Source organism: Streptomyces sp. AA4 (assembly GCF_000158875.1).
GTDB lineage: Bacteria > Actinomycetota > Actinomycetes > Mycobacteriales > Pseudonocardiaceae > Amycolatopsis.
In genome coordinates this window covers 4,572,448-4,615,536 of the sequence record NZ_GG657746.1, presented here as the reverse complement: position 1 = coordinate 4,615,536, position 43,089 = coordinate 4,572,448, and the positions used below count along the sequence as shown (strand labels likewise).

Below are 43,089 nucleotides of genomic sequence, written 5' to 3'. Positions count from 1 at the left end.
GCCCCCGCCCGGACGGGAGCCACCCCCGCCCGGGGCGGCGCCCACCGCCGACGCCGGGACCCGGGCCAACGGAGCCGCGCCCAACCCCTCCGCGACCCGCCGCGTCCGCGCGCGCCTGGCCCGCCGCATCACCGCCCAGCGAGCGGCCCCGGTCAAACAGGTCCTGGAACCCCTGGCGGTCATCCACCGCGAACTCCACCCCAACTCCGACCTGGGCCAGCTCCAACGCGCCTACGACGTAGCCGAAGAACTCCACCGCGAACAACGCCGCAAGTCCGGCGACCCGTACATCACCCACCCGCTCGCGGTCGCCACCATCCTGGCCGAGCTGGGCATGGACACCACCACCCTCGTCGCCGCTCTCCTGCACGACACGGTGGAAGACACCGGCTACTCCCTGGAACAGCTGAAGGCGGACTTCGGCGACAAGGTAGGCGAGCTGGTCGACGGCGTCACCAAACTCGACAAGGTCAAGCTAGGCACCTCAGCCGAAGCCGAGACCATCCGCAAGATGGTGATCGCGATGGCGAAGGACCCGCGCGTCCTGGTCATCAAGCTCGCCGACCGGCTGCACAACATGCGCACGATGCGCTTCCTGCCGCCGGAGAAGCAGGCCCGCAAGGCGCGCGAGACGCTCGAGGTGCTCGCCCCGCTGGCGCACCGGCTCGGCATGGCCACGGTGAAGTGGGAGCTGGAAGACCTCGCGTTCGCGATCCTGCAGCCGAAGAAGTACGACGAGATCGTGCGGCTGGTCGCCGACCGCGCGCCCTCGCGCGACACCTACCTGCGCAAGGTGATCGCGGACCTGACGAACAACCTGGTGTCGTCGCGGATCACCGCGAAGGTCGAGGGACGGCCGAAGCACTACTACTCGATCCACCAGAAGATGATCGTCCGCGGCCGCGACCTGGACGACATCCACGACCTGGTCGGCGTGCGGATCCTGGTCGAGGACGTGCGCGACTGCTACGCCGCGATGGGCGTGGTGCACGCGCTGTGGCAGCCGGTGCCGGGGCGGTTCAAGGACTACATCGCGCAGCCGCGGTTCGGCGTCTACCAGTCGCTGCACACCACGGTGATCGGGCCGGACGGCAAGCCGCTCGAGGTGCAGATCCGCACCTACGACATGCACCGGACCGCCGAGTACGGCATCGCCGCGCACTGGCGGTACAAGGAAACCAAGGGCACGCACGCCAGCAACAACGCGATGGAGCTGGACGAGATCGCGTGGATGCGGCAGCTGCTCGACTGGCAGCGCGAGGCCGCGGACCCGGGCGATTTCCTCGAATCGCTGCGCTACGAACTGGCCGCGCGCGAGATCTTCGTGTTCACGCCGAAGGGCGACGTGATCACGCTGCCCGCGGATTCGACGCCAGTGGACTTCGCGTACGCGGTGCACACCGAGGTCGGCCACCGCTGCATCGGCGCCCGTGTGAACGGCCGGCTGGTCGCGCTCGAACGGAAGCTCGAGAACGGCGAGGTCGTCGAGATCTTCACGTCCAAGGCGGAAAGCGCCGGGCCGAGCCGCGACTGGCTGCAGTTCGCCGGTTCGCCGAAGGCGCGCGCGAAGATCCGGCAGTGGTTCGCGAAGGAACGCCGCGACGAGGCGATCGACGCGGGCAAGGAAGCGATCACCAAGGAGATCCGCAAGGTCGGGCTGCCGATCCAGCGGCTCGTGTCGGCGGAGTCGATGGGCTCGGTCGCCACCGAACTCCGGCACGGCGACATCTCTTCGCTGTACGCGGCCGTCGGCGAGGGCCACACGAGCGCGAAGCACGTGGTGCAGCGGCTGGTCGCGCTGATCGGCGGGGTCGAGGAAGCCGAGGAGGAGCTGGCCGAACGGGCCACGCCGTCCACGGTCACGCGCCGCCGCGGTTCGAACGACGTCGGCGTCATCGTCAAGGGCGCGAGCGACGTCTGGGCGAAGCTGGCGCGTTGCTGCACGCCGGTGCCGGGCGACGAGATCCTCGGTTTCGTGACGCGCGGCGGCGGCGTGAGCGTGCACCGCACGGACTGCACGAACGCCGACGACCTGCGGACCCAGCCGGAGCGGCTGGTCGAGGTGGAGTGGGCGCCGTCGTCGTCCTCGGTGTTCCTGGTGGCGATCCAGGTCGAGGCGCTCGACCGGCACCGGCTGCTGTCGGACGTCACGAAGGTGCTCGCGGACGAGAAGGTGAACATCCTGTCCGCCTCGGTGACGACGTCGCGCGACCGGGTGGCGGTGAGCCGGTTCTCGTTCGAGATGGGCGACCCGAAGCACCTCGGGCACGTGCTGAAGGTCGTGCGCGGGGTCGAGGGCGTGTACGACGTGTACCGGGTGACTTCGGCTTCGTAATTCAGAACGCCGTCGCGACCAGCGCGGCCAGCGGCGGGAGTGCCTGGGCGAGCGCCCCGGCGCGTCCCGCACCGCGCGGCCGGCTTAGCGCGAGCAGGTCGGACACGCCGAGCGCGATCCCGGCGAGCGTCATGAACGCGCAGCTGTAGAGCACGAGCACGCGTCCGGCCGCGGCGTCGCCGGTGTGCAGCAGCACCAGGCCGGTCACCGGTCCGGCGGCGAGGAACAGGTTGTACCAGCCGACGTTGAACGACCAGAGCCGCGTGGCGGGCAGGTTTTCGGCCGGGATCCGGAAAATGCCCGCGTGCACGCCGGGGCGTTCGAAGAGCAGCACTTCCCAAGTGAAGGCCAGCAGGTGCACGAGAACGGCGATCCCGGCGAGGATCTGCGCGACGGCGTTCACCGTGCTGGCTCTTCGAACGAAACCCCGTGCCGGGCGGCGATGTCGCCGAGCAGCGGCACCGCGTCCGGCCAGGGGGCGGAGGACGGGACGGTGGCGTCGATTTCGCGGAAGAACCGGCCCATCGCGTCGTCCGGGGTGAAGACGAGGAACTTCGCGTGCGGCGTATGCACGGTGAAGGTGTTGGGGGTGCCTGCCGGGATGTGCACGAAGGAGCCGGGGCCGAGGTCGTGGAGTTCGCCGTCGACGCAGACGGTGATCCGGCCGCACAGGACGTAGAAGCCCTTCGTCCACGGGTCGGCGTGCGGCGGGACGGCGGGGCCGCGCGAGGCGTCGATCTCGAACAATTCGTAGCCGCCGGTGTCCGCGGCGGACGCTTTCACGGTCGCGATCGCGTCTTGGGTGTCCAATTCCGGGCCTTCGCCCGCGGTGCTGAGGTGGATGGTCATGCCCTCGAAAGTAGAAACGCCGCAGTGCCGGGACCATCCCGGAAATCAGGGATACCGGCGGGGGAGGGGCGCGCGCATACTTCGTCGGGTGTGGGAAGGCCGGGCGCAGAGCGTACGGCGGGAGCTGGCGGCTCTCGCCGCGACCGGGTGCGGCGTCGCCGAGCTGCACTCCGCGGCCATCGACCTGGTCGACCGGATCGTGCCCGCGGAGCTGACCTGCTGGGCGTCGCTGGATCCGGACACCGCCGTGATCAGCTCGATGACCAGCGGCCGCGCGCGCATCCCGGGGGAGTACGAGCCGCTGCTGGCGACGTATGAGTACGACGGCGCGGAGCCGCATACCTTCGCGCAGCTCGCCCGGCGCTCGGTGCCGGTGGCGCGGCTTTCCGATCTGCCGCGTCGCGAGCGCGAGCGCAGCGGGCGGTGGGCGCAGGTGTGGCGGCCGCTCGGGTTGGAGAGCGAACTGCGCGTCGGATTTCGCGCGGACGGCGTGTGCTGGGCGGCGGCGGGACTGGTGCGCCGCGGCGAGTTCAGCGACCGCGAGGTGGAGTTCCTGACCTCGATCGGGCCGACGCTGGCGGCTGCGACCCGGGTGGCGGCGCTGGCGCGGGGCGTGGCTCCGGAGGCGGAGCCGGCGATCGTCGTGGTCGGCCCGGACGGCCGGCGGCGCGGGGCGACCGAGGGGGCCGGCGCGTGGGAGTCCGAATTGGACGCAATCGCCGACGGCCGGTTCGCGGTGCTGCTGCGCGCGGTCGCGGTGGGGGCGCAAGCGGCGGCGAGCGGGACGTTCCGGGCCCGGGTCCGCGACGCGCGCGGCGGCTGGATCGTGTTGCAGGCCAGCAGATTGGTCTCGGACGACGACGCCCGCGACGTTGCCGTGACGATCCGCCGGGCCACCGGAGGGGAGCTGCTGGACGTCCTGCTGGCCGCCTACCGGCTGACCGCGCGCGAACGCGACGTGTGCCGGGAAGTCCTTTCCGGACTGTCCACTTCGGACATCGCGGCGCGGCTCGGGATCTCCGCGAACACCGTCCAGGACCACCTTAAATCCGTGTTCGGCAAGGTCGGGGTGCGCAGCCGGGGCGAGCTGACGGCGCGGCTGTCCGGCTAGACCGGTGATCTGTCCCACAACAGAATTGTCGGGGGCGCGCATTAGGGTGCTGGGCATGACGGACGGACTCGAGTTCACCCGCGAAGGCGCCGTGGCCCGGCTGACGTTTTCCCGCCCGGAGAAGATGAACGCGATCACCCGCGGCATGTGGGCGGCGATCCCGGGCGTGGCGGCCGAGGTCGAGGCCGATCCCGAGCTGAAGGTGCTCGTGCTGACCGGGGCCGGACGGCACTTCTCCGCGGGCGCGGACATCGGCGAGTTCCGCGAGCTGCGCTCGACCGCCGAGGCCGCCGCGAAATACGACGAGGCGGTCGACCGCGCGGTGGCGGCGCTGACCGCGCTGCGCAAGCCGACGATCGCCATGGTCCAGGGCAACTGCATCGGCGGCGGCTGCCAGCTCTCGGTCGCCTGCGATTTCCGGTTCGCCGCGGACGACGCGCGCTTCGGCATCACCCCGGCCAAACTCGGCATCGTCTACCACTTCGCCTCGACGCGGCAGCTGGTGTCGCTGGTCGGCCCGGCGCACGCCAAGTACTTCCTGCTGTCCGGCGAACTCGTCGACGCGACCCGGGCGCGCGAGATCGGGCTGGTCAACGACGTCTTCCCGGCCGCGGACCTGGAAACCGCGACGGCCCGGTTCGCCGAGACGCTGTGCGGACGCTCGCAGGCCTCGGTCCGCGGGATGAACCGGATCATCGAGAAGATCGCGGCGGGGCAGGAGCGGACCGACGACGAGGTCGAGGAGATCCGGCTCGCCGCGCTGCACGGGGAGGACTACGCGGAGGGCGTGGACGCGTTCCTGAACCGGCGCGCGCCGAAGTTCACCTACCGCTGACCGGCACGGCAACCGGTTGACTGCTCGGCGAGCCGGGGCCTGTGGCGCTGAAAATCCATCCCCGCAGCCGGCACCCCGGAGCTGTTCCGGACGGTCGACCACGCCGATTTCGACCGGTCGTGGCCGTCTTCATGCAGCACAACCCGACCGGGCGGTGTACGTCGAGCCCAACGTCTGGGTGGAGCATCGCGGGCCGGAAGCTGCGTCAGATCTCGTCCCAGGGCGCGGTTTCGTACGCCTCGGTCAGCAGTTTCGCGGCGACGGCGGAGGTGCGCAGCCGGACGTCGTCAACGGAGGCGACGGGGCGGCCGACGGTGGCGGAGTTGGTCACGAACATCGCGTCGAACTCCGGAAGCTCCGCCGGGTACACCGGACGCGTCTCCTGCGGCACGCCCGCCGCGCGCAGCTGTTCTGCGAGCACGAGGTAGGTGATCCCCGGCAGCACCGGGGCTTCCGGCCACACGATCGTCCCGCCGCGCAGGAAGCCGACGTTCCAGATCGTCGCCTCGCTGATCCGGCCGTCGGCGGCGAGGAACACCGCGTCGTCGTAGCCGGCGAGGGCGGCCGCGCGCGAATGGTGCGCGAGGCCGAAGCTGCCGAGATGCTTCACGTGCGGCAGATCCCGTTGGTACGCAACGGATCGCAGCCGCATCGGCGTGGTGACGGGGTAGGCGGGCGGCGCGGTGCGCACCAGGATCTCGGGCGTCATCACGGGGTCGTGCGGCGAGGAGCGCGAGAAAATGATCACCCGGACCGACAGGTCGCCCTGCCCGGCGACGAGCCGCCGGACGTAACGGCGGACCAGGTCGGTGTCCAGGTCGCTGCCGAACACCTCGCGGGTGTTCGCCGCGAGCCGGTCGAGGTGGAAGCGGAGGCCGCGGACCCGTCCGTCGCGGACCTGCATCGCGGTGAAGTGGCCGTAGCTGGTCGCCGCAGCGGCGAGATCGGCGGCGCCCGGAGCGGCCCCGCCGATCTCGACTCGCGTGGTCAACTCAGGAAACCGTGACCGCGGTGATCTTGACCGGCTGCTTGGGCTCGCCGGTCCCGTCGCGCGGACTCACCGTGCCGATGCCGTTCCTCGCGATCTTGTCGAGGACTTTCAGGCCCTCGTCGGAGATGCTGCCGAAGATCGAGTACGCCGGGTCCAGCGGGGCGTCGCCGTAGACCATGAAGAACTGGCTGCCGCCGCTGTTCGGCGCGGTGCCTTTGGCCATCGCGAGGATGCCGCGGCCGTACTTCGCGGTGTCGATGAACTCGTCCGGCACGGTGAAGCCAGGGCCTCCGGTGCCGTCGGTCGTGATGTCGCCCTTCGCGTCCGGGTCGCCGCACTGCAGCATCTGCAGGCCGGTGACGCCGAGCCGGTGGCAGATCGTGTCGGTGTAGAAGCCCTGCTTCGCGAGGCTCTCGATCGCCTGCACAGTGCACGGCGCGAGCGAGCGGTCCAGCGTCATCGGGATGTCGCCCTGGGTGGTCTTCAGCGTGAAGTTCACGGTCCCGGACGAGGACACGTTCTTGCCGTCCGGCACGGCGACCTTCTTCGCCGACGGCGGCCTCCCGCTGGTATCGGCCGCGTACGAGCACGTCGTCGGGTTCGGCAGCGCCTTGGAGCGCTTGGGGAGCGCGGTGCGCTCGGTGGGGATGTTCGTGACGCTCGGGACCGGCGGCGCGGAACTGGACGGCGGCGGCGTGGCCTGCTGGTCGCCGCTGCCGCCGCTGTTCACGATCCACACCACGAGACCGGCGACGATGAGGACCACACCGCCGACCACTCCAGCGCCCACGATCTTGCGTCGCTTCGCCTGTTCGGCCCGGCGCACGAGCTGCCGCTCGAGTTTGCGCTTCGCGGCTTCACGGCGCTGCTGGTTGGTCGCCACCCGCCCTCCAGTTTCCGCTCGGAGTCACACGTCTGAGGTAGCGGCAGTGTATGGGCACAGCCTGTGAGGACTCCGTACAGGGGCGGCTAGTCTTCACCGGGTCGTGATCAAGGTCGCTTCCGGGGAGGAGGGTTCGGTGCTCGTCGCCGGGTTCGCCGCGGGTCCGCTGCGCTCGAATTGCTATCTGCTCGCCCCCGCCGCCGGGGGTCCGTGTCTCGTCGTCGACCCGGGCGAGGGAGCCGCCGGGCCGCTCGCCGAAGCGCTGGCGGAGCACGGCCTGACGCCGGTCGCGCTGCTCGCCACCCACGGCCATCCGGACCACGTGGGCGCGGCCGCCGAGCTGTCGCGGGCGCACGGAGTGCCGCTGCGGCTGCATCCGGGCGACGGCGACTGGTACGACGGGCCCTTCGAACCGCTCGCTCCTGGCGAGACCGAAGCGGCCGGGCTGACGGTCAGGGTGCTCCCGCTGCCCGGGCACACGCCGGGTTCGGTGGCGTTCACCGTCGAGACCGGCGAAGGTGGCAGGCTGGTGTTCACCGGGGACACGCTTTTCGCCGGATCGGTCGGGCGCACCGGCGGATCCGGCTCCGATCTGGAGAATTCGTTGCGCACACTGCTCACGCTCGCCGACGACACCGTCGTGCTGCCCGGCCACGGACCGGCCACGACCATCGGCCGCGAGCGCGCCGCCAACCCCTTCGTGCCGGGAGCCGGGCAGTGACCGGCAAACCGGAGGAACGCCTGCCGCTGTTCGCCGACGAGCCGAAGCTGCGCCGCCGCCGCGCCTGGTCGGGCGTCTTCGGCGTGCTGATCCTGGCCGCGGCGTTCGGCGGGATCGCCGGGCTGATCGGCGGGCAGCTGGCCGGGCTGATCGTGGCGGCGGTCGTCGCGCTGCCGCTGATTTACGTGGTGCTCTACGCGTTCCGCCGCCGGATCTGGCTGGAGGGCACGACGCTGGTGGTGCGCACGTGGGGCGTCCGGCGGGTGGACCTGCTGGAGGCGCCGCGGCTGGACGTGGTGATCAGCGACGTGCGCGGTACCCGGACGGTGGCGCTGCTGGTGAACGCGGGACAACGGCGGCGTGCGGTGAAGCTCGACCTCGCGGTCTTTTCCGGGACCGGCGGCCGGGAGCTGGGAGCGCTGCAGCTGCGCCGGCTGGCGGACGCGGTGCTGAACAACACCGAGGCGAACGGGCTGGTGTTTTCGGAGTTGCTGGTGGCCGAGCTGCGCGCGGAGGCCCGCGGGGACGCGGTGGCGGAGCGGCCGCTGTACCGGCTGGCTTCGGCGGCTCCGTCGGGGAAGTACTTGCAGCGGTTCCCGATGGAAGCCGTCAGCCGCTTCGTGGCAACTCTGTAATTCGGCGCCGGCTTCGCCGTCGCGTGCATGCTCGCCATGAAGCCGGCGTCTGGAGGAGCGTTATGCCGCCTGGGGGCGGTCACACCGCTCCTCCAGACGCCGACGCGATCCCGCGGTTCGGTCGGCTTCGGGCGGTTGCTCCGAGGGGTTACTCGCGTCCGGCGTGCTCGCGGCCGCGTTCTTCCAAGCTGTCCACGCGGGCGCGGATGCGGTCCAGCTGGTCGGCGAGTTCGGGAAGTTCCTCGGCGACATAGGAGAGCAGCCGCTCGAGGTGGCGGAGCGTCGCGCGGACCTCGTCGAGCGCGGCGGCGATCCGCGGGACCGTTTCGGCCGCTTCCAGCACCGACGCGAACAGGCGGCGGATCAGGTGCACGGTGACTCGGGGTCCGGCCAGGACGGCTGAGAACACAGCCCCTCCTCGGGTCGCGGGGGTCGCGGTCTTCGTACCTCATCCGCGACGTCCGCGCCCGACCGGGTCAGGCCGCGTGTGGCTAGTGTGCTTCAGCGGGTTTCGTGGTGCTGATGAGGTGCTCGACCGGCTCGCGGGCGGCGATCAGCGCGGCCAGGACCGTCGTCACCGGCACCGCCGCGACGATGCCGACCGACCCCGCCAGCGTCCGGATGATCTCCGCGGCGATGTCCTCGCTGCCGAGCAACGAGCCGAGGCCGACGCCGGAGATCGCCGAGTAGAGCATCACCGGCAGCGCGGCCCCGGCGTAGGCCATCACCAGCGTGTTCACCGCGGAGCCGACGTGGTCGCGGCCGATCCGCAGGCCGGAGCGGTACAGCTCGCGCCAGCTGAGCGACGGGTTGGCCCGCCGCAGTTCCCACACCGCGCTGGTCTGGGTGATCGTCACGTCGTCGAGCACGCCCAGCGCGCCGATCACGATTCCGGCCAGCAGCAGGCCGCGCGCGTCGATGCCGTGGCCGAGCGAAGCGATGAGCGTCGTGGTGCTGTCGTCGAGTCCGGTGAGCGACGCGGCGGCGGAGAAGATCGCCGACAGGATCCCGATCAGTGCGAGGCTGACCAATGTCCCGAGCACGGCGACCGAGGTTCTCGCCGACAGGCCGTGCGTCAGGTACAGCGCGAGGAACATGATCGCGCCCGCCCCGGCGATCGCGACGACCAGCGGGTTCTCCCCGGCGAGGATCGCGGGCAGCACGAACAGGACGATCACCACGAAACTCAGCACCAGCGCGACCAGCGCGGCCAAACCCTGCCATCGGCCGAGCACGAGCACGGCGATCGCGAACAGCGCGGCGAGCAGCACCAGCGGCGTGCCGCGCTGGAAATCGACGAGGGTGAACGACTGCGGATCGAGCGGATTGCCGCCGTTGTAGGCGAGCACGACCTTGTCGCCCGCGGTGAACCTCGGCGTGCTCGGCTCGATCGGCACGGTCAGCCGCACCGGTTTCCCGGCCGCCGGGCCGTCGGACATCTGCAGGTCGACGGTGAGGCACGGTTTCGCGTTCGGGTCCGGCTGCGAGCCGACCTGCACCTGCCCTGGCTGCAGGCACGGGCCGGACGTCGCGGTCGTGATCGCCGCCTGGACCGGCGTGCCTTGCGGTACCGCGCTTTTCGGCAGGGAGCTGCCCCACGGGTACAGGACGATCATGCCGACGACGGTCGCCAGCGCGAGCGGGGCGAGGAGCCAGACCAGGAGCTTGCGGACTCGTTGCGACGCCGGGGCGGCCGGGCCGTGGCCGTGCCCGTGACCGTGGCCGTGTCCCGCTGGCTGCGGAGTTTCCTTGGCCGCAGCGGATTCCGGAGTGTCCTTTTCGGACTGGGGCGGGCGGGCCGGGGGACGGCGGCGCGTGGCCGGAGGCGGGGTGTCGCCGGTGCGGCGGGGGAGGCGCAGCTCGCCGGACTGGGCGCCGCTGCGGGAATCGGCGGAGCGCGGGGTGCCCGGTTGCGCCGAGCGCGGGGTGCCGGGTTGCGGGGGTCGTGGCGCGGTGGCACGGGGACGGCGGGGTTCGCCGAGTCGTCCGTCTCGGCGACCCGGTGCGCCGGAGCGCCTGGGCTCGCCGCTGCGTTCGGGCCGCTCGGCAGATCGCCCGGGCTCGGCGCCGTGGTCGGTGTTGCCGGAACGTCCTGCGCTGCGTTCGGAATTGCCGGGCCGGTCCGCTTGCCGTCCCGGTTCGCGAGCCGCCGGTCGCCCGGGTTCGGCACGGCGCGCCCGGCGCGGTCCGTCCGGCCGGACGGGCGGTGGCACAGCGGAGGACGGCGGCTCGCCCGGCACTCGCGGCAGCGGGCCGGTGTCGTCGGGGTCCTGGTCGGGGTAGTCGTGCGGTGCCACGGCGGACATCCTGCCCTCCCGGTGCGCGGTTCGCCTGTCCCGGGTGGGGGAGGAAGCGGGCGTTTCGTTCAGGCGTGCGCAGAACGCAGGTGCACTCGCCGGTAAGCCGAGGGCGGAGTGTCGAAATGGTCCAGAAACGCCTGCCGGAGCGTCTCGGTGGAACCGAAACCGCAGCGGCGCGCGATGGCGGCGAGCGGGAGGTCGGTGCCGGCCAGCAGACGGGCGGCGTGTTCGGCGCGCACGGTGCGGACGTATTTCCCCGGGGTGGTGCCGAGGTGGGCGTCGAACAGCCGGGTCAGCTGGCGGGTGCTGATGCCCGCCTGGCTCGCGAGCGCGGGGGCGCCCAGGTCGTCGGCGAGGTGCTCGGCGACGTACGCGGTGAGGTCGCGGACCTGCCGGTGCTCCGGCGGCGGACCGGCGAGGAACATGCTCACCTGCGCCTGGTTTCCGGGCCGCTGCAGGTAGGTGACCAGAGACCGGGCGGCCTCGCGGGCGAGCGTCGGGCCGTGGTCCTCCTCGACGAGGGCGAGGGTGAGGTCGAGCCCGCTGGTGACTCCCGCGGAGGTGTAGACGTCGCCGTGCCGCACGAACAGCGGCACCGGATCGACGGTCACCGACGGGTACTGCTCGGCGAGCCGCGACGCGTGCGACCAGTGCGTGGTGGCGCGGCGGCCGCTCAGCAGCCCGGCGGCGGCGAGCACGGCCGCGCCGGTGCAGACCGACGCAGTGCGCTTGCTCTGCTGCGAAAGCCGCCGCACGTGGGCCAGCAGCCGTTCGTCCTTCGCCGCGGCTTGGTGGCCCAGCCCGCCCGCGACGACGAACGTGTCGAGCGGGCCGCTGACCTGGTCGAGCCGGACGTGCGGGGCGAGCGTGAGCCCGGACTGGCAGGCGAAGGGCAGCCCGTCGGCGCTGGCGAGCCGGACCTCGTACGGCCGGGCCGCGCCGAGCCGGGTGGCAGTGTCGAACACGTCGGACACGCAGGCGATGTCGAGCAGTTCCGCGTCGGGGTACCCGAGGATCACGACCTGCCGGGCGGTACTCGGCATGGCCGCACCGTAGCAGCTCGCCCGGCCGGATAGACCGGGTTCGCAGGATTTCGGACACGCGTGTCTCGAACCGGTCCGCGTGCCGGGAGAATTTTCGCATTCGCCGGGTCTCCGGGCAGCGCGGCGGCCACCGGGGCCTGGCGAAGTGCCCACCCGGCCGGGGCACGACGGTTTGCCGGCGCCGCGCGGACGCGTACCGTTCCGCCAATGGGTGTTCGCGGGGATGCCGGTCTGACCGTCTTCACCAGCCGGAGGGACGGCGACATCGTGCTGGTCACGGCGGCGGGCGAGATCGACATCGCGTCGGTCGGGCAGTTCCGCTCCGCGCTGACCGCCGCCTCCGGAGCGGGCGGCAAACTGGTGGTGGACCTGTCCCGGGTCGGCTATCTCAGCTGTGCCGGGCTGCGTGCGCTCGAAGAGACGCGCCGCGTCCGGCCCGCGCTTTCGATCGTCGCGACCAGGCCGCTCGTGCTGCGGGTTTTCGCGGTGTCCGGCATCGACGCGCCGGTGCGGCGCGGCCTGCGCGAGGCGTGCGCCGCCGCGGGGGCGTGAATCCCCGGCCGGAATCTGGGTACCCGACGGGTGGAACCGAGATCTGCTGAGGTGATCCGAGATGTCCACCAGCACGATGTCCGGCAAGACCGCGGTCTCCGGGGGCGCGGCGGGCCTCGCTGTGCTCGCCGGGCTGTACCTGATCGCCGCGCCGTGGCTGCTGCGCTTCGGCGGGGCCGCCGAACTCGCGGTGAGCAACACCGTCGCCGGTCTGGCGATCGTCGTTTTCGGCGCCATGCGGGCGCGGGATTCCGGCGCGCTGGCGCTGACCTGGGTGCTGCCGGTGCTCGGGGCGTGGGCCGCGGTGTCTCCGTTCTTGCTCCGCTACGGCGACGAAACAGTGCCGTCGGCCGGCGCGGTGACCGGCAACGTGATCGCCGGGGTCGTCGTGGCGGCCAGCGGCGCGGCGTTGCTGCTGCGCCGCCGCTGACGTCAGCCGAGCGCGTCGGCGAGCCAGCGGCTCCAGGCCGCGCTTTCGGCGGTCTCGTCGACGTCCGGGCGGAACAGGTGATGTCCGACCGCGGCCGGCATGCCGAGCAGGGACCGTTCGTGGAACCGGTAGAGGGCGTCCTCGGTGCGGACCCCGGCGTAGTTCGGGGTGAAGTAATCGAGGACGCCCTCGACTGCTTCATCGCCGACGCGGAAGCGGACCGCTTGCCCCGCTGAGGGTTCAGCGGGCAACCCGAGCGCCGCGAGCAGCTTCGGCCACGCTTCGCGGCTCGCCGACGAGGCCGGGCCGTCCGCGGTCACGTACGTCGCGAAGCGGCCGGGGAAGTGGGCCAGCAGTTCGGCGAGCGTGTGCAGGTACATCTCCCAGCCGACGGCGAAGGACTCGTGGTACTCGTCGTCCCAGCCGTCCGGGACGAAGCCGCGGTGCACGAACCGCAGCACCGACGTGCCGCCTTCGGCTGCTTCGACGAGGAACTCCATCGCGTCGAACGTGCCGTCCTCGGCCGCCTCGCCCCGATAGGCGAACCTGCGCGGGGGATCCCACGCGGTGATCTCCGCCTCGGTGCGCATTTCGCCGAGGCGGAACCGGACCCGCTTCGCCGCGGCGTCGACCTCGTGGCGGCCCATGAACCACGAATCGATGCCGGGCCCGCTCGCGACGGCGTCCCACACGGCCTCGGGTCCCGCGGGCAGCTGAACCTCTTTGCGCACCTCGAACTCGCGTGGCATCTGCGGCGTTCCTCCTCGGGTAGGTCTTGCTCACCGTGCCATTGACAATAAAATCTGTCAATGCGGTGGCGGTTCGCCCGATCGGCGCCAGACTGCGAAGGGACGCTCACGAAGGGACGCAGACGCATGGCAACGGTGGCCGACCAGCTGATCGACGTTCTGGTGCAATCCGGGGTGCGCCGGATCTACGGGGTGGTGGGCGACAGCCTCAACCCCGTGGTGGACGCGGTGCGCCGGACCGGAGGTTCCGCGCGCGGCGGCATCGACTGGGTGCACGTGCGCAACGAGGAAGCCGGAGCGTTCGCCGCCGCGGCCGAGGCGCAGCTCACCGGGCGGCTCGCGGTGTGCGCGGGCAGTTGCGGCCCGGGCAATCTCCATTTGCTGCAAGGGGTTTACGACGCGCACCGCTCCGGGGCTCCGGTGCTGGCGATCGCGTCGCACATTCCGTCCACGCAGATCGGCACGGGGTTCTTTCAGGAGACGCATCCGCAGCAGTTGTTCGCCGAATGCTCGCATTACTGCGAGATGGTGAGCTCGCCGGAGCAGATGCCGCGGCTCGCGCGGATCGCGGTGCAGAACGCGGTCGGGCGGCGCGGGGCTGCCGTGCTGGTGCTGCCTGGGGACGTGTCGCATGAGCCTGCCGCGCATGCCACGGGGGAGTCGGCTTCGCTGGGGAGCCCGCCCGCCATGGTGCCCGCCGAGGCGGACGTCGCGCGTCTGGCCGAGCGGATCGACCGGGCGGAGAAGGTCATGATCATGGCCGGCGCGGGGTGCCGGGACGCGCATGACGACGTGCTCGCGCTCGCGGAGGCGGTCGGTGCTCCGGTGGGGCATTCGTTGCGGGGCAAGGAGTTCGTGCAGTACTCGAACCCGTTCGATGTGGGGATGAGCGGATTGCTCGGGTACGGGGCGTGTTACGAGGCGATGCACGAGGCCGATCTCGTGCTGTTGCTGGGCACGGACTTTCCGTACGACAACTTCCTGCCGCAGCGGAACACCGTGCAGGTGGACATCGACCCGGCTCGGATGGGGCGCCGGTCGGTGCTGGAGTTCGGGGTGCAGGGAGACGTCGGGGCGACGATCCGGGCCGTGCTGCCTCGGTTGCGCGAGCGGGACGACCGGTCGTTCCTGCACGCCATGCTGCGGAAGCACGAGCGCGGGTTGCAGCGGGTGGTCGACGCATATACGAGCGAGGTTTCCCGGCACATTCCATTGCATCCGGAGTATGTGGCGGACGTGCTGGACGAGGAGGCCGCGGACGACGCGGTGTTCACTGTGGACACTGGGATGTGCAACGTCTGGGCTGCTCGGTATGTCACGCCCAATGGGCGGAGGCGGATCCTGGGGTCGTTCGTGCACGGGAGCATGGCCAATGCGTTGCCGCATGCTGTCGGGGCGCAGGCGGCTGATCCGGGGCGGCAGGTGGTGGCCATGTGCGGGGACGGCGGGCTGGCCATGTTGATGGGGGAGTTGCTGACGCTCAAGACGCATGCCTTGCCGGTCAAGGCGGTGGTGTTCAACAACTCTTCGCTGGGGATGGTGAAGCTGGAGATGCTCGTGGACGGGTTGCCGGAGTTCGGGACCGACCACGATCAGGTGGATTTCGCCGGGATTGCTCGGGCGGCTGGGTTGTATGCGCGGCGGGTGGAGAAGCCTGGGGAGGTTCGGGACGGGATCCGGGACGTTTTGGCTCATGACGGGCCTGCGGTGTTGGATGTGGTCACGGATCCTAATGCGTTGTCTATTCCGCCTAATATTACTGCGGCTCAGGTTCGGGGGTTTGCTTTGGCTGCTAGTAAGACGGTGTTGAGTGGGGGTGTGGGGAAGATGTTGGAGTTGGCTAAGTCTAATTTGCGGAATATTCCTCGGATTTGAGTGGGGGTTCGGCTCGTCGCCCTGGCGGGCGACATTGCCGTTTGTCTTGGTTGCGTGGGCACCCCGATTTTTTAGTGTGACTACGGCGCTGGGGTGCTTGTCAAGGCGGGAAAGATGCCTTGACAAGCACCCCAGCGCCGTGTTTTTGGCTTCGTATCGGGGGTGGGGGAGGTGTGGGTGCCCCGCGTTGGGTGCATCGGCTGCGGTGTGTGTGGTGTGGCTTGCGCCCCAATGTGGCATTGGGTGCGTCCTGTGCACCCAATGTGGCGTTCGGTGCGTGGGATGCACCCAATGTGGCATTGGGTGCGTGGGTGCGCCCAATGCCACACGGGGCGGCCGGGTGTTCTGCTGCGGCTATTCGGTTTCTGCCATGGCTTCTGCGAATTGGGCTGCGTAGAGGCGGGAGTAGGCGCCGCCTGCGTTGATTAGCGTTTCGTGGTTTCCTTGTTCCACTATGTTGCCGTTTTCCATGACCAGGATGACGTCCGCGTCCCGGATCGTGGAGAGGCGGTGGGCGATCACGAAGCTCGTGCGGCCGGTGCGCAGGGAGTTCATGGCGTGCTGGATCAGGACCTCGGTGCGGGTGTCGACCGAGCTGGTGGCCTCGTCCAGGATCAGGATCGCTGGTTTGGCCAGGAAGGCTCGGGCGACGGTGATCAGCTGTTTCTCGCCTGCGCTGACGGTGCCGCCCTCGTCGTCCAGGACGGTGTCGTAGCCGTCTGGGAGGGTGCGGACGAAGCGGTCCACGTAGGTTGCCTTCGCGGCTTCGATGACCTGTTCGCGGGTCACGTTGTCCGCGCCGTAGGCGATGTTTTCCGCGATCGTGCCGCCGAACAGCCAGGCGTCCTGCAGGACCATGCCGGTCTTCGAGCGCAGTTCCTCGCGGTCCATGGCCTTGATGTCGACGCCGTCCAGGGTGATCCGGCCGCCGTCGATTTCGTAGAATCGCATGAGGAGGTTGACCAGCGTGGTCTTCCCCGCGCCGGTCGGGCCGACGATCGCGACCGTGTGGCCCGGCTCCACCGAGAGCGACAGGTCCTCGATGAGCGGGGTGTCTTCCAGGTAGCGGAAGGACACGTGCTCGAACTCGACCTGGCCGCGCACGACCTCGGGGCGCTGCGGGTGCTCCGGCTCCGGTTCCTGCTCCTTGGCGTCCAGCAGCGCGAACACCCGCTCGGCCGAGGCGACGCCGGACTGCAGCAGGTTCGCCATGCTCGCGATCTGCGTGACCGGCTGGCTGAACTGGCGCGAGTACTGGATGAACGCCTGCACGTCGCCCAGGGTCAGGCTGCCCGAGGCGACCCGCAGGGCGCCGACGACCGCGACCAGGACGTAGCTCAGGTTGCCGATGAACATCATCCCGGGCTGGATCGTGCCGGAGATGAAGGCCGCCTTGAAGCTCGCCTCGTACAGCGCCTCGTTCTGCTGCCGGAAGACCTCCTCGGCCTCCTTGCGGCGGCCGAAGACGTGCACCAGCGCGTGGCCCGAGTACATCTCCTCGATGTGCGCGTTGAGCTTCCCGGTCGTTCCCCACTGCCGGATGAACTGCGGCTGCGCGCGTTTGCCGATCTTGGCCGCGACGAACACCGACACCGGCACCGTCAGCAGCACGATCACGCCCAGCAGCGGCGAGATCACGAACATCATCACCAGCACGCCCAGCACGGTGAACAGCGACGTCACGATCTGCGACAGCGTCTGCTGCAGCGACTGCGCCAGGTTGTCGATGTCGTTGGTGACCCGGCTCAGCACCTCCCCGCGCGGCTGGCGGTCGAAATAGCGCAGCGGAAGCCGCGCGAACTTCTCTTCGATGTCCTGGCGCAGCCGGAACACCGCGCCCTGCACCAGGTTCGTCGTGAGCCGCGCCTGGATGACGCCCAGGAACGACGCGAAGACGTACAGCGCCAGCACGATCATCAGCACCTGGCCGACCGCGGTGAAGTCGATGCCGTGGCCGGGCATCAGGTCGACGCTGGTGAACATGTCGGCCAGCGTGTTCTGGCCGCGGGCCCGCAGGCCCTCGATCACCTGGTCCTTGGTCGCGCCGGCGGGCAGGTTCTTGCTGATCACGCCGGCGAAGATCAGGTCCGTCGCGCGGGCCAGCACCTTCGGCCCGAGCACGGTCAGCGCCACGCCGAGCGCGCCGAGCACCAGCACCCCGGTCAGCGCCGCCCGCTGCGGGCGCAGCAGCCGCAGCAAACGGAGCAGGGAGCCTTTGAAGTCGAGCGCCTTTTCGGCGGGCATGCCGGCGGCCATCATCCGGCCGGGCCCCGCCGTGGGTTGCGGGCGGGTGTGGTCGCGGGCGACGGCGGCCGGCTCGTCGGCGTCGGGCGCGACTGCGGTTTTCGTTTCCTCGCTCACGCCGCCTCCTGTTCGGTCAGCTGCGAAAGCACGATTTCCCGGTAGGTTTCGTTGGCGTCCATCAGCTCGTGGTGGGTTCCGGTGCCGACGACGCGGCCGTCGTCGAGCACGATGATCCGGTCCGCGCCGCGGATCGTGCTGACCCGCTGCGCGACGATGACGACCGTCGCGTCGCGGGTTTCGTCGGCGAGCGCGCGGCGCAGCGCGGCGTCGGTCGCGTAGTCGAGCGCGCTGAACGAGTCGTCGAACAGGTAGATCTCCGGCCGGTGCACCAGCATCCGCGCGATCGCGAGCCGCTGCCGCTGCCCGCCCGAGACGTTCGTGCCGCCCTGGGCGATGGGGGAGTCGAGGCCCTGTTCCATCCGTTCCACGAAATCCTTGCCCTGCGCTACTTCCAGCGCGTGCCACAGCTCTTCGTCGGTGGCGTCCGGATTGCCGTAGCGCAGGTTGCTCGCGACCGTGCCGGCGAACAGATACGGCTTCTGCGGCACCATGCCGACCACCGACGAGAGCACGTCCGGGTCGAGCTGGCGCACGTCCACGCCGTCCACCCGGACGGAGCCCTCGGTGGCGTCCATCAGCCGCGGGATCAGGTTGAGCAGCGTCGTCTTCCCGCTGCCCGTGCTGCCGATGATCGCGGTGGTCTCGCCGGGCCGGGCGAAGAGCGAAACGTCCTGCAGCACCGGCTTTTCCGCGCCGGGGTACCGGAATTCGACGCCGGTCAGGTCGAGGTGCCCGCGTTCGGCTCCGGCCGGGAGCGGCCGGTCCGGCGGGCGCACGCTCGTCTCGGTGTCGAGCACCTCGGTGATCCGCTCGGCGCTGACCTCGGCGCGCGGCACCATCATGAACATGAAGGTGGCCATCATGACCGCCATCAGGATCTGCAGCAGATAGGCCAGGAACGCGGTGAGCGCGCCGATCTGCATCGCCCCGCTGTCGACCCGCTGCCCGCCGAACCACAGCACGGCGACGCTGGACACGTTCACCACCAGCATCACGGTGGGGAACATCAGCGCGATCAGCCTGCCGACCCGCAGCGACACGGTGAACAGCTCGTCGTTGGCGCGGCCGAAGCGCTCGCGCTCGTGCCGGTCGCGCACGAACGCGCGGATCACCCGGATGCCCATGATCTGCTCGCGCATGACCTGGTTGATCCGGTCGAGCCGCTCCTGCATGAGCCGGAACGCCGAGCGCATCCGCATCACGATCAGCCCGATCGCGATGCCCAGCACCGGCACGATGACCACGAGCAGCGCCGACAGCGGGACGTCCTGCTGCAGCGCGAGCAGGATGCCGCCGACGCACATGATCGGCGCGGACACCATGAGGGTGAAGGTGAGCGCGGCGAGCAGCTGGATCTGCTGGACGTCGTTGGTGGTGCGGGTGATCAGCGACGGCGTGCCGAATTTCCCGATCTCGCGCGCGGAGAAATCCTGCACGCGGTGGAAGACGCCGGCGCGGATGTCGCGGCCGACGGCCGAGGAAACGCGGGATCCGTAGTAGACGGCCCCGATCGACCCGGCGATCTGCACCAGCGTGATCAGCAGCATCACGCCGCCGATCTTCACGATGTAGCCGGTGTCGCCCTTGACGAGGCCGCTGTCGATGATGTCGGCGTTGAGCGTGGGCAGGTACAGCGCGGCGATCGTCTGCACCAGTTGCAGCGCGACGACGAGCCACAGCGCGGCCCGGTACGGGCGCAGGTAGCTGCGCAACAGTTTGACCAGCACGGTCGGGTACTCCCCCAAAGAAGTGGAATGGCGTCGGTTCGGGTCTAGCTGGCCGCGCCGGGCGCGGCGAGTGCCGGCATCCCGGCGGCTGCCTCCCGCAGGAGACCGGTCAGGGTCGATACGAACTCTTCGTCGTCGGAGTCCGTATCGAGCCACGTCTGAAAGGCGATGCGCGAAGCGTTCTGCACAATGCTCGCCATCAGCCGGGCGTGCAACGGATTTGCGTGCTCGCCCGCCCGCTCGGCGATGGCGTCGGCCAGCACGCGCTCGACAGTGGCGTGCGCGCGCAGCATCTCGGCGAACAGGCCGCCGTGTGCCATCAACGCACGCACCCGCCGCACGTCCTCGCGGATCGGGCGCTCGTCCTCGGCGAACCGGGTGATGGCGGCGTTGACGACCGCGTCCCACAGCGGTTCGCCGGCGGGCCTCGCCAGGAGCGCTTCGCGCACGCGCTCCTGCCGTTCGACGATGAACGCGCAGACAGCTTCCTCCTTGCTCGAAAAGTAGTTGTTGAAGGTGCGCGGGGACACGCCCACCTCGTTCGCGATGTCCTCCACCCGCAGCTGGTCGACGCCCCGCTCGAGCGCGATCCGCAGCGCGGCGTCGGCGAGAGCCCGTCGAGCGGCTCGCTTCTTGCGCTCGCGCAGGCCCAGAGGTGCGGTGGTGGTCACCGGACCGAAGATAGCAGCAAAAGTTGCGTGATGCGAAAAATTATGCGGACCGCGAAAAGTTTCGTTCTCGTAAGTCCAGTCTAGGTCAGGGCGAACGTATGTTCGAGGAAGTGTGCACGATCGTGTGTCCGGCCGACGATCTGGCGGCGGCCAAGGCGTGGTGGACCCGATGTTGGGTGATTGGGAACCCGCAATCCCCGGGCTCCGGGCCGAGATCTCTGGGGCAACACCAGCGGCGCGACGCGGCCGCCAGTGAGCGGTTGCACACGGGCGGCGCCTGCGCGCAGCCCCCGGACCTGCGCGGACTGTCGGATTCGGACGATCGCGGCTACGGTGGTCACCGAGCGTGAATACGTACCGGCGGACGGCGGAGGTGCGCGGCATGCGGTCGATGTGGAAGGGCTCGGTGTCCTTCGGGCTGGTCAGCATCCCGATCCAGCTGTACGCGGCGACCGAGAACAAGAACGTGTCGCTGCGCCAGGTGCACGCCGCCGACGGCGGGCGGATCCAGTACAAGCGGTTCTGCTCGATCGACGGCGAGGAGGTGCCCTACTCCGACATCGCCAAGGGCTACGAGCTGCCCGACGGCGAGATGGTCGTGATCACCGACGCCGATCTCGCCGAACTGCCGCTGCCCACCCAGCATTCGATCGACGTGCTCGAATTCGTGCCGCTGGAGTCGATCGACCCGATCCGGTTCGACCGCACCTACTACCTGGAGCCGCAGAAGAACGCGGTGAAGCCGTACATCGTGCTGCGCGACGCGCTGCAGAAGGCGAGCCACGTGGCGATCGCGAAGGTCGCGGTGCGCCAGCGGGAGAGCCTGGCGCTGCTGCGCGTCGTGGACGACGTGCTCGTGATGACCACGATGCTGTGGGCCGACGAGGTCCGGGTCCCGGATTTCCCGTTCCTGCACGAGGATCCGCCGCAGGTCCGCGCGCAGGAGGTGACGATGGCGGGGTCGCTGATCGACTCGCTGTCCGAGCCGGTGTTCGAACCGGAGAAATACTCGGACTCCTACCGGGAAGCGCTCGAAGCGATGATCGAGGCGAAGGCGGGCGGCGGCCAGACCGTCGGCGCGCCGAAACAGGGGGAGAAGGCCGAGGTCGTCGACCTGATGGCGGCGCTGGAGGCGAGCGTGTCGGCGGCGAAGAAGAGCCGCGGGCCCGCCAAGGAGACGAAGAAAGCCGCCGGCGAAGGCAAAACCGCGGCGAAGAAACCGGCTGCGCGGGCAAGGCGGCCGAAGAGCGCCTGAGCGGGGCTTTCGCCGGTGCCGGACGGGCGGCGCGGGTTGTTCCGCGGTGCGGAACAGTGAAATTTCACCGCTGCCGTCCGGAAAATGCCGATCGTCACGCCCGGTGAGCGAGTGCGGCGCACTTCACCGGTCCGTGGGGCCGACACGCCGCCGGGTATTCTGCGACCGCGAGATTTCCAGTGGTACCAAGGAGGAGTCCGGCCCCGAAGCAACGGAGCCGGGGACTCGAATACCTGAGCGGAAGGCGGCTGAGCATGGAGTGCGCGTTCTGCACGAGCGGCATCGACCACTGTCACGGCACCCTGGTGGTCCACCCGGACCGCGGGTTCGCCGAGTGCACCGACGCGGCGTGCGTCGACCTCGACCGGGTCCGGCACGGCCTGATCATCGACTGTCACACCCTCGACGCCGGGTGCGCCTGCACCGGAGCGGAGAAATCCCTGCTGCGGCAGGCTTCCTGACGCCCGGCGGCACCCCCGGCCGCCCCGTCGCGCGGCCGGGGCGGCCTACCCGATCGGGTACCCGGCCGTGTACAAGCTGCTTGGCAATGTGCTAACACTACCGGGGGTCCTTCGGCTCTCCCTCCCCCTCGGAGCCGGAGGGCCCCTTTTTTCCCGGCAGCGTCCGGCAGCTTCCGGCCGCGCGGTCAGTAGCGGTAGTGGTCCAGTTTGTACGGTCCGTCCACGTCCACGCCGATGTACTCCGCTTGTTCCTTGCTCAGCTTGGTCAGCCGGACGCCGAGTGCGTCCAGGTGCAGCCGCGCGACCTTCTCGTCCAGCTGCTTCGGCAGCCGGTACACGTCGTTGGCGTACTCGCCCGGCTTGCCGAACAGTTCGATCTGCGCGAGCACCTGGTTCGCGAACGACGCGGACATCACGAACGACGGATGCCCGGTCGCGTTGCCGAGGTTCATCAGCCTGCCCTCGGACAGCACGATGACCGCGTGCCCGTCCGGGAACCGCCACGTGTGCACCTGCGGTTTGACCTCGGTCTTGACGATCCCCGGGACCTTCGCGAGCCCGGCCATGTCGATCTCGTTGTCGAAGTGGCCGACGTTCGCGACGATCGCCTGGTGCTTCATCCTCCGCATCTGCTCGGCCGAGACGATGCCGAAATTGCCGGTGGTGGTGAGGAAAATGTCGGCGCGCTCCACGACGTCGTCGAGTTCCACCACGTCGAGCCCGTCCATCGCGGCCTGCAGCGCGCAGATCGGGTCGACCTCGGTCACCGCGACGCGCGCGCCCTGTCCGCGCAGCGCCTCGACCGCGCCCTTGCCGACGTCGCCGTAGCCGCACACGACGGCGAACTTGCCGCCGATCATCACGTCGGTGCCGCGGTTGAGGCCGTCCGGGAGCGAATGGCGGATGCCGTACCTGTTGTCGAACTTCGACTTGGTGACCGAGTCGTTGACGTTCATCGCCGGGAAGAGCAGTTCGCCCGCGGCCGCGAGCTGGTAGAGCCGGTTCACGCCCGCCGTGGTCTCCTCGGTGACCCCGCGCATCGCGCCTGCGATCCGCGTGAACCGCTCCGGGTCCTCAGCCAGGCTCGCCGCCAGCGTGCGCAGCAGGATCCGGTAGTCCTCCGGGTCGTCCTCGTGCGCGGCGGGCACCGCGCCCGCCTTCTCGAACTCGGCTCCCTTGTGGACGAGCAGGGTCGCGTCGCCGCCGTCGTCCAGGATCATGTTCGGCGGTTCGCCGCCGGGGAAACGGAACAGCTGGTCGGTGCACCACCAGTATTCGTCGAGGGTTTCGCCTTTCCACGCGAATACCGCGGTGCCCTCGGGTCGTTCCGGCGTTCCGTGCGGGCCGACGACGACCGCGGCGGCCGCCTCGTCCTGGGTGGAGAAGATGTTGCAGGACACCCAGCGCACCTCGGCGCCGAGCGCGACGAGCGTTTCGATCAGCACCGCGGTCTGCACGGTCATGTGCAGCGAGCCCGCGATGCGCGCGCCCTTGAGCGGCTGGGACTCCGCGAACTCGCGGCGCAGCGCCATCAGGCCGGGCATTTCGTGCTCGGCGAGGTCGAGCTGGATGCGTCCGGCCGCGGCGAGCGACAGGTCGGCGACCGCGAACTCCAAGGCTCCGGCGGTACGCAGGGTGGGCGGCATTTTCCGTTCCTTTCGGGGTTTTTCGGGCAGAATGGGCTAAGGGCGCCTTGCCGGCGTCCGAAAAGAGAAGCGCGCGCGGGGCGAAGCAGGCCAGAATGCCCGGCATGACAGAGCGCGCGTTGAGTTTTGGGGCAGTGGCGGCGGAGTACGAGCGGTACCGGCCGGGATATCCCGCCGAGCTAGCCGAAAAGGTGCTGGACTACGCGGGCGCGCCGATCGCCGAGGCCCTCGAAATCGGGGCCGGGACGGGGAAAGCGACCCGGCTGTTCGCGGGATGGGGGATCGCGGTCACCGCGACCGACCCGGATCCGGCGATGCTCGCCGAACTGCGCAAGCACCTGCCCGCCGAGGTCGAGACCCGCGAGGGCGCGCTGGAGGATCTGCGGCCGGACCGCCAGTACGGGCTGGTGTACTCGGCCGCGGCACTGCACTGGACGGATCCGGCCGGGCGGTGGCCGCGCATCGCCGCGCTGCTCGCGCCGGGCGGGGTGTTCGCGTCGTTCGGCGGGCCGGTCCGGCCGGCGGATCCCGTGGTGCGGCAAGCGATCGACGAGGCGCAGGCGCCGTTTCTGGAAAGCGCGGGGTTCCCGCCGCCGGACGGCACGCCGCCGGAGAGCGAACTGCAGTGGCCGGGCACCGAACTCGAGAAGTCCGAGCTGTTCGCCGACGTCCGGCAGGTCGTCGTGCAGCAGCGCCTGACGTTGAGCGCGGACGAGCTGATCGGTCTGCTGTCCACGGTTTCGGCGTACCGGGTGCTGCCGATTTCGGTGCGGGAACAGGTTTTCCCTCGTATTCGGCAGGTATTGCCGGAGACGGTCGAACTGGTCGCCGATCACACGGCCCACCTCGCGCGACGGCGCTGAACGGGCCGGAAACGCCAGCGGCACGCGGCACCTCCTGAACCAGGAGGCGCCCTTCGTCCGAAGTCCCGCGGGCCGAGCGTGGCGGGGGAACCCCGTCGCAGCGCCTCTCGGCCCGGAGCCGCGCCCCAGCGGGCGCGTCCGTTCCACCTTGGCAAGCCCGGCCGGGACCTGTCAAGCGCGCGGGAATTCGGCGCGGACGCCGAGCAGCCGTACCGGTTTGCCGAAATCGAAGCGACCCAACAGCTCTTGGGCCGCCGCGGCGAGCACGGCCGGATCCGCGGACGGGGCGGCCAGCGTCACGCTGTGCGTGTGGGTGAGGAACGGAGCGAACCGCACCTTGACCGCGACGCGCGCGGCGGGACGTCCCTCGTCGGCGACGTCCCGCGCGACGCGTTCGGCCAGGGCCGCGGTCTCCTCGGCGATCGCAGCGGGGTCGGTGAGGTCTTGCTGGAATGTCGTTTCCCTGCTTCGGGAACGCGCGACGTACGGGGTCGCGCTCACCTCGGCGTCGCCGATGCCGCCGGCCAGCAGGCGGTACCACGGGCCCAGCTTCGGCCCGAACCGGGCGGCGAGCGCGTCGGGGTCCGCGGCGGCGAGGTCGAGAACGGTGGAGTACCCGGCTTCGGCGAGTTTCTTCGCGGTTTTGCGGCCGATTCCCCATAACGCGTCGGTGGGCTTTCCGGCCATGACGTCCCACCAGTTTTCCTGGGTGAGCCGGTAAATCCCGGCCGGTTTCGCGAATCCGGTGGCGAGTTTGGCGCGGAGTTTGTTGTCGCCGATTCCGACCGACGACGAGAGCCCGGTTTCTTCCTCGACGCCGCGGCGGATTTCCGCGGCGAGCGTTTCGGGGTCGTCGGCGGACGCGCCGAGGAAGGCCTCGTCCCAGCCGAGCACCTCGACGACCACCGGGAATTCCCGCAGCCGGGCCATCACGCGGTCGGAGACCTCCTGGTAGGCCGGGGCGTCGACGGGGAGGAGGACGGCGTCCGGGCAGCGTTTGACGGCCAGCCGCAGCGGCATCCCGGAATCGACGCCGAACTCGCGCGCCTCGTAGGACGCGGTCGCCACGACGGCGCGTTCGGCCGGGTCGCCGTTCCCGCCGACGATCACCGGCCGCCCGCGCAGCTCCGGCCGCCGCGCCACTTCGACGGCGGCGATGAACTGGTCGAGATCGACGTGCAGCACCCATACGGACACCGGACCAGTGTGCGGTGCGCGGGGCGGGCCGCGCATCCGGAAGCCGGTGGACGGGGCGGGTCGGCGGGCCCCGCCTGGTGTGGTGCGGGGTCGGGAGAGTGGTTCCGGCCGGTGGCCGGGGCGGGCCTGGGGAGGCGGCGTTCCGGACGCGATCAGTGCCGACAGGTTCTGCCGCGAGAGCGAGTACGGGCCGCTCGACCCGTCGCGTCGGCCCGGGTCGGACGCGGACCAACCCGGACCGGCGCGGCTCGGCAGAACGACTCAGCCAGTCACCCGCGGTCGCGGCGGCGGGCGAGGTGCGTGGCCGCCCCGCCTGCCGCGGCGAAGAGGGCGCACACGGTGAGCGCGGGGCTCGACGCGGCGATCCCGGCGACCAGGAGGCCGCACGCGGCGACGTCCAGCAGGATCGCGAACGCGGTCAGCAGCGCGGCGGAGCGGGCCGGTTTGCCGCGGCGGAGGGCGGCGGCCAGCTCCGGGTCGCTGGTTTCGAACCAGCGCTCGATCTTGTCCAGCTCGACGCGTTCGTGGTGACTGAGCATGGAGGTCTCCTTCGGCGGCCCGCGTGCCGTCCTGGAGGAAGTACCCCTCCCGCCGCCTGGTGAACCACGTCACTTTCGAATCACCCGACTGCCCGAATCCCGCGCGGATCCGGTCGGTTCCGGTCACCGTGCGCTGTCAGCCGGACCGTCCACAATGGTCACGGAGCGCAAGCGGGCTCCGGTCCGACGTAGCCCTCCCGGGACGATTCGTCGATGCCGACCTCGCACCGGATCGAGGGGTCCACGCGGTTGCCTTCGACCCGTGCTCCGGTGGAGTGGATCGCCAAGCCGATCGCGTGGTCCGGGCCCGCCGCGAAGGTGTTGCCGGTGATGGTGGCCCGCTGCACGTCCTCGAACATCAGCGTTTGCGAGGCCACGAGCGTTTCGCAGAAATTGTCCTTGATCAGGAAATCGGTCGTATGGCCTTTTCCGTCGCCTTCGCCGTCGTTCGGGCCTTCCGCCATCAGGCACATGTTGTCGATTTTCTCGCAGCGGTTTCCCTCGATCCGGACGTGATTGCTCGGCGGGCTGTCGCTGGAGAAGGTCTGCATGCAGTCGGCGTGCGCGCCGCCGCTGTTCGAGGTGTTGCTGATCGTGTTGTGCTCGATCGCGAGGTAGTCGCCGAAGAACCGGATTCCGTCGCCGTCTCCGCCCTGCGGGGCGTTGATCCTGGTGTTCTTCAGGGTCACGTGGTTGCCGCGGATTTCGACGCCGGGCGCGGACGGTCTTTCGAGGGTGAATCCGTCGACGACGACCCAATCGGCGTCGACGTCGATGCCGGAAACGGATTTCCCGCCGCCGGAATACACGCGCGGATTGCCCGGCGTGCCGCCCTCGGTGATGTGCACGCGGGAACCGGCGGCGAGTGCGGACGGGGCGAAGGCGAGAGCCAGGGCCGCGGCGGCGGCCAGGACGAGAGTGCGGGTCGGCGTGCGCATCGGTCTCCTTCGTTCGCTCGTGCGGGGGACGCGGCGAAGATAGGACCGGACGGCGGGAGGGGTCCCCGGAGCCGCTTCCTGCGAACGCGCGCGATGCAGTATCGTTACTGCGAGTTACGGCACAGGGGTCGGACCACGCCGAGGGGAGCGTCGGTGCACGCGGACCAGCTCATCGCCGACCGGTACCGGCTGCTGGAGCGCGTCGGCAGCGGGGGAATGGGAGTCGTCTGGCGCGCGCACGACGACCGGCTCGGCCGCGAGGTCGCGCTCAAGCAGGCCCGGCTGTCCGACGTGGTGAGCGGGCGGACGCTGCGCCGCGAGGCCCGGCTGGCGGCCGGCGTGCTGCACCCGAACGTGGTCACGTTCTTCGACGTCGCGGTCGAAGGCGACGAGCTGTGGCTGGTGATGGAGTACGTCCCGTCGCGCAGCCTCGCCGAGATCCTCGCCGCGGAAGGACGGCTTCCCGCGCGCACGGTCGCCGAGATCGGGGTGCAGATCGCCGCGGCGCTCGGCGCGGTGCACGGGCACGGCATCGTGCACCGCGACGTCAAACCGGGCAACGTCCTGATCGCCTCGGACGGCCGCGCGAAGCTCACGGATTTCGGCATCTCCCGCTCGGTCCGCACGGACGAGACGGTCACCGATTCGCCGCTCATCGGCGGCACGCCGGACTACCTCGCCCCGGAGGTCGCGCAAGGGCATCCGCCCACCGCGGCGTCGGATGTGTTTTCCCTGGGGGCAACGCTTTTCGCCGCCGTCGAGGGCGCGCCGCCGTTCTCCGGCGGCAACGAATACGCGACGATCCGCCGCGTCGCCGAGGCCACGGTGCCGCGCGCGCGGCACGCCGACGGTCTCGCGCCGACCCTGGAACTGCTGATGCGGCGCGACCCCGCCGAACGGCCGACCGCGGTGTCGGCGGGGGAACTGCTGGCGAAGGGGATCGACGCGCTGCCGGTCGACGTGCCGAAGCCGCCGCGCAACCGGCGCGGGCTGCTGATCGCCGGGGTGGCGGTCGCGGCCGTCGCGGTCGTGGTCACCACGTATTTCGTGACGCGCCCGGACGGCCCCGCCGCGACGCCGCCGGTCGCGCGAGCGAAGCTCGGGATCGGCCCCGACCCGCGGGCCGCGGACCCGTGCCGGCTGATGGATCCCGCGCCGCTGAAACCGTTCGGCGACCCGGAAGTGGTTCCGGACTACGGGAACTTCAACCGTTGCGACGTGGTCTTGCAGAAGGGCGACCGCAAAGCGGACGTCCTGGTGGAGCTGAAGGATCCGCCCGGTGCGCCGGTGGAGGGCGTTCAGGCGAAGTCCGGGCCGTTCCCGGTGTTCGCCGCCGCGTCGCCGGAAAAATGCGAGCGGACGATCCAGCTGCAGGACCGGTTCGTGGTCGAGGTGACGGCCAAACAGGACGACGGTTACCAGCTCGACCTGTGCCGGGCCGCGGACACCGCGGTCGCGTCGGCGACGAAAGTCATGGCGACGGCCGGGGTTCCGCCGCGCACGGTGCCGTTCCCGCCGGGTTCGCTGGCGTACGTGGACGCGTGCTCGCTGCTGGACTCGCTCCTGGTTTCCTCGGCGGCCGGGGTCGCCGCGCCGGTCCAGATCAAACGCGGTTTCAGCGGGTGGTGGTGCGACTGGAAAAGCCTGGCGAGCGACCGTTCGGTGACCGTCATGTTCGACCGCGACCAGCCGCCGGACAGCACGACCGGCCAGCTCGTCCAGGTCGGCGGACACGACGCGTATCTCAAGACCGACGAGTTCGCCTCCGGCACCTGCCAGGCGGTTCTCGTCTACCGTCCCTACACCGACGCGCACGGGGACCCGAGGGTGGAACGCCTCCGGGTCGTGGTGCACGGAAATCCGCCCTCGGAGCGGCTGTGCGCTCCAGTGTCCACATTGGCCGGTTCGCTGGCCGGAAAGCTGCCGAAGACATGACCGCGATCGCCGGCGGGCCGCCGGAAGAGCTGGGCCCGGACCACGGCAGCCTCGCGCACGGCGTCCCGCCTTCGCCGCCCGGCACGATTTTCGCGCTCGCCGTGACCGGCGGCGTGCGGATGCCGCCGCGCGACGGCAGGCAGGTGCTGTTCGGGCGCAACCGCGACGACGTGCACGTGTGCGTCGGCGAGGACGACCGGAAGGTCAGCCGGAAACAGGGATTCCTGGTGCGCCGCAAGGATTCCTGGTGGATGCACAACACCGGCAAGCTGCCGATCCGGCTGCCCGGCTCGCGATTGCTGTTCCCGGAGGAGGAACCGGTGCCGCTGGCCGAGGGCTACACCGCGGCGTTCGTGCGCGGTTCGGCCGGGCGCGAGCACCTGCTGGAGGTGTACGTCGCGGGCGCGGACGGCCGCCGCCCGGATTCGCGGCCGCAGGACGTGACCGAACCGCCGCGGATGTGGCGGCTGACGCCGGACGAACGCCTCGTTCTCGTCTCGCTCGCGCAGCGGTATCTGCTGCAGGACCAGTATCCGCAGCCGCTCGCGTGGCGGCAGGTGGCGGAGCAGCTGTCCGAGCTGAAACCGGAAGCGCGCTGGAGCGTCAAGCGCGTGGAACATCTCGTCGGCGCCGTGCGCGCGCGGCTGGCTCGCGCCGGGGTGTCCGGGCTGACGAGGGAAGAGGTCGGCGAACCGGTCGGGAACGCGCTCAACGACAACCTGATCAAGGAACTTTTGCTGTCGACGTCCCTGGTCCCGCCGGACCTGGCGCTGCTCGAACCCGAGGACGATCCGGGAGGGGTCCCGGCCCCGCCTGCTTGACTCGCGGTGCGCGGCGGATCCGGCCCCGCGCCCCCGGCGGGTTGCTGCGCCCGGGGTTCCGGCAGCGGCTCCGCAGGGGGTGTCCGTGGCAGGGGAGGAGATGCGGACGCTGCCCGCGGGACACCCGAGCCTCGCGCTGGGGTTCGCGTCGCCGCCGGGCACGCTGGCGGTGCTGGGACGCGCGGGGGGAGTCCTGGTGCCGCCGGCGGCGCGGGGGCCGGTCACGTTCGGGCGGAACACCGCCGAGGTGACCGTGCCGCTCGGCGAGGACGACCGCCGGGTCAGCCGCCGCCACGGGGTGCTGGAACGACACGCGGACCGGTGGTGGGTCCGGGCGACCGGCAAGGTGCCGCTGCGGCTGCCGCGGTCCCGGCTGCTGTTCGCCGGAGCCGCGCCGGTTCCGCTGCCGGCCGGCTATCTCCCGGTGTATGCCCGCGGTTCGGGGGACCGCGAGCACGTGCTGGAGTTCCGGCTCGCCGACGGGACGCCGCCTCCGCCCCCGGCCGGGCGGCTGCGGCCGGACGAACGGCTCGTGCTCGCGATGGTGGCACGGGGCTTCCTGCGGCGGGAGGAAAGGCCGCGTGCGGTGCCGGTTTCGCTGGCTGCTCGCCGGTTGTCTGAGTTGGACCCGGACGGCGGCTGGAGTGCGGAAGTGGTGGCGGGGGTCCTGGATTCGGTGCGGTTCCGGTTCCGTCCTGGGGCGGGGGACGAGGATCTGGTGGCGGCGCTGGTTTCGGCGGCGGTGCTGGTGCCGCCGGATCTGGCCTTGCTGTCGCCGGAGTTGCCGCCGGTGGGGGACGAGGGGTGGATGCCGTCCACGTGGGGGAATTAAGCGGTCGTCGGGTCGGGCCGAGCGGAGTACGGTCGGCACGGCCGCGATCCCGGTGCGGCAAAGACGGGCGATCGGGCGCTGGACACCGGGAGTTTCCTTCGCCTGCGCCCGTACCAGGCCGTGCCCCTCCCCGACGGGCCTGCGCGTGCAGTTCCGGGTTTTCGAAGGGGGTTGGCTGTCTGGTTGAACCAGGTGCGTGGCGCGCGGGGGTGATCGTGCCGACCCGGGCGGTCGCCGACGAGCTGGCGATGCTGCTGGACGTGCCCGGTCCGCGTCGGGGGCGACCGTGCCGGAGGGGTCCGGTCGTGGTGCGGGGGGATCGCGGCTTGGCTGAGCCGCGCCGGACCGGTTTCGGAGGCGAACAATCCCAGGCCGCCGACCATGCCCGCGAGCCCGCGTGACCTTGGCCGCACTCCGGGCGCGCGTTTCTGTCGGTGGTTCTGGGTAGGGTCGGAATCATCGAGGGGAGAGGAGCTGCCCGATGACGACCATCCCACAGGTGCGCACGCGCGTGCGGATCCCGCTGCGATTCGGCGAGGGGCCCGCGGTCGAGGCCGAGGCGGTCACGTTCGCCGGGCTGTCCGACGGGCTCGAGCATCTTGCCTTCGTGCTGGGGGAACCCGGTCCGGTGCCGTTGGTGCGGCTGCATTCGGAATGCCTCACCGGCGACGTGTTCGGGTCCGCGCGTTGCGATTGCGGTCCGCAGCTGGCGGAATCGGTCGCGCGGATTTCCGAGGCCGGCGGGTACCTGCTCTACCTGCGCCAGGAAGGCCGCGGAATCGGGCTGTACAACAAGCTCGACGCGTACGCGCTGCAGGATTCCGGGCTGGACACCTACGCGGCGAATTCCGCCCTCGGCCTGCCCGAGGACGCCCGCGACTACGCCGCGGCCGCGCAAATGCTCACGCTGTTCGGCGTCGAGCAGCTGGACCTGCTGTCGAACAACCCGGACAAGGCGGCTCAGCTGGCGCGGCACGGCATCGCCGTACGGGAGCGGGTCCGCACGGGGGTTTTCGCGAACGAGACCAACGTCCGGTACCTGCGCGCGAAGGCCGAGCAGACCGGGCACACGCTCGCGTTGCCGTTCGACGACTGGCCTGCTAGCTCGGCGGTGTGAGGGCGGAGATTCGAGTGGGGTTGGCGTCGGGCGGGTGCCGGTCCGGGGTGTGGCGGCGCGAGGGCGGAGGCGTGGGTGAGCCTGGTCTGGCCGGGTGATAGCACGGAGATTCGGGCGAGGTTGGCGTTGCTCGGGTGCAGCTCCAGGGGTGGTGGGCAAGTGCGGCAGTGCGAGCGCGGCGGTTTCGGTGAGCCTGGTGTCGGCCGGTGCTAGTCCCGGCGTGCGGTGGGCTAGTTCGGCGGCGGTATGCGGGCGGAGATTCGGGCAAGGCTGATGTCGTTTGAGTGCCATTCCAGGGAGCGCTAGCACGGCGGTGTGGGGTGGAGGCCCAGGTGAGGCTGGTGTCGCTCGGGTGCCGGTCCGGAGTGCGGTCGGTTAGTTCGGCGGTGCGAGGCCGGAGGTCCGGCTGAGGCTGGCGTTGTTCGAGTGCCTGTCTAGGGTGCGGCGGGCTAGTTCGGCGAAGTGAGCGCGGAGATTCGGGCGGGGCTGGCGTCGCTCGAGTGCTCGTTCGGAGCGCGGTCGGCTAGCTCGGCGGTGTAAGAGCGGAAATCCGAGCGAGGCTGGCGTCGCCCGGTCGCCAGTCCAGAGTGCGGACCGCCAGGTATCGCACTGGCTGGGCGAGTGCGACGGAGGCGGTGCGTTTCCGGTCGGGGCGGGCGGCTTCGGTGTAGGCGACGCCGTCGGTGCTGGTCTCGATGACGGTGGCGGGCACTCGTCCGGCTGTCCAGGCGAGTTCGGCGGTCGCGAGCTGCAGTGCTGCGCCGAGGTCCACCACCAACCGGCCGCCGGGGCCGGGTTGCCACGCTGTCGCTGGGTTGTCGTCGACGGCGGCGTCCGGGCTGGTCATCCCCGGTGGCAGCGGTTCGGCGGGGAAGGTCACGGCACCGAGGGCGCGGTCGTTCAGCGGGTACGGCCGGGCGTCGGCGAAGACGACCGGCACGGTGCGGCGCGGCGGGAGCGTGACGGTGCGCGGACGGCCGCCGGTCGGGGTCACGGTCACGACTGCCGGGAGAAGTCCGGCCGGTGCGGTCAGGTCGACTCGGCTGGCGTCGTGCACTACCGCAGTCAGGCCGGGCGGTACGGCGCTGCCGGACCTGCCGCCCACGGTGAACTGGGGCGGTTCGATTCGGCCTTCGGCAGGGGAAAGGTCGTAGCTGAACGCGGTGCCGGTCGGGGTGACGTTTTGCGTGCCTCGGTACAGCAGCAGGGCCGTGCGATCCTGTGGCAGGGAAGCAATTCCGGTGGCCGCGCGGTCGGAAAGGTTGGCCAGCACGAGGAAATCGTCTGTGACACTCGCGTGGATTCCGGCCGCGGCGGCGCGAGGACGTCCGGCGAGCTTCGGCAGATCCGCGCGGCCGGGGTACAGCTCGGCCGAGAACGGGGCGGGCGGACCGGCGGAAAGCGTGACGTGGTCGTTCGTGACGGTGAGCGGATGCGGGCTGGTGACGACGATCCCGGCGCGGCCGTCGATGTCCAGCCAGCCGCCGGTGCTGTGCAGCGCGGGCACCGGATAGGTCGCTACGGAAGTCCAAGAGACGCCGTCGGCAGACGTTTCGATCCGGTACTTCCGTCCGGCGGCGGCTTCCCAGCTCAGGCGAACGCGGTCGAACCGTTGCGGGGCGCCGAGATCGACGGCCAGCCAGCTGTCCGCGCGCGGTCGGTCCGATGTGGACACTGCCCAGCGGGTGGCGGAATTGCCGTCGGTGGCGTACTTCGCCTCCTTGCCCGGTGCCGCGGAAGACGCGGACGCGGTTCCGGACAGGGCGAGGTCGGGGCCGGTGCCGTCGTGGACTTCGAACGACCAGAGCGAGTATCCGTACTGCGGATCCGGCTGCCCGCCAAGCATTCGCACGTGCCGCGCGGCCACCGGGGCGAAGGTCAGGTCGTCAGTGCGCGCACCCGCCGGTCCGGACTGCGCTTGGAGGGTCACTGAGCCCTCGGCAGTGGTGTACGTGCGGTCGCCGTCGAGGCCCGGAACGCCTGGCATGGCCAGGTTGTAGACGTTGAGCACGCCTTCGTCCGCCGCGACGCCGGTGCTGGCGTAGACCGCGGTGCCGGTCGGGAGAGTGGCGAGCGCGGCGTACCCGGTGTCGAACCGCAGGACGCCGACGGTGCCGTCGAATCCGTCGCGGACCTTGCGGTACGTCGTCGGGTGACGTTCGCGCACCGCGATGTTCGTGGCGGGCAGCAGCATCGGGTTGGCGCCGCCGAGGACGAACAGCCAGTCGTCGTGGTTCGGCTGCCAGGCGAATTTCACGAAACCGGGCTTGCTGACGGTCGCGGCCCACGCGGCGGGAGAGCGGTGGGCCAGCAGGCCTGGTCCGGGACCGAAGTCGGCGGCGCGCGCGGCGTGGGCGTCGAATTCTTCCTTGCGCACCGCATTGATCGGGCCGCCGTGTTCGGCGCGCCATTCGTGCAGGAGGTAGCTGATCGCGAGTTCGGCGCGAGCCTCCGGTTCGTACTTCGGTTCGCCGGAGAACTTCGTGATCCGGTCGACCGGCGGGTACGCCTGGTACGGCTCCAGCCGCGCGGCGAGCTGGGCCTCGGCGTAGGCGGCGGGCCGGTCGCCGAGCACTTGGGCGCGGAAGGCCAGCGGGAGGACGTCCCGGCCGTAGAGGTGTTCGCGGTCGGCGACCATCGGCATCAGCGGTTCGCCCGCGTCGCTCGTCATCAGGAGCATGGTGCGCCACAGCAGTTCGCCGTTCGGCTGCGCGGTGAGCACCTCGGGGAGCGGGACGCCGGCGGCGAGGAAGTGCATCGCGTTGCGGCCGGACGTGCGCCAGAGTTCTTCCTGGTAGTGCGGGCCGAACGAGCCGTGGTTCTCGACGAGGAACGTGTCGTACAGGTTGGTCGCGGTGTTGTCGCTGATCGGCTTTCCGTCGACGAGCCGGGGATTCGCCCGGTCCGCCGCGGGCAGGCCGCCCTCGTTGCGGCTCCAGGAACCGAAGGCGGCGCGCCACTCGGGAGCACGCGGATCGTTCGGCGCCCAGGCGAGCGCGGGGGCGAGCGACTGCGCGTAGACGCCCATCTCCTCGAGTTTCGTGTCGCCGACGTAGCCGCCGCGCAGGCCGTTGGGCGTCCAGTCGCCGGACGCGGGATCGTTGCCGGTGCCGAGGCTGGTCGTGTAGGCGGCCTGTTCGGCGGCGATGCGCTCGACGTTCCGCTGCGTCGCCGCGTCCAGCTCTGTCCACAAGAGACGCGCGGCGAGCTGGAAGTAGGACTGGAAAGTGGTGTCGAAGAACAGTTTCCGGCCCCATTCGGAACCGCCGGTGAGCCGGTTCGAGGCGGCGAAGTGCTTGATGGTGGCGAGGGTGTGCGCACGGAGGGTCTCGCGGTCGACTCCGGCGACGGCGGCGTCGTACCCGTCGCGGGTCAGCAGGAGCGCGTTGCCGAGAACGACCGCGAAGGTGAAGTCTCGCGCGGGGTAGATCCCGGCGCTCGCGTCGAACTGTTGCTCGGCCCAGCGGGTGTGCCGGAGGAGAACTCGCAGGTACGTCGCGGCGACCGGATCCGGCGCGGGCCGGGACGCCGCCCGCGCCGCGGTTCCCGAGGCGAGGAGGACCACGGCTCCGGCGCCCGCGAGACCGAGCGCTTGCCGCCGGGTGAACCCGTCCATCCCGCGTCCTCCAGACTGCTGACAACCTTGTCAGCGGGGATTCTCTGCGGCGGCGGAGCGCCCGGGCAACCCTGTCGGCCGATCCCGTCCGGTTTCGGACAACGGATGTATAACGACCTATACGGCGCGCGCCCCGACCGGGGATCGCCGGGTGCGGCATGTTGAGATGACAACGTGATCACTGGCCTCGGCGGATTCCTGCTGCTCGTCCTCGCCGGAGTCGGAGCCGGACTGACCGGTGCGACCGCAGGCCTCGCGTCGCTGGTCTCGTACCCGGCGCTGCTCGCCGCCGGACTTCCGCCGGTCACGGCGAACGTCACCAACACGGTGGCGATGCTGGGAACGACGGCCGGGGCGGCGGTCGGCGCGCGTCCGGAGCTGAAGGGGCAGGGTCGCCAGCTGCTGCCGTTGTGCCTGATCACGACGGCAGGCGGGGCGTGCGGCGGCCTCGTGCTGCTGGTCAGCTCGGCGGACGCGTTCACCGTCGTCGTGCCGTGGCTGATCGGCGGCGCGTCGATCGTGCTGATGGCCGGTCCGCGCCTGCGGAGGATGGCCGAGCACAGCGAGCACCGCGGAATCGGGCCGCTCACCGGGGTCGCGGCCTTCCTGGTCGGGGTGTACGGCGGGTACTTCGGGGCCGCGGCCGGGGTGCTGATGCTCGCGCTGCTGACGACGGCGTGGAGCCAGCCGCTGGCCCGCACGAACGCGGCGAAGAACATCGCGACCGGAACCGCGAACCTGATCGCCGCGCTGGTGTTCGCTTTCACCGGCAAGGTCTACTGGCCCGCGGCGATCGCGGTGTGCCTCGGCTCGGTCGCGGGCTCGTGGCTGGGGTCGGTGCTGGTCCGGTACCTGCCCGCGACGCCGCTGCGGATCGCGATCGGGCTGGGCGGGCTTTCCCTGGCGGTGGTTTTGGGTTGGCAGGCCTACTCGGGCTGACGCGGGGCGGCCGATGCGGGCATAGTCGGCGGGGTACCCGAGCAGGAGGACAGATGAGCATTGTCGGCACCCGGGTGGTGCGCGTCGAAGACGAGAAGCTGATCACCGCGGGCGGAACGTACGTCGACGACCTCAAGGAAGAAGCGCTGGCCGGCGCCGTGCACGCGGTGTTCGTGCGCAGCCCGATCGCACACGCGCGGATCGTCGGCATCGATGTCGAGGAAGCACGCACCGCGCCGGGCGTGGTCGGGGTGTACACCGCGGCCGATCTCGATCTCGGGCCGGGCAAGGCCGGGCCCGTCGCCGAGCCGTTCCTGGCCAAGGACGTCGTGCGGTACGTCGGCGAGCCGGTCGCGCTGGTGCTCGCCGAGGAGCGGTACCAGCTCGCCGACGCGGCCGAGCTGGTCGACGTGGACTACGACCCGCTGGACGCGGTCGCGGACTTCGACACCGCGCTCGCCGACGAGACGCTGGTGTTCCCGGACCACGGCACCAACGTGGTCCACACGCACGGCCCGGAGGAGTTCGACGATTCGGTGTTCGAGGACTGCGAAGTCGTCGTCACCGAGGAAATCCTCAACCAGCGCGTGGCCCCGGCCCCGGTCGAGCCGCGCGGGGCGTCCGTCGCGTGGGGCGAGGACGGCCGGGTCACGTTGTGGCTTTCCACGCAGAACGCGCAGATCGGCCGCAGCATCGTGGCCGGCGGGCTCGGGATCGGCGAGGACCTGGTGCGGGTGATCGCGCCGGACGTCGGCGGCGGCTTCGGCGCGAAGATCGGCGCGGACCCGGAAGCGGTGCTGCTCGCCTGGGCGGCGAAGCGGGCCGGACGCGCGGTGCGGTGGGCCGAATCGCGCAGCGAGAACCTCACCTCGATGACGCACGGCCGCGCGCAACGCAACACCGTGACCATCGGCGGCAAGCGCGACGGAACTGTGCTGGCGTACCGGCTCGACGTCCTCCAGGACACCGGCGCGTACCCGCGGGCGCTGTTCCTGCCGACGCTCACCGAGCTGATGGCTCCGGGCGTCTACCGCTTCCCGGTGGTGCAGACGCGCAGCCGCGGCGTGGTCACCACGACGACGCCGATCGCGGCCTACCGGGGCGCGGGCCGTCCTGAAGCGACGGCCGCCGTCGAGCGCGCGATCGACCTGTTCGCCGCGGAAATCGGCATGGACCCCGCGGACGTGCGGCGGGTCAACTTCATCCGGCCCGAGGAATTCCCTTACCAGACCCCGACCGGCGGCTCCTACGACACCGGCGAATACGCCGCGGCGCTCGACAAGGTGCTCGACGCGGCGGGGTACGCGCAGCTGCGCGAGGAGCAGCGGAAGCGCCGCGAGGCCGGGGACCCGGTGGCGCTGGGGCTCGGCATCGCGTCCTACGTGGAGATCACCGGCGGCGACGCGGGCGGCGAGAGCGGCCGGGTCGACGTGCACCCGGACGGTTCGGTCACCGCGTGGACCGGCAGTTCCCCGCACGGGCAGGGGCTCGGGACGTCGCTGGCGATGCTGCTGTCGGACCAGCTCGGCGTGCCGATGGACAAGATCACCGTCCGGCACGGCGACACCGACGAGGTCCCGCGCGCGATCGGCACGTTCGGCTCGCGGTCGCTGCAGCTCGGCGGTTCGGCGATCCGGCAGGCGGCCGAGGAGGTCGTGGCGCAGGCCCGGCAGGTCGCGGCGGACCTCCTCGAAGCCGCGCCGGACGATCTGGAGCTGGACGTCGAACGCGGCGTCTGGCAGGTCCGCGGCGCCCCGTCCAGCACAACGCTCGACTGGGCCCGCGTCGCCGCCGAGGCGGACGGGTTCACCGCGGACGTCTGGTTCGGCGACGGCGCGCCGACGTTCCCGTTCGGCGCGCACCTCGCGGTCGTCGAGGTGGACACCGAAACCGGCAAGGTCGAGGTGCGGCGGCTGGTCGCGCTCGACGACGCGGGCCCGATCGTGAACCCGCTGACCTTCCGGGGCCAGCGGCACGGCGGGCTCGGCCAGGGCATCGCGCAGGCGCTGCTCGAGGTGATGAGCTACGACGCGGACGGCAACCCGACGACCGCGACGCTGGCCGACTACTCGTTCGTCACCGCGCCCGAGCTGCCCGATTTCGAACTGGTGGACATGGAAACGCCGACGACCCGGAACCTGCTGGGGGTCAAGGGGATCGGCGAGGCGGCGACCATCGGGTCGACGCCGGCGGTGCACAACGCGGTGGTCGACGCCCTCGCCCACCTCGGCGTGCGGCACCTGGACATGCCGGCTACGCCGCTGCGGGTGTGGACGGCCCTGAACGACGCTAGGAAGGCGAACTGACGTGCGGGTCTCGATCGACGTGAACGGGAAGACGGTGGCGCACGAGGTGCCCGACCGCACCCTGCTCGTGCACTACCTGCGGGACACCGCGGGCCTCACCGGCACGAACATCGGCTGCGACACCACGTCCTGCGGGGCGTGCACGGTGCTGCTCGACGGCGAATCGGTGAAATCCTGCACGGTGCTCGCCGCTCAGGCGGACGGGCACGAAGTGACCACTGTGGAGGGTCTGGCTTCCGAAGACGGGCTGCACCCGGTGCAGCGCGCGTTCCGCGAGCAGCACGGCCTGCAGTGCGGGTTCTGCACGCCCGGCATGATGATGGCGACGGTGTCGCTGCTGAAAGAAAACCCGAAGCCGACGCGCGACGAAGCCCGCGCGGCGCTGGAGGGCAACCTTTGCCGCTGCACCGGCTACCACAACATCGTGAGCGCGGTCATCGACGCGTCCGGGCAGGAGGTGGCGCAGTGATCCCGGCCGGGTTCGCCTACCGCCGCGCGTCCACTGTGGACGAAGCGCTCGCGCTGCTCGCCGAGCACGGCGAAGACGCGAAGCTGCTCGCGGGCGGGCATTCGCTGCTCCCGCTGATGAAACTCCGGTTCGCCGCGCCGGAGGTCGTGGTGGACATCGCGCCGCTGCGGGAGCTGAAGTTCGTCCGGACCGAGGGCGACGAGGTGGTGATCGGGGCGTTGTCCCGCTACCACGACCTCGAACACGACCCGGTGCTCGCCGAGCACGCGCCGCTGATCGCGCACGTGTCCGGTTCGGTCGGCGACCCGCAGGTGCGCCATCGCGGCACGATCGGCGGTTCGCTGGTGCACGCGGACTCCGCGGCCGACCTGCCCGCGGCGGTGCTCGCGGCGGACGGCACGCTCGTCGCGCGCGGACCGCGGGGGGAGCGGCGCATCCCGGCCGCGGAGTTCTTCCTCGGGCCGTTCACCACGCCGCTGGAGCCGGACGAGCTGCTCACCGAAATCCGGCTGCCGAGCCAGGCCGGGCTGGGCTGGGGATTCGAGAAGTTCACCCGCCGGGCCATCGACTGGGCGATCGTCGGCGTCGCGGTCACCGGGCGCTCGGTCGGCCTGATCAACATGGGCGGCACGCCGCTGCGGGCGTCGGCCACCGAACGCGCGCTCGCCGACGGGGCCACCGCGGCGGAGGCGGCGAAACTGGCCGCGGAGGACACTTCGCCGCCGGACGAACCGCACGCCACGGCCGAGTACCGGCAGCACCTCGCCCGTGTCCTCACCGGCCGGGCCCTGGCCGCCGCGGGCATCGCCTGACCGACCGTCCGTGAGGGGAACCCTGAGGGACTCAGAGTCCCTCAGGGTTCCCCTCACGGCGTTTCCGGGGCGGGAAAGCGACGGCCGATTTCCGCCAGCGACGCCCCCGCGGCGGTCGCCAGACTGGGCGGTGTGAACACGACTTTTCCCGCGCACACAACGATCGAGCCCGGCATCCTCTACTTCGGCACCCCGGTGGTGCTCATCTCGACGTCCAATGAGGACGGTTCGGCCAACCTGGCCCCGATGTCGTCGGCGTTCTGGCTCGGCTGGCGCGCGATGCTCGGCCTCGGCGCGCGCTCCAAGACCACGCAGAACCTCCTGCGCACGCGCGAATGCGTGCTGAACCTGCCGTCCTCGGCGATGGCCGCCGCGGTCGACCGGCTGGCCCTGACCACCGGGTCCGACCCGGTCCCGCCGGGCAAGGAGAAGCGCGGCTACTTCCACGTCGCGGACAAGTTCGGCCGCGCCGGGCTCACGCCGGCGCCGTCCGAGACGGTCGCGCCGCCGCGGGTCGCCGAATGCCCGGTCGCGATGGAAGCGGTGCTGGAGTCCGTGCACCCGTTCGCCGAGGACGACGAGGCGCAGCGCGGCGGCATCGTCGGGCTGGAGGTGCGCGTGCAGCGGGTGTTCGTGCACGACGACATCCGGATGCCGGGCACGGACGACCACATCGACCCGGACGCGTGGCGGCCGCTGATCATGAGCTTCCAGAAGCTGTACGGGCTCGGCCCGCAGGTGCACGAATCGACGCTCGCGCGCATCCCGGAGCGGATGTACCGCTCACCGGACATCGAGCGGGCGCGCGGCGTCTCCTGACGCTGTGTCCACTGTGGAGCAACGAACCGGCTAAACGACGGCGAAGGACAGAAGAACAACTCGGTAAAACCGGGCGCGACAAGGGCCGCTGCGATCCGCAGCGGCCTTTTTCGCAGCAAGAAATCTCCGTCGCTTCGCGGCCCCGCGTCAAGCGGCGCGCGCGGCGAAACCGCAGGTCGTGTCTCTTCGGACACGGCCCTCGGTACATTGGGGCAGCCGTCCCCGCGGTGATCGCCGGCCCCCGCCGGACTGATAGTCTTTTCCCATTGCGAATCCCAGGCACGGCAACGCAAATCGGCGTCCCGCAAGGGCGCCGGGGCCGGTCGTGCCCGACCCGGCTGTGGGAAGGATGCCCTCGGGATGGCGGACAGGTTCGAGTTCGTTCTCGACGTCGTCGAAGCTTTGGTGATCGGGGAGGCGACCGGCGGGAACATCCGCCAGTTCCCGCTGCGGATCGGCTCCGTGCCCGCGGAACCCGACCGGTACGTGCGGGTCGCGAAGATCGTCAACGACGCGATCGAGGAGCGCAGGCTCTCGACCGGCGACGAGCTGAGCCCGTACGTGCGCACCGCTTTCGAGCTGCTCGCGAAGCCCCGGGTGTCGGTCGCGGTCAGCGGGATCGACGGCCTCGGCGCGGACATCGCCGTGGTCGCGCTCAGCGACGGCAGGCAGGCGCTCGGGATCACCCAGGACGCGAAGACCGACGAACTGCTGTTCTCGCTGTTCGACGACGAGGAACTGGTCGAGGTGATCGCCGGGGTGCTGCCCCACGCGCGCCCGGCCAGCACCGGCGCGCACACGGTCCGCCAGGCGGCCGAGCGCGAGGTGTCCGCGATGACCGCGCGCCGGCGGGCCGAGGCGGCCGAGGACGAGGAAGAGACCGACGCGTTCGGGATGATCGAGGTCAGCGGGCGCGTGCAGCCGCGCCGCCCGGACCCGCGGGTCTCCCGCGCCGCCCCCGGCGGGGTCGAGGTGCTCGAACGCGTGCTGGCGCAGCCGCGGCTCGGCGGCGGGCACATCGTCGCGAGCGGCTGGGGCCGCCACGGCGAGCGGCGCGCCGGATCGCCGATCGGCTGGCTCGACACCGCCGACGGCCGCTACCTGATCACGTCGGCCGTCAGCGAGTCCGGCGACCTGACCGCGGAGTACCGGCCCGCCGGGCGCCGGGATCTCGTCCGGGCCGTGCAGCAGGCGGTCTCCGAGGTCTACTGATCATCCCTTTCCCCGCAACGGCGACAGTTCACGAGGAGAACGAGGTCCCGATGACCGACGACGCAGCGACGGCGATGCAGGACAGGATGGCCCCGGTGCAGGCCACGAGAGCCCTGCTGCCCGCGCGCCAGCTGAAGACGCTGGCCGAGCGGGGATCGTTCGCGGTGGACGACAGCACCGGCGACAAGATGATCGCCGCGCTCGAAGGCGTGGTCGACGCCCTGCAGGCGCGCTGGAACGCGCTGGAGAAGGTCGGCGTGGCCCCGGCGATGTCGAAGAGCCCGGCCGGGCAGTTCGTCAGCAAGCACATGGCCGAGACCGCGCGCGACGCGCAGGGCCTGCTCACCCAGTTGCAGGCGGCCCGCGACGAGTTCCCGACCTACGTCGAGGCGATCAAGCTCGCGAAGAAGAACTACAAGGAGCGCGAGCACAGTTCCGCCGAGACCTTCGAGCGGATCCACCGCACCGCGGGCGAACAGGGCTGAAGGGGAGACCAGTGGCCGAGAAGAAGCAGCCGACCGCCGAGTCCGTCTCCGACCCGAGCTCGACGGACTACGACCCGTCCAACAAGGACCTGTACAACCCGACGCTGGACCCGTCGTCGAAGTACTACATCGGGCCGGTGCGCCCGGACGACGTGGCCTCGGGCGACCAGCTGCGCGAGGACGCGACGGCGAAGATCGACGCCATGTTCAACGGCTGGCTCTTCCCGAACGTCCAGGGCAAGCTGCGCGACCAGCTGATCCAGAAGATGTACGAGCGGAATCTCGAAGAGTCGAAGAAGCACCTGGGCAACGACCTGGAGATGCGCGACCCGGGAGCGGTCCCGCACACCGACTGGAAGAATGCGACGCACGAGCAGATGGTCGACGCGATCACCTCGGAGGCGGACCCGGCCGCGGTGGCCGAGTCGTCGGAGGAGTGGGTGCGCATCGGCAACGAGCTGGCGACGCACCAGAAGAACCTCGGCGACGCGATCAACGCGAGCACCTCGGACTGGAAGGGCGCCGGCGGCGACGCGGCGCGCGTGCACCTCGCGAACGTCGGCAAGTGGCTCGGCGCCACCGCGCAGGGCGCGACGCTGACCGGGCGCCAGCAGGAGGTCCACTCGCAGGCGCTCAACGAGACGCAGAAGGCGATGCAGGCCAACCCGCCGGTGAAATTCTCGGCGCAGGACGCGAACAAGGTCCTGATGACGATCAAGGACCCGGCCGCGTACGTCCTGGCCTACTCCTCGGCGA

General features: G+C 70.8%; 38 protein-coding genes, 1 pseudogene and 1 riboswitch. Of the genes and pseudogenes, 23 read left to right on the top strand and 16 right to left on the bottom strand.

The genetic code is table 11. From position 1 onward, the window contains the following. Nucleotides 1-2,335, top strand: a 2,335-nt coding sequence (locus SSMG_RS21215) for a bifunctional (p)ppGpp synthetase/guanosine-3',5'-bis(diphosphate) 3'-pyrophosphohydrolase (RefSeq protein ID WP_009079307.1), incomplete at its 5' end; no start/stop codon positions are given. Nucleotide 2,336: 1 nt separating this feature from the next. On the opposite strand, the gene SSMG_RS21210 is transcribed toward SSMG_RS21215, so the two are convergent. Continuing rightward, on the bottom strand, nucleotides 2,337-2,738 hold the full coding sequence (locus SSMG_RS21210; protein WP_009079305.1) for a DUF1304 domain-containing protein: 402 nt from the start codon (nucleotides 2,736-2,738) through the stop codon (nucleotides 2,337-2,339). Further along, entirely contained in the window at nucleotides 2,735-3,184 is a 450-nt protein-coding gene (locus SSMG_RS21205; RefSeq protein WP_009079303.1) for a cupin domain-containing protein, read from the bottom strand. Before SSMG_RS21205 ends, SSMG_RS21210 begins: the two co-directional genes overlap by 4 nt. A gap of 88 nt (nucleotides 3,185-3,272) precedes the next feature. On the opposite strand from SSMG_RS21205, the gene SSMG_RS21200 reads away from it, so the two are divergent. Together SSMG_RS21200 and SSMG_RS21195 are read left to right on the top strand one after the other, a co-directional pair. Next, entirely contained in the window at nucleotides 3,273-4,295 is a 1,023-nt protein-coding gene (locus SSMG_RS21200; RefSeq protein WP_009079301.1) for a LuxR C-terminal-related transcriptional regulator, read from the top strand. 55 nt (nucleotides 4,296-4,350) lie between these two features. Then, nucleotides 4,351-5,130 (top strand): enoyl-CoA hydratase/isomerase family protein, encoded by a 780-nt coding sequence (locus tag SSMG_RS21195; RefSeq protein ID WP_037714390.1) that lies wholly within the window; start codon nucleotides 4,351-4,353, stop codon nucleotides 5,128-5,130. Nucleotides 5,131-5,335: 205 nt separating this feature from the next. On the opposite strand, the gene SSMG_RS21190 is transcribed toward SSMG_RS21195, so the two are convergent. Continuing rightward, nucleotides 5,336-6,121, bottom strand: coding sequence for an aminotransferase class IV (locus tag SSMG_RS21190; protein ID WP_009079298.1), 786 nt, complete (start codon nucleotides 6,119-6,121; stop codon nucleotides 5,336-5,338). 1 nt (nucleotide 6,122) lies between these two features. Beyond that, a complete protein-coding gene (locus tag SSMG_RS21185) occupies nucleotides 6,123-7,004 on the bottom strand; it encodes a peptidylprolyl isomerase (protein ID WP_009079297.1) in 882 nt (293 codons plus the stop codon). A gap of 103 nt (nucleotides 7,005-7,107) precedes the next feature. Here SSMG_RS21185 and SSMG_RS21180 point away from each other — a divergent pair, with 103 nt between their 5' ends. Beyond that, nucleotides 7,108-7,725, top strand: coding sequence for an MBL fold metallo-hydrolase (locus SSMG_RS21180; RefSeq protein WP_009079295.1), 618 nt, complete (start codon nucleotides 7,108-7,110; stop codon nucleotides 7,723-7,725). Further along, nucleotides 7,722-8,360 (top strand): hypothetical protein, encoded by a 639-nt coding sequence (locus SSMG_RS21175; RefSeq protein ID WP_009079294.1) that lies wholly within the window; start codon nucleotides 7,722-7,724, stop codon nucleotides 8,358-8,360. Before SSMG_RS21180 ends, SSMG_RS21175 begins: the two co-directional genes overlap by 4 nt. Before the next feature lie 148 nt (nucleotides 8,361-8,508). Here SSMG_RS21175 and SSMG_RS21170 read toward each other — a convergent pair whose 3' ends face one another. The 3 genes from SSMG_RS21170 to SSMG_RS21160 form a co-directional block, all read right to left on the bottom strand. Then, complete coding sequence (locus tag SSMG_RS21170; RefSeq protein WP_009079292.1) at nucleotides 8,509-8,769, bottom strand: hypothetical protein; 261 nt, start codon at nucleotides 8,767-8,769, stop codon at nucleotides 8,509-8,511. An 82-nt stretch (nucleotides 8,770-8,851) separates the two neighbouring features. Further along, nucleotides 8,852-10,666, bottom strand: a complete 1,815-nt coding sequence (locus tag SSMG_RS44850) for a YibE/F family protein (protein ID WP_078560826.1) — start codon at nucleotides 10,664-10,666, stop codon at nucleotides 8,852-8,854. Nucleotides 10,667-10,725: 59 nt separating this feature from the next. Further along, nucleotides 10,726-11,703: a GlxA family transcriptional regulator gene (locus SSMG_RS21160; RefSeq protein ID WP_009079286.1), complete on the bottom strand. Its 978-nt coding sequence runs from the start codon at nucleotides 11,701-11,703 to the stop codon at nucleotides 10,726-10,728. A 207-nt stretch (nucleotides 11,704-11,910) separates the two neighbouring features. Here SSMG_RS21160 and SSMG_RS21155 point away from each other — a divergent pair, with 207 nt between their 5' ends. Both SSMG_RS21155 and SSMG_RS21150 read left to right on the top strand, forming a co-directional pair. Further along, nucleotides 11,911-12,255 carry an STAS domain-containing protein gene (locus SSMG_RS21155; RefSeq protein ID WP_037714388.1) on the top strand — a complete coding sequence of 115 codons (345 nt, stop codon included), beginning with the start codon at nucleotides 11,911-11,913 and terminating at the stop codon, nucleotides 12,253-12,255. A 61-nt stretch (nucleotides 12,256-12,316) separates the two neighbouring features. Then, nucleotides 12,317-12,685: an SPW repeat protein gene (locus SSMG_RS21150; protein WP_009079282.1), complete on the top strand. Its 369-nt coding sequence runs from the start codon at nucleotides 12,317-12,319 to the stop codon at nucleotides 12,683-12,685. Between the two features lie 2 nt (nucleotides 12,686-12,687). Here the strand turns inward: SSMG_RS21150 and SSMG_RS21145 are convergent, their stop codons facing one another. Beyond that, nucleotides 12,688-13,434 carry an SRPBCC domain-containing protein gene (locus SSMG_RS21145; protein WP_009079280.1) on the bottom strand — a complete coding sequence of 249 codons (747 nt, stop codon included), beginning with the start codon at nucleotides 13,432-13,434 and terminating at the stop codon, nucleotides 12,688-12,690. Nucleotides 13,435-13,560: 126 nt separating this feature from the next. Between SSMG_RS21145 and SSMG_RS21140 the strand changes: the two genes are divergently transcribed. Further along, nucleotides 13,561-15,309, top strand: a complete 1,749-nt coding sequence (locus tag SSMG_RS21140) for a pyruvate dehydrogenase (RefSeq protein ID WP_009079278.1) — start codon at nucleotides 13,561-13,563, stop codon at nucleotides 15,307-15,309. 354 nt (nucleotides 15,310-15,663) lie between these two features. Here SSMG_RS21140 and SSMG_RS21135 read toward each other — a convergent pair whose 3' ends face one another. The 3 genes from SSMG_RS21135 to SSMG_RS21125 all read right to left on the bottom strand — a co-directional run bounded on the left by SSMG_RS21135 (nucleotide 15,664) and on the right by SSMG_RS21125 (nucleotide 20,071). Continuing rightward, nucleotides 15,664-17,568, bottom strand: coding sequence for an ABC transporter ATP-binding protein (locus tag SSMG_RS21135; protein ID WP_100267095.1), 1,905 nt, complete (start codon nucleotides 17,566-17,568; stop codon nucleotides 15,664-15,666). A 98-nt stretch (nucleotides 17,569-17,666) separates the two neighbouring features. After that, nucleotides 17,667-19,400 (bottom strand): ABC transporter ATP-binding protein, encoded by a 1,734-nt coding sequence (locus tag SSMG_RS21130; protein WP_037714383.1) that lies wholly within the window; start codon nucleotides 19,398-19,400, stop codon nucleotides 17,667-17,669. Nucleotides 19,401-19,444: 44 nt separating this feature from the next. Then, on the bottom strand, nucleotides 19,445-20,071 hold the full coding sequence (locus tag SSMG_RS21125; RefSeq protein ID WP_009079273.1) for a TetR/AcrR family transcriptional regulator: 627 nt from the start codon (nucleotides 20,069-20,071) through the stop codon (nucleotides 19,445-19,447). A gap of 382 nt (nucleotides 20,072-20,453) precedes the next feature. On the opposite strand from SSMG_RS21125, the gene SSMG_RS21120 reads away from it, so the two are divergent. After that, nucleotides 20,454-21,326 carry a Ku protein gene (locus tag SSMG_RS21120; RefSeq protein ID WP_009079269.1) on the top strand — a complete coding sequence of 291 codons (873 nt, stop codon included), beginning with the start codon at nucleotides 20,454-20,456 and terminating at the stop codon, nucleotides 21,324-21,326. A gap of 254 nt (nucleotides 21,327-21,580) precedes the next feature. After that, entirely contained in the window at nucleotides 21,581-21,787 is a 207-nt protein-coding gene (locus tag SSMG_RS21115; RefSeq protein WP_037714380.1) for a hypothetical protein, read from the top strand. Nucleotides 21,788-21,972: 185 nt separating this feature from the next. On the opposite strand, the gene ahcY is transcribed toward SSMG_RS21115, so the two are convergent. Next, nucleotides 21,973-23,433, bottom strand: a complete 1,461-nt coding sequence (gene ahcY, locus SSMG_RS21110; RefSeq protein WP_037714377.1) for an adenosylhomocysteinase — start codon at nucleotides 23,431-23,433, stop codon at nucleotides 21,973-21,975. Nucleotides 23,434-23,537: 104 nt separating this feature from the next. Between ahcY and SSMG_RS21105 the strand changes: the two genes are divergently transcribed. Next, entirely contained in the window at nucleotides 23,538-24,296 is a 759-nt protein-coding gene (locus SSMG_RS21105) for a trans-aconitate 2-methyltransferase (protein WP_037714375.1), read from the top strand. Between the two features lie 37 nt (nucleotides 24,297-24,333). Then, a riboswitch (S-adenosyl-L-homocysteine riboswitch) is annotated at nucleotides 24,334-24,411 on the bottom strand. A 56-nt stretch (nucleotides 24,412-24,467) separates the two neighbouring features. Here SSMG_RS21105 and SSMG_RS21100 read toward each other — a convergent pair. The 3 genes from SSMG_RS21100 to SSMG_RS21090 form a co-directional block, all read right to left on the bottom strand. Beyond that, nucleotides 24,468-25,493, bottom strand: a complete 1,026-nt coding sequence (locus SSMG_RS21100; protein ID WP_037714372.1) for a DNA polymerase IV — start codon at nucleotides 25,491-25,493, stop codon at nucleotides 24,468-24,470. A 269-nt stretch (nucleotides 25,494-25,762) separates the two neighbouring features. Next, nucleotides 25,763-26,032, bottom strand: a complete 270-nt coding sequence (locus tag SSMG_RS21095) for a DUF3040 domain-containing protein (RefSeq protein ID WP_009079261.1) — start codon at nucleotides 26,030-26,032, stop codon at nucleotides 25,763-25,765. 158 nt (nucleotides 26,033-26,190) lie between these two features. Next, on the bottom strand, nucleotides 26,191-26,970 hold the full coding sequence (locus SSMG_RS21090; protein ID WP_009079259.1) for a right-handed parallel beta-helix repeat-containing protein: 780 nt from the start codon (nucleotides 26,968-26,970) through the stop codon (nucleotides 26,191-26,193). Nucleotides 26,971-27,123: 153 nt separating this feature from the next. Here SSMG_RS21090 and SSMG_RS21085 point away from each other — a divergent pair, with 153 nt between their 5' ends. The 4 genes from SSMG_RS21085 (at nucleotide 27,124) to ribA (ending at nucleotide 31,675) form a co-directional block, all read left to right on the top strand. Beyond that, nucleotides 27,124-28,905: a serine/threonine-protein kinase gene (locus SSMG_RS21085; protein WP_009079257.1), complete on the top strand. Its 1,782-nt coding sequence runs from the start codon at nucleotides 27,124-27,126 to the stop codon at nucleotides 28,903-28,905. Further along, nucleotides 28,902-29,726 (top strand): hypothetical protein, encoded by an 825-nt coding sequence (locus SSMG_RS21080; RefSeq protein WP_050788239.1) that lies wholly within the window; start codon nucleotides 28,902-28,904, stop codon nucleotides 29,724-29,726. The genes SSMG_RS21085 and SSMG_RS21080 overlap by 4 nt, the downstream gene beginning before the upstream one ends. A gap of 85 nt (nucleotides 29,727-29,811) precedes the next feature. Beyond that, nucleotides 29,812-30,558, top strand: coding sequence for an FHA domain-containing protein (locus SSMG_RS21075; RefSeq protein WP_158688058.1), 747 nt, complete (start codon nucleotides 29,812-29,814; stop codon nucleotides 30,556-30,558). A gap of 481 nt (nucleotides 30,559-31,039) precedes the next feature. Beyond that, complete coding sequence (gene ribA / locus SSMG_RS21070; protein ID WP_009079250.1) at nucleotides 31,040-31,675, top strand: GTP cyclohydrolase II; 636 nt, start codon at nucleotides 31,040-31,042, stop codon at nucleotides 31,673-31,675. A gap of 523 nt (nucleotides 31,676-32,198) precedes the next feature. Here the strand turns inward: ribA and SSMG_RS21065 are convergent. Continuing rightward, a complete protein-coding gene (locus tag SSMG_RS21065; protein ID WP_009079248.1) occupies nucleotides 32,199-35,291 on the bottom strand; it encodes a discoidin domain-containing protein in 3,093 nt (1,030 codons plus the stop codon). 174 nt (nucleotides 35,292-35,465) lie between these two features. On the opposite strand from SSMG_RS21065, the gene SSMG_RS21060 reads away from it, so the two are divergent. From SSMG_RS21060 to SSMG_RS21025, 8 genes and pseudogenes are all read left to right on the top strand, one after another. Beyond that, nucleotides 35,466-36,230: a sulfite exporter TauE/SafE family protein gene (locus tag SSMG_RS21060; protein ID WP_009079246.1), complete on the top strand. Its 765-nt coding sequence runs from the start codon at nucleotides 35,466-35,468 to the stop codon at nucleotides 36,228-36,230. Nucleotides 36,231-36,283: 53 nt separating this feature from the next. Beyond that, nucleotides 36,284-38,536, top strand: coding sequence for a xanthine dehydrogenase family protein molybdopterin-binding subunit (locus SSMG_RS21055; protein WP_009079244.1), 2,253 nt, complete (start codon nucleotides 36,284-36,286; stop codon nucleotides 38,534-38,536). Nucleotide 38,537: 1 nt separating this feature from the next. Beyond that, nucleotides 38,538-39,005, top strand: a complete 468-nt coding sequence (locus SSMG_RS21050; RefSeq protein WP_009079242.1) for a (2Fe-2S)-binding protein — start codon at nucleotides 38,538-38,540, stop codon at nucleotides 39,003-39,005. Further along, nucleotides 39,002-39,817, top strand: coding sequence for a xanthine dehydrogenase family protein subunit M (locus SSMG_RS21045; protein WP_009079240.1), 816 nt, complete (start codon nucleotides 39,002-39,004; stop codon nucleotides 39,815-39,817). The genes SSMG_RS21050 and SSMG_RS21045 overlap by 4 nt, the downstream gene beginning before the upstream one ends. A gap of 132 nt (nucleotides 39,818-39,949) precedes the next feature. After that, nucleotides 39,950-40,636 carry a flavin reductase family protein gene (locus SSMG_RS21040; protein ID WP_037714367.1) on the top strand — a complete coding sequence of 229 codons (687 nt, stop codon included), beginning with the start codon at nucleotides 39,950-39,952 and terminating at the stop codon, nucleotides 40,634-40,636. A 360-nt stretch (nucleotides 40,637-40,996) separates the two neighbouring features. Next, nucleotides 40,997-41,848, top strand: coding sequence for an ESX secretion-associated protein EspG (locus SSMG_RS21035; protein ID WP_009079237.1), 852 nt, complete (start codon nucleotides 40,997-40,999; stop codon nucleotides 41,846-41,848). 50 nt (nucleotides 41,849-41,898) lie between these two features. Beyond that, nucleotides 41,899-42,333 (top strand): hypothetical protein, encoded by a 435-nt coding sequence (locus SSMG_RS21030; RefSeq protein WP_009079235.1) that lies wholly within the window; start codon nucleotides 41,899-41,901, stop codon nucleotides 42,331-42,333. 11 nt (nucleotides 42,334-42,344) lie between these two features. Further along, a pseudogene (locus tag SSMG_RS21025) lies at nucleotides 42,345-43,089 on the top strand (hypothetical protein); the annotation flags it as partial.

Bases quoted from the DNA above. Each gene is read 5' to 3' on its own strand.
- SSMG_RS21205 (WP_009079303.1), bottom strand. From the start codon at position 3,184: ATGACCATCCACCTCAGCACCGCGGGCGAAGGCCCGGAATTGGACACC.
- SSMG_RS21195 (WP_037714390.1), top strand. From the start codon at position 4,351: ATGACGGACGGACTCGAGTTCACCCGCGAAGGCGCCGTGGCCCGGCTG.
- SSMG_RS44850 (WP_078560826.1), bottom strand. From the start codon at position 10,666: ATGTCCGCCGTGGCACCGCACGACTACCCCGACCAGGACCCCGACGAC.
- SSMG_RS21160 (WP_009079286.1), bottom strand. From the start codon at position 11,703: ATGCCGAGTACCGCCCGGCAGGTCGTGATCCTCGGGTACCCCGACGCG.
- SSMG_RS21155 (WP_037714388.1), top strand. From the start codon at position 11,911: ATGGGTGTTCGCGGGGATGCCGGTCTGACCGTCTTCACCAGCCGGAGG.
- SSMG_RS21150 (WP_009079282.1), top strand. From the start codon at position 12,317: ATGTCCACCAGCACGATGTCCGGCAAGACCGCGGTCTCCGGGGGCGCG.
- SSMG_RS21145 (WP_009079280.1), bottom strand. From the start codon at position 13,434: ATGCCACGCGAGTTCGAGGTGCGCAAAGAGGTTCAGCTGCCCGCGGGA.
- SSMG_RS21140 (WP_009079278.1), top strand. From the start codon at position 13,561: ATGGCAACGGTGGCCGACCAGCTGATCGACGTTCTGGTGCAATCCGGG.
- SSMG_RS21135 (WP_100267095.1), bottom strand. From the start codon at position 17,568: ATGATGGCCGCCGGCATGCCCGCCGAAAAGGCGCTCGACTTCAAAGGC.
- SSMG_RS21120 (WP_009079269.1), top strand. From the start codon at position 20,454: ATGCGGTCGATGTGGAAGGGCTCGGTGTCCTTCGGGCTGGTCAGCATC.
- SSMG_RS21115 (WP_037714380.1), top strand. From the start codon at position 21,581: ATGGAGTGCGCGTTCTGCACGAGCGGCATCGACCACTGTCACGGCACC.
- ahcY (WP_037714377.1), bottom strand. From the start codon at position 23,433: ATGCCGCCCACCCTGCGTACCGCCGGAGCCTTGGAGTTCGCGGTCGCC.
- SSMG_RS21105 (WP_037714375.1), top strand. From the start codon at position 23,538: ATGACAGAGCGCGCGTTGAGTTTTGGGGCAGTGGCGGCGGAGTACGAG.
- SSMG_RS21095 (WP_009079261.1), bottom strand. From the start codon at position 26,032: ATGCTCAGTCACCACGAACGCGTCGAGCTGGACAAGATCGAGCGCTGG.
- SSMG_RS21090 (WP_009079259.1), bottom strand. From the start codon at position 26,970: ATGCGCACGCCGACCCGCACTCTCGTCCTGGCCGCCGCCGCGGCCCTG.
- SSMG_RS21080 (WP_050788239.1), top strand. From the start codon at position 28,902: ATGACCGCGATCGCCGGCGGGCCGCCGGAAGAGCTGGGCCCGGACCAC.
- ribA (WP_009079250.1), top strand. From the start codon at position 31,040: ATGACGACCATCCCACAGGTGCGCACGCGCGTGCGGATCCCGCTGCGA.
- SSMG_RS21065 (WP_009079248.1), bottom strand. From the start codon at position 35,291: ATGGACGGGTTCACCCGGCGGCAAGCGCTCGGTCTCGCGGGCGCCGGA.
- SSMG_RS21055 (WP_009079244.1), top strand. From the start codon at position 36,284: ATGAGCATTGTCGGCACCCGGGTGGTGCGCGTCGAAGACGAGAAGCTG.
- SSMG_RS21035 (WP_009079237.1), top strand. From the start codon at position 40,997: ATGGCGGACAGGTTCGAGTTCGTTCTCGACGTCGTCGAAGCTTTGGTG.
- SSMG_RS21030 (WP_009079235.1), top strand. From the start codon at position 41,899: ATGACCGACGACGCAGCGACGGCGATGCAGGACAGGATGGCCCCGGTG.